Source organism: Massilia sp. HP4 (genome assembly GCF_005222695.1).
In the GTDB taxonomy this organism is placed as follows: Bacteria; Pseudomonadota; Gammaproteobacteria; order Burkholderiales; family Burkholderiaceae_D; genus Telluria.
This window is the reverse complement of sequence record NZ_STGG01000039.1, coordinates 1-46,816: the sequence shown is the minus strand read 5'-3', so window position 1 is coordinate 46,816 and position 46,816 is coordinate 1. Positions and strand designations below refer to the sequence as shown.

The following is a 46,816-nucleotide window of genomic DNA, read 5'->3' as shown; positions in this document are numbered from 1 at the left end:
GGATGCAGGGCGGCGAGCACCTGCACCCGCTGTGGCCGGTTCAAGGACGGCAGTTGCGCGAACAGCTTCATGAACTTGGGCGCTTTCACGATCCCCTCCCATGATGGATACCAGGAGTTGGACCGCTGGGCGGCTCAACAGTTCAATACTCATCCATATTTAACGCTTACAGCGCCATAAAAAAACCGCCCGGCGCCAACCCTGACAGGCCGGCGCCGGGCGGCGCTTGCGTTCGAGCTTACGCCCGGCGCATCAGTCTTCCTGGAACGCCTCTTCGCGCTTCTTGCGCAGCGACGGCAGCAGCACGACGATCATCGCGGCCGCGGCCAGGCCCAGCATCACGCCCGAGATCGGGCGCTCGATGAACACCATCGGATCGCTGCGCGAGAGCAGCAGGGCGCGGCGCAGGTACTCTTCCATCATCGGGCCGATGATGAAGCCGAGCAGCATCGGCGCCGGCTCCAGTTCCAGCTTGGCGCACAGGTAGCCGAGCAGGCCGAAGATCGCCATCAGGTAGACGTCGAAGGTGCTGTTGTTCAGGCTGAACACGCCGATTGCGCAGAACAGCAGGATCGCCGGATACAGCATCTGGTAAGGCACCATGATCATGCGCACCCAGATGCCGATCAGCGGCAGGTTCAGCACCACCAGGAACAGGTTACCGATCCACATCGAGACGATCAGGCCCCAGAACAGGCCGGGCTGCTCGGTCATCACGGCCGGACCCGGCTGGATGCCCTGGATGATCATCGCGCCGATCATCAGCGCCATCACCGGGTTCGACGGGATGCCGAGGGTCAGCATCGGGATGAACGACGTCTGGGCGCCGGCATTATTGGCTGCTTCTGGCGCCGCGACGCCTTCGATCGCGCCCTTGCCGAACATCGCCGCGTTCTTCGAGACTTTCTTTTCCAGCGAGTACGAGGCGAACGAGGCCAGCATCGCGCCGCCGCCCGGCAGGATGCCGAGGATCGAGCCGAGGCCGGTCGCGCGCAGCACCGGGGCGATGATGCGCTTGAAGTCGTCCTTGCTCAGCATCAGGCCCTGCACCTTCTTCATGACCAGGTTGCGGCTCTCGTCGTGTTCCAGGTTGCGGATGATTTCGCCGATGCCGAACATGCCCATCGCCACGATCACGAAGTTGATGCCGTCGGCCAGTTCGGGCAGGTCGAAGGTGTAGCGCGCTGCGCCGGAGTTGACGTCGGTGCCGACCACGCCCAGCAACAGGCCGAGCAGCACCATGCCGATCGCCTTAAGCAGCGAGCCGCTGGCCAGGACCACCGAGGCGACCAGGCCGAGCACCATCAGCGAGAAGTATTCGGCCGGACCGAATTCGAGCGCCATGTCGGCCAGCGGCGGCGCGGCCAGGGCCAGCAGCACGGTGGCGACCGAGCCGGCGAAGAACGAGGCGATGGCGGCGGTGGCCAGCGCCTTGCCGGCCTGGCCGTTGCGCGCCATCTGGTAGCCGTCCAGCGCCGTCACGACCGAGGACGATTCACCGGGCAGGTTGACCAGGATCGCGGTCGTGGAGCCGCCATACTGGGCGCCGTAGTAGATACCGGCCAGCATGATCAGGGCCGATTCTGGCGGCAGGCCGAAGGTGGCCGGCAGCAGCATGGCGATGGTGGCGACCGGGCCCAGGCCCGGCAGCACGCCCACCGCGGTGCCGACGAACACGCCCACCAGGCAGTAGAACAGGTTCTGGAGGGTGAAGGCCGTTTCCAGGCCGAGTGCGAGATTGCTGAAGATTTCCATTGTAATTATGCTCCACCGAACCAGGGACCGAACATCGGCATCGGCAAGCCAAGCAGCTTGACGAACAGGCCGACCGCGAACAGCGCTGCGCCGATCGCCAGCGCGATCGATTTGGCCAGGTTGAATTTCTGGCCGGCGTAGGAGCTGATCATGATCAGCACCAGGGTCGCGGGGATCAGGCCGGCGTCACGTACCAGGAAGCCGAACAGCAGCACGGCGGCCAGCACCAGTGCCAGTTCGCGCCAGTACAGGCGGCCGATCGGTTCGCCCTGGCGAAAGAACGAGCGGATCAGCGATGCCGCGCCGACCAGCGCCAGCAGGCCGCCGAGCACGGACGGGAAATAGGCCGGACCCATGCGGCCGGCCGTGCCCATTTCATAGTCCTGGCCGATGACGATGGCGGAGAGGCCGAAGAAGAGAAAGACGATGCCACTCCAAAAATCCTTTGGGTGGCGTATGAATGATGGCACGTGGTGGTCCCCTTTTTTCTGATGCAAATGCGGTGTTACAGATGCAGTGGTTCGAATAATAGTGCGAGCTTACGGTGTTGCGGGTACTGCAGTTACAACAAAACGCACCGTACCGGCGGAACCGGTACGGTGCGCAATATTAATCACGCATGGTCAGTCGGCGAAAGCGCCGGCCTTCTTGATGATCGGACCCCACAGGTCGATCTGCTGCTTGAGGTGGGTGCGCAGCGCTTCCGGCGTGGCCTGGTTGGTCGGCACCGGCTCGGTGCCCAGGTCGTTGAAGCGCTTGACCACGTTCGGATCGCGCAGCGAGGCGCGCAGGGCGTTGGCCAGCGCGTCCACGACCGGCTTCGGCGTGCCTTTCGGCGCGTACAGGCCGTGCCAGACGCCGACTTCGAAGCCCGGCAGCGCGCCCGACGCCAGGGTCGGCAGGTTCGGCAGCGATGCTACCTGCGTCTTGGTGGTCACGCCATAGGCCTTGATCTTGCCGCTCTTGATCTGGCTGGTGGTATTGGTGGTCTGGTCGCACATGAAGTCCACCTGGCCGCCCAGCAGGTCGTTCATGGCCGGGCCGGTGCCCTTGTACGGCACGGTAGTCAGCTCCACGCCCATCGCGGTCTGCAGCAGCATGCCGCACAGGTGCGAGGCCGAACCCAGGCCGGCGTGGGCATAGGTCACCTTGTCCTTGTTGGCCTTGACGTAGGTGATCAGCTCCTTCATATCCTTGGCCGGGAAGTTGCCACGCGCGACCACGGTCATCGGCACGTCGGTGATCAGGCCGATCGGCTCGAAGCTGTCGATCGCGTTGTATGGCAGCTTGCGGTACAGGGCCGGGGCGGTCGACTGGCCGATGTGGTGCAGGAACAGGGTGTAGCCGTCGGGCGAGGCCTTCGCCGCGCGCGCCGCGCCGATGGTGCCGCCGGCGCCGCCGACGTTCTCGATGATGATCTGCTGCTTGAGCGTGGTGCCCATCGACTGGGCGACCAGGCGCGCCACGGTGTCGGTCGGGCCGCCGGCCGCGAACGGCACGATCATGGTGATGGTCTTGTTGGGGTAGGCCTGGGCCTGGGCCAGCCCGCTGCCGAAAGCAGCCAGGCACGCAACGGCGCACAGCATCTTGAGCTTCATGTTTGTCGTCCTCGTAATCTCGTTCTTGGTATTGGATGGCAACCCGCACTTTTACCGTGCATTGCTGCTGTTTAGCGTTGTCTTACGCAGGAGAGGTTGTACCAGTAAACATATTGATACGCAACTACGTGGAAATACGTATGTCGCATAGGAGGAACGAGGGCCGGCAAAAGCGGCATGCGGTAAGCGGAAAATTCGAAAATGACAACGCCGGCGGTGCGACCCGCCGGCGTAAGGTTCGAGTAAGGCGCCGCTCAGACGGGCGGGGTTACCGGCAATTCGCGGTCGCCCAACAGCAGCTTGGCCGGCGTCATCGGCGTGGTGCGCAGGCGCTTGCCGGTGGCGTGGAAGATCGCGTTCGACACCGCCGCGGCGACGCCCACGATGCCGATCTCGCCCACGCCCTTGGCGCCGAGCTGCTTGCTCACGATGCGGTCGTCCTCTTCCACGAAGATGACGTCGATATCGTGGATGTCGGCATTGACCGCCACATGGTACTCGGCATAGTTGTGGTTCATGAAGCGCCCGTACTTGTGATCGGTATGGGTTTCTTCATGCAGGGCCTGGCTGATGCCCCACACCACGCCGCCGCTGATCTGGCTGGCTGCCGTCTTGGCGCTGATGATGCGGCCGGCCGCGATCGCGCTCACCACGCGGGTCACGCGCACCATGCCCAGCTTCTCGTTGACGCGCACTTCGCAGAACACGGCCGAGTGCACCGCGCGGGCGTATTTGCGCTGCTTGAGCATCTGCGGCGTCATGAAGAATTTCTCCTCCACGCGGTCCTTGCCGGCGTCGCGCAGCACGGCGGAGATCTCGACCCGTTGCGCCGGGTCTTTCTTCAGGAAGATGGCGCCGTCGCCGAATTCGACGTCTCGCAGGCGCGCGCCGTCCAGCGGCGAATCCTTGATCCCGCCCGCCATCTTGAGCAGCGTCTTCTTGAGCTTCTCGCAGGCGCCATGCACGCCCGAGCCCACGGTCGCCATATGCGACGAGCCGCCCTCGATCGGCGCCATCGGCAGGGTCGAGTCGCCCAGCTGGAAGGTCACCTTCTCCATCGGCAGGCCCAGTTGTTCGGCGGCAACGATCGACATCGCGGTATAGGTGCCGGTGCCGATGTCGGTCGCGGCGCTGCTCACCACCAGGCGGCCGTCGGCATGCATCACGGCCGAGACGCGCGCCACCATGACCAGCGAATCCCAGATCCCGGTCGCCATGCCCCAGCCGACCAGCTCGTCGCCGTCGCGCATCGAGCGCGGCTCCATCGGACGCCGGTCCCAGCCGAAGCGCTCGGCGCCCTGGCGGTAGCATTCGCGCAGCTCCTTGGTCGAATACGGCTTGTCCTCGATCGGGGAAACATCGGTATAGTTCTTCAGGCGCAGGGCCAGCGGGTCCATCTTGAGTTCATGCGCCAGCTCGTCCATCGCCACTTCGAGCGCGTGCACGCCATGGGCGGCGCCGGGCGCGCGCATGTCCAATGGTGTGAACCGATCATGCGCCACCACCTTGTAGCCCAGCTTGACGTCCGGGCAGGCGTACAGCTGGCCCGACCAGTTGACGATCACCTCGACGTAATCCTCGAGGCGCGAGGTCTCCTGGATTGCTTCGTGCCAGATCGCCTTGAGCGTGCCGTCACGGTCGGCGCCGAGGCGGATCCGGTGCCAGGTCTCGGGACGGTGGCCGAAGCTGAACATCTGCTGGCGCGTGAGCACCACGCGCACCGAGCGCTTGAGCTGCAAGGCGCCCATCACGGCCAGCGGCAACTGGTATTGCGGACGCAGGCCGGAGCCGAAGGCGCCGCCCACATACGGATTGCGCACCGTGACCTTGTCCTTCGACAGCCCAAAGCCGTGCGAGACGTACCAGCGGCTGTTCTGCGAGCTCTGGGTCTTGTCGTAGATGGTCAGGTGGCCGTCCTCGCCATAGATCACGGTCGAGGCGAACATCTCCATCGGATTATGGTGCTCGACCCCGTTGTAGTACTGCGAGTCGACCTTGACCGGCGCGTTCGCAAACGCCTTCTCGCCGTCGCCGGTCGAGCTCGGCGGGGTGAAGCCGGCCTTCATTTTCCTGGGCTCGTAAGCCTGGTCCAGGCGATGCAGGTGCTCGGTCTCGTGCTCCTCGACGTCGTAGTGCACGCGCACCAGCGACGCGGCGTAGCGCGCCGCCTCGAAGGTGTCGGCTATCACCAGCGCGACCGGCTGGCCGCTATAGAAGATCTGGTCCGAGAACAGGGGGCGGAAGGGCGAACCGGCCGGCGCCGTCATGTCCTTCCAGGCGATGTCGAACGAGCGCATCTTGGGGCGGTTCTCGTGTGTCATCACCGAGATCACGCCGTGCGAGGTGAGGGCGTCGACGGTGTCGATGGCGGTGATGCGGCCCTTGGCCACGGTGCTGCTCACGACCACGCCGTAGCACAGGTCGGGTGCGAAGTACTCGGCCGCGTACTGGGCCTGGCCGGTGACCTTGGCGCGGCCGTCGACGCGCGAGACGGCCATGCCGGTTTTTACCCGACCGGTGCCGGCCGGCGCGCTCGGCGCGCGCAGTTCTGGAATCAGGTCGGTCATGCTCGGTCTCCTTCTGGATTGGGCGCGCCGCCGCTTGCGACGTCGGTGCCGCGGGCGGCGGTGGTCAAGGCCTGGACGATGGCGTTCTTCGCCAGCGCCAGCTTGAAGTCGTTGTGGCCGTAGCCGCGTGCGCCTTGCAGGATGGCGTCGGCCGCGGCAGCAAACGCAGCCTCGCCGGCGGCCTGGCCCACGAGCCGTTCCTCGGCCGCCTCGACCCGCCACGGTTTATGGGCCACGCCGCCCAGGGCGATGCGCGCAGCCTTGATCGTGCCGTCGGCGCCCAGGTCGAGAGCCGCCGCCACCGATACCAGCGCAAAGGCGTAGGACAGGCGGTCGCGCACCTTGATGTAGGCGCTGTGGTCGATAAAGCGGTCGGCCTGCGGCACGCCGATGTGGGTGATCAGTTCACCGGGCTGCAGCGTGTTGTCGATCTCGGGACGGTCTTCGGGCAGGCGATGGAAGTCGGCGAACGGGATCTGCCGCTTGCCGCCGCTCGACTGCACGTGCACGACCGCGTCCAGCGCGCGCAGCGCCACGCACATATCGGAAGGGTGGGTGGCGATGCAGGTCTCGCTGGTGCCCAGGATCGCGTGCTGGCGGTTGACGCCGTCCCTGGCCGGGCAGCCGGTACCCGGTTCGCGCTTGTTGCAGGCGGTGCCGACGTCGTAGAAGTAGACGCAGCGAGTACGCTGCATCAGGTTGCCGCCATTGCTCGCCATATTGCGCAATTGGGGCGAGGCGCCGGCCAGGATCGCGCTCGACAGCAGCGGAAAGCGTTCGCGCACCAGCCGATGGTAGGCGGTATCGGCATTGCGGGCGAGGGCGCCCAGCAGCAGGCCGCCATCCTCGCCGGCATCGATCCGGTCCAGATCCAGGCCATTGATGTCGACCAGCTGCGAAGGGCGCATCACGCCTTCCTTCATCAGGTCGAGCAGGTTGGTGCCGCCTGCGATCGGGCGCGATTGGCCGCCGTTCAAGGCCGCCAGCACGCTGTCGAGGTCACGGGCTTGGGTAAAGGTGAATGGGTTCATGCCAGCACCGCCCCGGTCGTGAAGGCCGGCTTGGCGCCAGTGTCCTGGTTCTTGCGCAGGTCCATGACCTGGACCACCGCTTCGGCGATCTGCGGATAGGCGCCGCAGCGGCAGATATTGCCGCTCATGAGTTCACGCACGTCGTTGCGCGTGTGTGCCTGGCCTTCGTTCATCAGGCCTACGGCCGAACACAGCTGACCGGGGGTACAGTAGCCGCACTGGAAGGCGTCGCAGTCGATGAAGGCTTGCTGGATCGGGTGCAGGTCTTCGCCGCTGGCCAGGCCCTCGACCGTGGTGATCTCTTTGCCGTCCTGCATGACGGCGAGGGTCAGGCAGGAATTGATGCGCTTGCCGTCCACCAGTACCGTGCAGGCGCCGCATTGTCCCTGGTCGCAGCCCTTCTTGGTGCCGGTCATGCCTGCGCGTTCGCGCAACAGGTCAAGCAAGGTCACCCAGGACTCGACATTGAATTCGCGGTCTTGCCCGTTGATACGCAGGCGGACCGGATACTGCTGGTGAAGTTCCATGGTCATTCCCCTCTATGAGAAGCCATGACCTTACCCGTGGGGGCAGGGCGTCACGGTTAGGTGACGCACCTAACCCTGAGCTTACTTGCTTTTTTGCTCAGGGTCCGCGGAACACCACCGTCTTGTTGCCGTCCACAAAGACGCGGCGCTCGATATGGAACTTGACGGCCGTCGCCAGCGCCAGGCATTCGTTGTCGCGGCCGACCCGGGTCAGCTGGTCGACCCGGTAGTTGTGGTCGACCCGGGTCAGTACCTGTTCGATGATCGGGCCTTCGTCGAGGTCGGGCGTGGCGTAGTGGGCGGTGGCGCCGATCAGCTTGACCCCGCGGTCGAAGGCTTGCTGGTAGGGCTTGGCGCCCTTGAAGCCGGGCAGGAAGGAGTGGTGGATATTAATGCACTTGCCGGCCAGGCGCCGCGCCAGCGCGTCCGACAGGATTTGCATATAGCGTGCCAGGATCACGAGTTCTGACCCGGTCTCTTCGAAGATCTCGAACAGGCGCTCTTCTTGCTGCGCCTTGTTGTCTTTGGTGACGGGCAGGAATACGAAGCGAATGCCTTCGCGCTCGACCATCGGGCGCAGGTCGAGGTGGTTCGATACCACGGCCGTGATCTGCATATTCAGTTCGCCGTTGCGGCGGCGGTACAGCAGGTCGTCCAGGCAGTGGTCGGTCTTGGAGACCATGATCACGGTGCGTACCGGATCGAGCGGGTCGAACATCTTCCACTGCATGTCGAGGCGGCCGCCGACCAGGCTGGCGAATTCGTCGCGGATCTGCTCGATCGGCGGCGAGTGTTCTTGCTGGCGAAACACGGCGCGCATGAAGAAGCGCGCGGTCGAGTCGTCGTCGAACTGTTCCAGCGCGCAGATATAGCAGTCGCGTTCGGCGAGGAAGGTAGCCACGGCGGCCACGATGCCGGTGCCGGCCGGGCAGCTGGCGTTGAGGATGTATTCGATGCGGCCGGCGGGCGCCGGGGCGATGCTGCTCATGTGTCGTTCCTGTCGGTTAGGGGCACGTCGAATGCCGGTCCCGGTGCGCTACCGGCCAGGTGGGCCGGGAGCAGTCGTGGAGCCCTGCGCGGCCCGGTCGGCGGCGCTGGCGAGGCGATGTTGTCAGAATATATAGAATGAGGGATGAGACGCCCGGCGTCAAGCGTGCACGCCTGCCGTGTTACCATGCGCGCCTTTTGCGCTACCGTTCATGCAGATCACCGTTCGCCCGCTGCAACCCGCCGACCTCGAGGCCGTACTGCGCGTGCAGGCGGCCTGTTATCCGCCCTCCATGCAGGAAGCGGCCGGCGTGCTGCTTGCACGGCTCGCCGCGGCGCCCGCCACCTGCCTGGCCGCCTGCGACGCAGACGGCGTGTGCGGCTACCTGTTCGCCTATCCGTCGCGCCTCGGCCGGGTGACCGACCTGGGCGCGCCATTCGCCGTGGCGCCAAATGCCGATACCCTGTACCTGCACGACCTGGCGGTCGATCCGCGTGCGCTGGGGCGTGGGCTGGCGCGCACGCTGGTCGCGGACATGCTCGAGCGCGGACGGGGACTGGGACTGGCGCATGCGGCTCTGGTCTCGGTCCAGGACAGCACGCGCTTCTGGAGCGGTTTCGGCTTCGCGGCGCGGGCGACGAACGATCCGGGCCTGCTTACGTATCCGCCTGGCGCCGTCTACATGGCGCGCGGGCCGGCCTGATTACTGGACGCGCCGCACCTTGGCCGAGTTATTGGTGCCATCCACCCGCAGGAAGATGGTGCCGAACATATTGCGCTCGATACTGACCTTGACATCGCTGCGGCGCGGCAGGACCGCCTCGCTGCCGTCGACGATGCGCCACACCTGGCCATTGGCCAGGCGGATCTGCGTGCCGGGACCCCAGCCCGCGAATTCGCCGACGATCGTGCTCTGGACCGACTTGGGCTGCGCCTCGCGCTGCTTGACCGCTTCCAGGCCAAAATTCTCTTCAGGCTTGGCCGCCGGTGCAGCCACGGCGGCAGCGGCTGCCGGCTTGGCGACGCCGACGGGAATCGCGTCATAGCAGGCCACGCGCGCGCCGACGTCGGTGATGGTGCGGCATTTCAGGAGCGCGGCATCGTCGGCAAGCGCGGAACCGGAGGCGAGGAGCAGTACGGCAAGTGGCAGGGCTTTCATTGGATTCCTTGGGTCTGGTAGAAGCGTGCCCCATCGCGGGGCGGCTTCGATTATAGGTGAAGCCGATGCCAGAGTGGAAATCGGGGGCTGCCAGCGCAGTCACGGTGGAATGCCTATACTGCAGGATCGGCGGCGCCAGGCAATCCGGCCCGTGGCGCGCCTTGACCGAGAAGGAATATCATGACCCAGCAAGTAACGATCATCGCGACGCTCCATGCCCAGGCGGGCCAGGAGGAAGCGCTTGCGCAGCGCCTGCGCGCGATGGCGCTCGAGACCCGCAAGGAGGCCGGCTGCATCCTGTACGAGCTGCACCAATCCCACGACGATCCACGCGAATTCGTCATGGTCGAATACTGGCGCGACGCCGAGGCAGTGGCCCTGCACGACGCCAGCACCCACATGGCGGCGCTGGTGGCCGACCTGCCGGCACTGGTCGACCGGCCGGTCTCGGTGCGCAAGTTCACCCCGGCCGATTGAGTAGCCTGGCCACCGCTCAGGCGGCCCGGCCGAACAAGCCGATCTGCAGGCCGCGCGCCATGCCGCGCGCCGCGTCCAGCAGGGCCTCGGCATCGTCGTGCGCGAACAGCGCATGGGCACGGGCGCTGAATAGGGCCAGCCAGCGCGCGAAGTGCTCGGGCGTGAGCTGCGGCATGGCCTGGTGCTTGCCGAAGACATTGCCGCGAAATTCGCGCGCGCCGAGCATCGCGGTACTCCAGAACGACACCATGCGCTGCTTGTGGTGGTCCCAGGCGCCGTCGGCAATCGCGTCGGCGAACACGGGGCCGAGCAGCGCGTCGTACCTTACCTCGTCGTAGAAGGCATCGACCAGCGTGACCAGGGCCGGGCGGTCGAGCGGGAGCGGGAAGGATCTCGTGCTATCCATGGCAATCAACCCGGCTTGCCGTCGAGACGGGGCTGCGTGAGCCAGGGCGCGTAGCGCAGCAGGTAGACGACGAAGGCCAGCGACCATAGCACCGCCGACAACGTCAGCGCATGGCCGCGCGCCGGTCCGTCGAACAGGTTGGCGGCCAGGCGCGCCGCCACCGCCAGCGGCAGCAGCAGGAACATGGCGACCTCAGGGCGCCCGGCCTGCAGGGTGCGGCCGGTATGGCCGCGCGCGGTGCGGGTGATCATGGCGCCGATCATGCCGGTCATGGCGCCGGCCGCGAGCAGGTGCAGGGCCGCGCTGCCGCTGACGATACCGATGCCCGCCAGGCCGAGGGCCAGTAGCCCGGCCACCAGCAACGCGTACGACAGGTGGAACGACCACAGCAGCGGCGTGCGCAGGGTCGACAGCGGATCCCACAGGATGAAGCGCGCAGCATTCAACATGAATGCGGCGCTGCCGGCGGCCAGGGTCGCCCAGCCGGGCGCCGTGGCCAGCCAGCACACGGCCAGCAGCGCGATCGCGGCGACGCAGGCCAGGTCGAGACGCGGGATGTTGTGCGCCCGGCTACCCGGTGCGCCGTTGCGGGTGAACATGGGCCCGACCCGCCCCCCAATGACGGCCACCAGCAGCACCAGCAGCAGGATCGCGCCATGCACCGGGGCGAGTGGCGAGACCGCGAGCACGCCGTTCAGCGCCAGGTGGAATACCAGGTTGCACATGCCCAGCAGCGCGATGACGCCGCAGATCGGCAGGTTGCGGCGATTGTTCGCGCGCAGCAGCAGGCGCAGGATGCTGCCGGCCACCGCGAACAGGAAGGCCACGTCGACCAGCGCGTACAGCAAAGGCGGGGCGCCGAGGGCGGCGCAGCGCCCGGCGATCCACAACACGACCAACGCCTGCAGGCTGCGCCCGCGCGGCGTGGCCAGCCCGGTCCAGTTCTGGACCGCCGTGAGCAGGAAGCCGGCGACCACCGCCACCGCGAAGCCGAACACCATTTCGTGGATGTGCCACAGCAGGTCGACCGGTCCCTGCGGCATCAGGCCCAGGTAGGCCAGCAGCCAGGCCGGCACCGCCACCGCGGCGAAGGCGGCGGCCAGCAGGTAGAAGGGGCGAAAGCCCAGCCGCCACAGCGCAGCGTCGGGCGAGGCCAGGTGCGGCTGGGGCTGGAAGGTATCGGTGGCGGGAGCGGAGCGCATGCGGTCCTCCTATTAAGATGCATTCAGGATACATCAAAACTCAGTGGCGCGATGATCCACCTTTTGGACTAGTTAATTCGGCAGGTTGTCGAGAAATTTAACAGTCGCCTCCAAAGGTATTTACATCGACTAGAAAATTACTTGTGAAATCAATGAGATGCTGGCTGGATATATCTTAGGCCCACTTCTTGCTCATCCATGGTGAGTAACCCTAAGGAGCATGACGATGTTGCGTTTCACCCCACTGTTGTTCGCGGCCGCATTGCTGGCCCAGCCGGCGGAAGCTGCCGTTACCTACACCTGGCAGCAAATCGATGCTTCCAGCGCGATGCCTGCCAACCTGAACTTGAGGCTCGTGTTCTCCGACAATGCTGTACGCCAGGGAAAACTTACCCTGGACATCATGAACGACTGCAATTACGGCGGCTCCTGCGACTTCGAGCAGGACAGCCTGCTGTCCCTGCATTACTGGTACGGCGCCAAGGACGCTCCCCAGAAGGGCGTCAACCTGATCGACTTCGGCTACCGCAGCAAGCCGAAGATGTTTCACGATCACATTGCGCTCGATCTGACCTTCCTGCCTGATGGTATGCTCAGCGGTTGGATTTCCGCCAATAACGGTGAGTCCGATTTTGCGATGGAGAGCGTTGGGTCGCTGTTCACGGTGAGCGTAGCGCGTAGCGACCAGCCGGATGGCTGCGGCATGGAATTCCCCGAATGCGCGGGCTCGACCGGCCTGCTGGTCGAAGTGCCGGAGCCGTCGAGCGCCGCGCTGGCCGGTCTGGGCGTGTTGGCGGGGTGGTTTGCCCGCCGGCGCAAGGGCCAGGCGCGGGCCTGAGTTCAAGCGGTCGGCGCCAGCAACGCGGCGGTGTCTTTCGCGCCCATGCGGCTTGCCGCATCGTGGGCGCTGACTCCGTCGGCGTCGCGCCTGCCAGGATCGGCGCCGCGCGCGATCAGCAGGCGCGCGATGTCGACCCGGTTGAACATGGCGGCGAACATCAGCGCCGTCTTGCCCGACGGTCCCGCATGGTCGGGAATCGCGCCGTGGTCGAGCAGGAGCGTGGCCACGGCCAGGTCACCCTTGAAGGCGGCGCCGTGCAAAGGCGTCTGGGAGGCGTCGTTCATGAGTTGCGGATCGGCGCCGTGCTCGAGTAGCACGCGCGCGGCGTCATGGTGGCCGTGGTAGCAGGCCAGCATCAACAGGCTGTCGCCGCGTTCATTGCGCAGATTGGGCGGCAGGCCCTGGGCCAGCAGCGCGCCGAGCGGATCGGCGTCGCCGGCGCGGGCATGCTGGAACACCTTGCGCACCCATTCGAGGGTGGCTTCGTCGAGTTCCGCCGGCGCGGCCGGCGGCGTGGAATCGTTGGCTTGCATGCGGGTCCCTGGGGTGTTGGACGGTGATTCATTAGACCATATCCGGCGCCGCTACGCAGACCAGCAGGCGCTCAGGCACGCTGGCTGGCCGCCGCATGTTCGGCCGCCTCCCACAGCCAGGCCGGCAGGGCCAGCGCCGGCAGCAGCATGCCGGCCACCAGCGCCGCATGCCAGCCATGCTGGGCGTAGATCCAGCCGCCGAGCGCCGAGCCGAACGCGCCGCCGGCGAAGAACAGGGCGAAATACAAGCCGTTCAGGCGGCTGCGGATGTCGGCGCCGAGCGCGAACAGGGCGCGCTGGCCCAGCACCAGGTTGGCGGCGACGGCAGCGTCGAGCGCGATGGCGGCCAGCGCCAGCAGGCCGAGCGCCAGCGGCTTCGACTGCGGCGTCGGATCTGGCCCAAACAGCGGCAGCATGAAGCTCAGGGCGCCGACGCCGAGCGCAATCGCGGTGGCGCCAAGCGTGTGGCCCTTGTCGGCCAGGCGGCCGGCGATGGGCGAGGCCACGGCGCCGGCCATGCCGACCAGGGCGAACAGCGCGATGCCGTTCTGGCTCAAGCCAAAACCGGGGCCGGACAAGGCTTGCGGCACCACGGTCCAGAACAGGCTGAAGGCGCCGAACAGGCCGGCGTGGTACAGCGCGCGGCGGCGCAGCACGACGGTATTGACCAGCACCGGCCACAGCGAGGCGATCAGGCTTGCATAGCGCTGGGTGGCGACCGGAAGGCGCTGCGGCAGCGTCAAGTGCAGCACCACGGCAAGCAGCAGCACCAGGGCGGCGGCGATGCCGAACACGGCTTGCCAGCCGCCGACACCGGCCAGCACGCTGGCCACCGGCCGCGCCACCATGATCCCCAGCAGCAGGCCGCTGACCACCTTGCCCACGGTCTGGCCGCGCGTCGCTTCGGGCGCCAGGTGGGCCGCGAACGGCACCAGCACCTGGGCCACCACGGCGCCCAGGCCGATCGCCAGCGCGGCCAGCAGGAATTGCCAGCCCGTGCTGGCAATCGCGGCCAGGGCCAGGGCCGCGCCGGTGGCGAGCAGGCCGCCCACGATCAGGCGCCGGTTTTCGAGCAGGTCGCCCAGCGGCACGATGAACAGCAGGCCGAGGCAGTAGCCGATCTGGGTCAGGGTGACCACCAGGCCGGCGGCCGCCGGCGGCATGCCGAGGGCGGCACCGATCGGGCCGACCAGCGGTTGGGCGTAATACAGGTTGGCGACGATGATGCCGGCGGCGGCGGCCAGCAGCAGTGTCATGGCGCCCGATAGCGGTTGTTGGGGTGAAGTTGTCATGCAGCGCTCCAGAAGGTGATTGACCGATCCCATTCTAGGCAGGCTTGCAGCAAAGATAATTGGGGTATAATGCTCACATACAATTCATTTAATGTGAACAATCATGGACAAGGTGAAGGCGATGCAGACCTTCGTGCGGATCGTCGAGGCCAATAGCTTCACCCGGGCCGCCGAATCGCTCAACCTGCCGCGCGCCTCGCTCACGGCGACCATGCAGAACCTGGAGCGCCACCTGGGCGCCCAGCTCCTGCAGCGCACCACGCGCCGGCTGTCGCTCACGCCCGACGGCGAACGCTACTACGAACAATGCGCGGCGATCCTGGCCGCCATCGACACTGCCGAAGCCGATTTCCTGGACCTGGATGCGCGCCGCATGCAGGGACGGCTGCGGATCGACCTGCCGGGCGCCCTCGGCCGCGCCGTCGTGCTGCCCCGGATCGGCCAATTCCGTCGGGCCTGGCCCGGTATCGATCTCTCGATCGGCATGGGCGACCGCCTGGTCGACCTCACCGGAGAAGGCATCGATTGCGCGCTGCGGGTCGGGGCGCTGCAGGATTCCAGCCTGGTGGCGCGCCGCATCGGCCTGATGCGCTTCGTGATCGCGGCCACGCCCGACTACCTGGCGCGGCGCGGCACGCCGGTCTCGATCGATGACCTCGCGCAGCATGACGGCATCGTGCATTTCTCGGGCCGCACCGGGCGTGCCTTCGAGTGGGAGCTGCAGGATGGCGCTGCGCTGCGCAAGGTGGTGGTGAAAGGCGGGATCGCGGTCAACGACGCCGAGGCCAACCTGCTTCTCGCCTTGCAGGGGCTTGGCCTGGCGCAGCTGGCGCGCTACCAGGTGCGCAATCGTGCGGGCGGATTGGTCGAGGTGTTGCCCGGGGTGTGTCCGACACCGATGCCGGTGTCGCTGCTGTATCCGCGAGGCCGCATCGCCAACCCGCGGCTGCAGGCATTCGCCGAGTGGCTGGCGCAGGTGTTCGCGGACGATCCGGATCTGCGGCTGGCGCACGATTGAGGGTGCGCAAGGGCCGGCCACAACCGGGCCTGCACGATGGAAGGCCCACCAGGAGAGGCGATGAAAACCTGCATCTGGATCGGGATCGCGGCCTGCCTTCCGCTCTCTGCGCAGGCGGCGATTCCCTATGTGTATCCGTTCAATACGATGACCGGCCAAGAGGTCGTCGAGCACCGGCTCAAGGAGCCGAAGACCCAGCTCGACTACATCAACCGCGAGAAAGTCGACGCCTATCTGAACGGCATCAAGGACGGCGCCCACGGTCGCGAATGATGCCTGGCCAGGCCGGTGCTCCCCGGCGAATTGAACCTGGCCGTGGTGCGCCACCTGAAGGCGACGCGCAAGCCGGCCCAACTGAAAGAAAACGCGGCGCCGCTGGTGCTGGCCGAACTGTGCCGGCGCTTCCCCTGCCCGGGTTCCACCAAGGGCGCGGGCAAGAAAAAGCGCTGAGCGCAGCGCTTCACACCCGCATCAGAAGTCGACGTTCATCGACAGCCACAGGCGACGGCCATCCATATTGTTGACGAACACGCTGGTGTAGGTGAGTGGCCCCGTCGCCGTATCCTGGTAAGGACGGTAGTCGATGAAGTCCTTGTTGAGCAGGTTGTAGATCGCGGCATTGATCGAGACCGTCGGCGTGACCTGGTAGCTGGTGCCCAGGTGCAGCTGGGTATAGGCCTTGTAGTCGCCCAGCTGCGCCTTGGCGGCGCGGGTGGACGCCGAGGTGCCCGGGTCGCGGAATCGCTCGCTGCGGTACTCGGCGCGCAGCCACGAATTCCACTGCGGCGAGATGTCCCAGGTCACGCGCGCATTGACCGAATGTTCGGGCGTATCCCCCAGCGGCTTGCCCTCGTTCGGGCCGCTCTTTTGTTCGCTGTCGGTATAGGTGTAGTTGGCGCTTGCGGCCCAGCCGGCGGCGATCGGGAAGCGGGTGGCCAGCTCGAAGCCGCGGGTCACGGCCTCGTCGACGTTGGTCGACTGGCCGAAGGCGTCGACATTCGGCCAGTTGCCGAAGCTGACGCAGCCCGGACGGTTCAGGTTACCGCGGAACGAGCAGTTGAGCAGGCCGGTGCCGCTGGTGATCTTGTCCTCGAAGTCGTTGTTGAACACCGTCGCGTTGGCGGTCCAGCCGGCGCCGTTGTCGAAGTAGGCGCCCAGTTCGGTCGTCACGCTGATTTCGGGCTTCAGACCCGGGCTGCCGACCAGGGGAATCGTGCCCTGGCCGCCGAAGCCGTTGATGCCGGGCGAGAGCTGCTCGACGCGCGGGGTTTTATATCCCTTGCTGACGCCGCCCTTGAAGGTCCAGCGCGGCGAAGCCGTCCACACCAGGTAGCCGCGCGGGCTGGTCTGGCCGCCGAACACGCTGTGGTCGTCGTAGCGCGCGCCGACGGTCAGGGCCAGGGTGTCGGCGAAGCGCCATTCGTCTTCCAGGAACAGCGCTTTCTGGGTGAAGGCGAAGGACTCCGGCGCCACGCCGTCGACCATCTCGGCATCCCAGTGCTGGGCGCCGACGGTGGTCAGGTGGTTGCCCCATGGGACCAGCAACTTGGTGTCGAACACCTTGCTCTCGACTTCCAGCGTGCGCGCCGATCCGGCGACCGCGCCCGGCGTGCCCGGCGGGATCGTGCGGCCGATGGTCTCGGTCTGGTTGACCATATAGCTGCTGTCCCAGGTGCCGAACGGCAGGCGCGCCTTGTAGGCCAGCGTGTACTGGTCACGGTTGTACTTCTGCTCGGGACCATAGCCGCCCTGCACGCCGAGGGTGCCCAGCTGGCTGGTCGAGTTGTCGTATTTCTGGCGCATGGCGTCGGCGTCCAGCGTCACCTCGTGGTAGCGGTTCGGCGTGAAGGCCAGGCGCGCGCCCAGGTTGCGCACCGTCGACTCGACCGGATTGGCACCCATGGTCAGGTCGCGGGTCTGGTTCTCGTGGCTGACGCTGGCGGCATCGCGGCGCTGCGCGCTGCCGCGCAAGGCAAGACCGAGCACTTCGCTGACGATCGGGCCGCTCAGGTAGAACTTGCCGGCCTTGACATCGCCGAACGCCGATTCCTCTTGCACCGTGTAGTCGGCCGATACCGTGCCGCTCCAGTTCTTGCCGACCTTGCGCGTGATGATGTTGACCACGCCGCCCATCGCATCCGAACCGTACAGGGTCGACATCGGGCCGCGGATGATCTCGATGCGCTCGATCGCGCCCACTGGCGGCATGAAGCTGGTCGAGGTGCCGCCGAAGCCATTCGGGGTCACGTTGCCGGCCGCGTTCTGGCGGCGGCCGTCGATCAGGATCAGGGTGTAGTCGCTCGGCATGCCGCGGATGCTGATGTTCATGCCGCCGGTCTTGTCGCCGGCGGCGGCGACGTCGATGCCTTCCACGCTTTCCAGGGCCTGGGCCAGGTTGCCGAAGCGTTCCTTCTCGAGCTGCTCGCGGGTCAGCACGGTGATCGAGGCCGGCGCCTCGCGGATCGTCTGCTCGAAGCCGGAGGCGGTGATGACGACCGTCGACATCTCGGCCGGCACCGCATTCACATTGGCGTTGGCGGCGAAGGGCAGGGCGCCGATGGCGAGGCTGAGGAGGGAGCGGCGCAGCAAGTGGGCGTGCAAGGTTGGGGTAGGCATCGTGTATCCGTAGTTTTAGTCAAGAGCGTGTAATTACAGGTGTAAATCCGTGTAAAGAGATCGAACCGGCAACATTCTAAACACTAATACGAATCATTCCTATTCTTATTTATGACTAGGTAGCAAGAATGAGACGATGCCGCGGACGCCCTGGCCGGGAGCGGCAGCGGAATCAGGCGGCCTGGATGACGAACTGGAAGTGGTAGCGGCGCGTCAGCCCGGCCTTGCGCAGCAGCGCTCCAGCGTACAGGGCAGCGCCGCGCCGAAAGCGATCACGCAGGCCGGCAGCGCATGGATGGCCGGCCGCAGGCGGCGCGGCATCAATAGATCGAGGTGTCGGGCGACAGTGCCGATTCGATGCAGCGGATCATGATGTCGCCGTCGAAGGGCTTGCCCAGGAAGCAGCAGGCGCCGGCGGCGAAGGCGCGCTTGCGCAGCGCTTCCTCGGGGAAGGCGGTGATGAAGATCATGGGCACGGCATGGCCTTCGCGGCGCAGCCGGTCCTGCAGGTCGACCCCGGTCATGCCGGGCATCTGGACGTCGGTGACGACCACCGCGCTGGCGGCGACGGCGCCGGCCTCGATGAATTGCTCGGCCGACCCGAACAGGGCGGCGGCAAAGCCGAGCGAGCGCACCAGGCTGCCGAGCGCCTGGCGCACCGAGTCGTCGTCGTCGATAATGGAAATGGTTAACTGGTGTGACACGAGGCGCTCCGGTTCAGGAGGCGAAAGGCATCCTGTTCTTGGGAGCAGGATAGCCGCAATCGCGGCCGCGCGACATCATACCCGGGTATAGGATCCGGGTCGCGCCTCCGAGATGTCGAGACCGAGCGCCTCGGCCATGCGCACCAGGTCGGCGAAGGTCCTGGCCTGCATCTTGCGCATCGCGTTCGCGCGGTGGATCTTGACCGTGATCTCGCTGGTGCCCACCTGGCCGGCGATCTGCTTGTTCATCAGGCCGCTCGCAGCCAGGCCCATGATCTCGCGCTCGCGCGGCGTGAGCCCGGCATAGCGCGCCGCCAGCTCGCCGGCCGCGCTCGCGCTGGCGCGCCGTTCGCCGTCGCGCGCCAGGGCCGCCGCCACGGCGTCGAGCAGGTCCTGCTCGCGAAACGGCTTGGCGAGGAAGTCGACCGCGCCGGCCTTCATTGCGCGCACCGTCATCGGGATGTCGCCGTGGCCGGTCATGAACACGATCGGCAGGTCGATCCGGCGCCGTGCCAGCTCGGCCTGGAAGTCGAGGCCGCTGGCGCCCTGCAGGCGCACGTCGAGCAGCAGGCAGCACGGGCAGTCGGGCAGCGCGGCGGCCAGGAACCCGGCGCCGGAGGCATAGTCGGCGACCCGGAAGCCGCAGGAACGCAGCAGGCTCGATAGCGAAGCACGCAGCGCGGCGTCGTCGTCGACGATGAACACGACTGGTTCGGCCGAATGCGGCGCAGGCGGCATGGCGGCGCTCATGCCGCGACTCCGGCGGCGGCGCCGGCCCTGGCCGCCACCGCGGCGCAGGGCAGGGTGAACGCGAGCGTGGCGCCCGGGCCGTCGTGGGCCACGGCGCGGATCCGGCCGCCGTGGGCGTCGACGATCGAGCGGCAGATGGCCAGGCCCATGCCCATGCCGTCCTCCTTGGTGGTGTAGAAGGCCTCGAACAGGCGGCCGGCCTGGGCTTCGCTCAGCCCCGGACCCGAATCGGCCACCTCGACCGTGACCTGCCCGTCTTGCAGGCAGGTGGACACCACGATGCGCTGCCGGCGCCGCAGCCATTCCGGGCCCGAGCCATCGATCGCCTGCATGGCGTTCATGAGCAGGTTGATCACCACCTGCTGCAGCTGCACTGCATCGCCCTCGACCAGGGGCAGCAGCGGCGCGAGCCGTAGCTCGAGCACGATCCGATGGTTGCTCAGTTCGCGCTGGACCAGGGACGCGGTGTCGCGCAGCAGGGCGTTGACGTCGAGCGGCATGCGCTGCGCCTCGCCCTTGCGCGCCAGCGCCCGGATCCGCTTGATGACCTCGCTGGCGCGGCAGGTGTCGGCCAGGATCCGGTCGAGCGCCAGGCGCGCTTCGAGCAGGTCGGGTTCGGGACGGTCAAGCCAGCGCAGGCAGGCATTGCCGTTGGTGCTCACCGCCGCAAGCGGCTGGTTGACTTCGTGCGCGATCGAGGCCGCCAGCTCGCCCAGCGTGGTGACCCGGGTCGCATGGGCCAGCTGGGCCTGGGTGCGGTGCAGCGCCTCGGCCGCCTCGTGCGCCGCGCTGACGTCCATCAGCGCGCCCAGGTAGTCGAATTGTCCGCCATGGACCGCCGCCAGGTGCGCGATCATGTGCACGTGCTTGACTGTGCCGTCGGGCATGCGCAGGCGGTGGCGCAGCTCGATGGCCGGCTCTCCGCGATCGGCCTGTTCGATTGCCGACGCCAGCAGGTGCAGGTCGTCGGGATGGGTGCGTTCGCGCACCAGTTCCTGGGTGGGCGTGACCGCGAGGTCGACGCCATAGATGCGCGCGGCTTCGTCGGACCAGTACATCGCGCCGCCCGGCGCCTGGAAGCGGAAGCTGCTGGTGCGGCTGATGCGCTGGGTGCTGGCCAGGAAGGCTTCGGACAGGCGCAGCGACTCGGAGCGCTGGCGCAGCGCATCGGTGGCAGCCATGCCGGCCAGCGCCAGCACGGTGGTGATCGAGATCGCGGCGACGCTGACCAGGCAGCGCGCCATCGGGCTCGAGGCCAGGTCGTGGTGAGTAAGGGCGAAGGCTCCCACCGTCAGCGTCACGCAGGCGACGCCGGTGAGCAGCACGCCGCGGCGCGACCAGGCGCTGGTGGCGCACAGGACCACCACCACGTACAGCACGGCGATGGCGATATCGAGCGCCGTGAAGGCATCGACCACGAAGATCGCGAGTGTGAGCAGCACGACGCCGGCGGCCCGCAAGTTCGAGCTGGGGGACTGGAACATGTTCTCTTTCTTTTGTCATAGGCGGCGCGCGCCCCATCCCATGCATTGGTCTTTCGACCATCTGGAATATATGGCAAGTAACCGCCTGGCGGGAGTGGGTGGGCATTAAACCAAGGTATAGGTTGGCGATACCAACATCGCATGGCGAGCCTGGAGTTGGATAACTATCATCGTTTCATGTACCGGTCCGGGCGCCGCTGGGGAGCCCGCCAAACGAGGGGAGAACGGATAATGAGATGGTTCCACGACTTGAGAATCGCCACCAAGATCATGCTGGCCGTGGCGTCGATGGCGGCGCTGATGGTGTTACTGGCCGCCTTCGGCGTGGCCCAGATGGGCAAGCTGCACGACGTGGTGGACGAGATGCGGCACAAATGGCAGCCGAGCGTGAGCCAGGTGTTGCAGATCAAGGGCGCCCTGCTGCGCCACCGCACCTACGAGGTGCAGCACGTACTGTCCGACCGCGACGCCGACCACGATCACTACGAGGCCGAGATGGCGCGCCAGATGGCGGGCCTGGACGACATGCTGGCCCAGTACCGCACGCTCGCCGGCGACGGCGCCGGGCGCGCGACGCTGGCGCAGTTCGAGGAGTCCCTGGCCGCCTACCGCGTTGCGGCGCGCCAGGTCGCGGGCCTGTCGCGCGCCGGCGACAAGGCGGCTGCGCGCGCGCTGCTGCGCGGCGAATCGCGCCGCCATAACTTCCGCAGCGCCGACCTGGTCAACCTGCTGGTCGACATCGACGAAGCGGGCAGCGCGGCCGCCGCGGCCCGCGCCGAAGAAGTGTATCGCCAGGCGCATGCCAGGATCATCGGCCTGCTGGTGGCGGCCGTGATCGTCGGCGGCCTGCTGGCGTTCTGGATCGCGCGCCTGATCGCGGCGCCGCTGCAAGAGGCGGTGGCGATCGCCGGCCGCGTGGCCCAGGGCCGGCTCGACGGCCAGATCGTCGTGCGCGGCAACGACGAGACGGGCCAGCTGCTGGCGGCGCTGGCGCGCATGCATGCGCGGCTCGAACACATGGTGCGCCAGATCCGCCTGGGCGCGGTGCACGTCGAGCGCGTGGCAGGCGATATCGTGGCCGGCAGCCGCGAGCTGGCCCAGCGCGCCAGCACCCAGGCGGCCACGCTGGAGGAAACCGCCGCCACCATGGAAGAGATGAGCGCGACGGTCGCGACCAACGCCGCCAATGCCTTGCGCGCCAGCGAACTGGCCGCCAGCGGTGCGCGCGCCGCGGTCGACGGCGCCAGTGCGATGGACGAAGTGGGCGCCACCATGGCCGGCATCAGCGATTCGGCCCAGCGCATGTCGGGCATCGTGGCGGTGATCGACGAGATCGCGTTCCAGACCAACCTGCTGTCGCTCAATGCGGCCGTGGAGGCGGCGCGCGCCGGCGAAACGGGGCGCGGCTTCGCGGTGGTGGCCGGCGAGGTGCGCCACCTGGCCAATCGCAGCGCCGGGTCGGCGCGTGAGATCCGGCGCCTGATCGAGGAGTCGCTGGCGCGGGTGCGCGCCGGGGCCGAGGTGGCCGGCAATGCCGGCGCCGCGGTGCGCGAGGTCGCGGCCGGCGCCGGCCAGGTGGCGGCCATCATGGCCGGGATCAGCGCCGCTTCGCGCGAGCAGAGCGTCGGCGTCGAACAACTGAGCCGCTCGCTGGTGACGATCGACGAGGCAACCCGCCACGACGCCGAGCTGGCAGGTCATTCGCTGGCCTCGACCGCGGAACTGGAGCGGCAGGCGATCAGCCTGGGCGGCCTCGTCGCGGCCTTCCGCCTGCCCGGCGCCGCCGCGCCGGGGCTGGAACAGGACGGCGCCCGGCTGCGCCGGCTGCCGGCCGTGCCCGCGCTGGCGTGAGTGCGGTTTTTGCTACCTTCGCTGGAGCGCGAGATGCATCTGGATGAATACCTGCGCATCGCCCTGATGGCCGCCGCGCTCGTACTGGTGACGGCTTGCGCCACCGCGGTGATCGTTCATACACCCTTACCGTGGCAGGGCGTGGCCATTCGCCAGGCCACAATATAGCCGCGTTGTCGGCTATCATGCCGGTTGCGCCGGGGACGCGCAGCGCCCCCCCCTTGTCATTACAGTCCTTACAGGAGTCCACGTGAAGAAGACCATGATCCTGGCCGCGACCTTCGTCGCCGCCGCCGCTGCCATGCCTGCCGCCCAGGCCAGCGCCGACCTCGCCAAGGCCAAGGCCTGCATGGCCTGCCATGCCGTCGGCAGCAAGCTGGTCGGCCCATCCTACAAGGACGTCGCCGCCAAGTACGCGAAGGATGCGGGAGCCGAGGCGCGCCTGGCGCTGAAGATCCAGAAGGGCAGCAGCGGGACCTGGGGGCCGATTCCAATGCCGGCCAATCCGCAGGTCAGCGACGCGGATGCCAAGACCCTGGCCAAGTGGATACTGGCCCAGAAATGACGAATGGCGGCGCTCTGAGCGCCGCTTTTTTTGGCCTCATTTAATCATCGAAAAAATCGATGATAGCCAAGGATATTATCCGTTTTTCAAGCCAGGCCGTGGCGAGCATAATGACTCCATCGCATCGAGCACAGGGTGACAGCGGCAAGGGCAGCAAGGCAGCCCAGAGTCGACCGGTTCGATGATCCCTAACCAAAAAAGGAGCACATCATGTTGAACGTACGTAAAAGCAATGAACGCGGCGGCGCAAACTTCGGCTGGCTGGATTCGAAGCACACTTTCTCCTTCGGCCACTATCACGATCCGAAGCACATGGGCTTCGGTCCCCTGCGCGTGATTAACGAAGACAAGGTGCAGCCAGGCCGTGGCTTCGATTCGCACGGCCACCGCGACATGGAAATCATCTCCTACGTGCTCGATGGCGCGCTGGAACACAAGGACAGCATGGGCAACGGTTCGGTGCTGCGCTACGGCGATGTGCAGATCATGAGCGCGGGTTCCGGCGTGGTGCACAGCGAGTACAACCACTCGAAAGCCGAGGGCGTGCACTTCCTGCAAATATGGATCATGCCGAACGTGGGCGGCGCCGAACCGCGCTACGAGGAAAAACACTTCGACACCGCCGACAAGACCGGCAAGCTGCGCCTGATCGGCTCACCCGACGGCCGCGAAGGTTCGGTCGCGATCCGCCAGGACGCCGCACTGTATGCGACCATCCTCGATGGCGAAGACAAGGTGGAGCATACGCTGGCTGCCGGCCGCCAGGCCTACGTCCACGTCATCCGTGGCCAGGTGACGGTCAACGGCGTCGCCCTGGTCGGCGGCGACGCGCTGAAGGTGACCGGCGAAGAGGCCGTGACCCTGGCCCAGGCCACGGGCGCCGAGGTCTTGCTGTTCGATCTGCCACAATAAGGTCGCCGCCCCGTTCGCGGGGCGGTCTTTTGGACGCGATTACCACCACTATAGGAGACATCCATGCAAGTGACGACCACCCGCGGTAACGACAAGCTGCAGTACAAGATCCAGATCGGCAAGCACGAGTTGATTGCCGACGCCCCCGAAGCCTTCGGCGGCGACGATAGCGGCCCGGAACCGCACGACCTGCTGGCCGCATCGCTGGCCGCCTGCACCGCGCTGACGGTCACCATGTACGCGCGGCGCAAGGACATGCAGCTGGAAGACGTGCGCGTGTCCATCGACCACGGCCAGCAGGATGGCGCCTACGAACTGCGCCGCCACATCGAATTCGTCGGCCAGCTGTCGCCGGAAGAACGCGCCCGCCTGCTCGACATCGCCAACAAGTGCCCGGTCCACAAGACCCTGTCCGGCACGATCCTGATCCACACCGACGCGGTCTAAATTTCCCCGGTCCGCGCGCATGGGTCGGGCAGCATGCGCGCGAATGCCCCGCTCGAACGCATCCGTTCGATCCACCACCTGAGCGCGGCGCCATCCTCGCCGCTGCGCCAGGCGAGGTAGAAGGTCTCATCCGCTTTCGGTTCCACCACCTGTTTTTCGACCAGCAATCCACGGTCGATGGCCGGTCGCGCCCATGCCTCGGGCAGGAAGCCGAAACCCAGGCCCTGGACCTGGAACTCGTACTTGGTGCGCATATCGGGCACCGCCAGCGTCTCCTGCCCGAACAGCAGGCCGACGGTGCGCGCGCCCAGGATGCGGGCCGAGTCCGAGACCGAGATTGCCCGATAGGGCAGCAGGTCGGTCTTGTCGAACGGATGGTCGATCGCCGCCAGCGGATGGTGCGGGGCGACGGTGAACACGAAGGCGCTGGTGCCGAGCGGTTCGGCCGTATAGCCGCCGCCCGACGGTCCTTCGCCGGCGGCGCCGACCAGCAGGTCGACACGGCGGTCGAGCAGGGCGTCCCAGGTGCCCGACAGCGACTCGCGCACGATGCGCAGCCGGGTCTGGTCGGCCACGCCATAGAAGGCTTCGATGTCGGCCTGCAGGGCGCCGCTTGATAAGACCGAATCCATGCCCAGGGCGATCTCGGTCTCCCAGCCCGAGGCCACGCGCCGCACCCGGGATTCGAGGTCGCCCGCGGCGCGCAGCAGGTAGCGGCCTTCCTTCAAGAGCTCCTGGCCGGCGGCGGTGAGCGTCACCTTGGGGCCGAAGCGGTCGAACAGGCGTACGCCCAGGTCGTCCTCCAGCTTGGAGACCGTGTACGAAATGGTCGAGGGCACACGGAACAGTTCCTTGGCGGCCCCGGCGAAGGAGCCGCGGCGGGCGATGGTTTCGATGATCTGGAGGGCGTCGAGGCTGAGTTTGAGCAATTGCGTGTCCTATCGGGCGGGATAGCACATGGTAGCGCCAAGGAGCGATCCCTACCAAGCCCCGCCATTTCGAAAATAGCAATCTGATTCTATCGCCGCGGCGATGGTCTGACGATACTGGAACGAATGGATGCCGGGTTGGCATCTCTCGCAAGGAGGAGAACAAGATGGTCCTGATTTCACTGGGCGCCGGCATCCTGGCCGGCCTGTTGTACGGCCTGATCAACGTGCGCTCGCCGGCGCCGCCGGCCATCGCCCTGGTCGGCCTGCTGGGCATGCTGATCGGCGAACAGATCGTCCCGGTCGCCAAGCGCCTGATCGACGGCAACCCGGTCACGGCCAGCTGGTTCGCCAGCGAATGCAAGCCCAGGATCACCGGCATCGCGGCGGAACCGCCGGCGGCGCACGACACGGACGGCCCGCGCCAGGGCTGACCGCACGAATTTCATCCGCTGCATCGCCTTCGCGTTGCGGCAACCACTACCAACAAGGAGAACATCATGAGCAATCCAAAACTCGAAGTCCTGACCCCGCAGAACTCGCAGCTGATCGTCATCGACCACCAGCCGCAGATGGCGTTCGGCGTGCAGTCGATCGACCGCCAGACCCTCAAGAACAATGTGGTCGGCCTGGCCAAGGCGGCCAGGGTGTTCGGCATCCCGACCACCATCACCACGGTGGAGACCGAATCGTTCTCGGGCAATACCTATCCCGAGCTGCTGGACGTGTTCCCAGGCCAGCAGATCCTGGAACGCACGTCGATGAATTCGTGGGACGACCAGAAGGTGCGCGACGCGCTCAAGGCAAACGGCCGCAAGAAGGTCATCGTGGCCGGCCTGTGGACCGAGGTGTGCAACACCACCTTCGCCCTGTGCGCGATGCTCGAAGGCGACTACGAGATCTATATGGTGTCGGACGCCTCGGGCGGCACCACCAAGGAAGCGCACGACATGGCCATGCTGCGCATGGTGCAGGCCGGCGTGGTGCCGGTGACCTGGCAGCAGGTGCTGCTCGAGTGGCAGCGCGACTGGGCCCACCGCGACACCTATAACGACGTGATGAAGATCGTCACCGAGCACTCGGGCGCCTACGGCATGGGCGTCGACTATGCCTACACCATGGTGCACAAGGCGCCGGCACGCGCCAGCGGCACGCACGAAGTGCTGGCCCCGGTGCCTGCGCGCTAAGCAAATCGTCGTCCTTGCCGCCGCGCGCCCTCCAATGCGCGCGGCGGTTGCCGCAATCCCGCCGGGCGACGCCTGCCCGGCGTCATTTGGAGTACATGCATGAACCAAGCACAGCCCAGCGCCGGCGCGAGCACCGACTCGAGCACCAACGCGCCGCTCATCCTCATCAACGGCTGCTTCCACACCGTCGACCGCGAACAGCCGCAAGCCAGTGCGGTCGCCATCCAGGATGGCCGTTTCCTGGCGGTTGGCGATACCGACTACGTGATGCGCCACCGGCGCGACGGCAGCCAGGTGATCGACCTGAACGGCCGTACCGTGGTCCCGGGCCTGAACGACTCGCACCTGCACCTGATCCGCGGGGGCCTGAACTACAATCTCGAACTGCGCTGGGAAGGCGTGCCTTCGCTGGCCGATGCCCTGCGCATGCTGAAGGAACAGGCCGACCGCACGCCGAACCCGCAATGGGTGCGCGTGGTGGGCGGCTGGAACGAATTCCAGTTCGCCGAGCGCCGCATGCCGACAGTCGACGAGATCAATGCCGCTGCGCCCGATACGCCGGTTTTCATCCTGCACCTGTACGACCGCGCGCTGCTCAACCGCGCGGCCCTGCGCGCCGTCGGCTACACCAGGGACACCCCGAATCCGCCGGGCGGCGAGATCGTGCGCGACGGCGCCGGCAACCCGACCGGCATGCTGATCGCGCGGCCCAATGCGATGATCCTGTACGCGACGCTGGCCAAGGGCCCGACCTTGCCGCGCGAACTGCAGGTGAACTCGACCCGCCAGTTCATGCGTGAATTGAACCGCCTGGGCCTGACCAGCGCGATCGACGCCGGCGGCGGCTTCCAGAACTACCCCGAGGATTACGCGGTGATCGAGGAACTCGACGCCGCCAACCAGCTCACGATCCGCATCGCCTACAACCTGTTCACCCAGAACAAGGGCAAGGAACTGGAAGACTTCGAGCGCTGGACCGGTATGGTCACGCCGGGGCAGGGCAGCGACTACTACCGCCACAACGGCGCCGGCGAGATGCTGGTGTTCTCGGCGGCCGACTTCGAGGACTTTCTCGAACCGCGTCCCGACCTCGATCCCGGCATGGAAGACGAGCTCGAAAAAGTCGTGCGCCACCTGGTGGCCCAGCGCTGGCCGTTCCGCCTGCACGCGACCTATGACGAGTCGATCTCGCGCATGCTCGACGTGTTCGAGAAGGTCGACCGCGACATCCCCTTCAATGGCCTGCACTGGATGTTCGACCACTGCGAGACCATCACCCAGCGCAATATCGACCGCGTCGCCGCGCTCGGCGGCGGCATCGCGATCCAGCACAGGATGGCATTCCAGGGCGAGTACTTCGTCGAGCGCTACGGCGCCGAAGCCGCCCAGGCGACGCCGCCGGTCAAGCGGATGCTCGAGACCGGCGTGCCGGTGGGGGCGGGCACCGACGCCACCCGCGTGGCCAGCTACAATCCGTGGACCGCGCTGTACTGGCTGGTGACGGGCCGCACGGTTGGCGGCCTGCCGCTGTACGGCACCGCAGGCCACCTGCCGCGCCAGGTCGCGCTCGAGCTCTGGACCGCGGGCAGCGCCTGGTTCTCGAACGAACAGGAACGCAAGGGCCGCATCCGCGAAGGCATGTTCGCCGACCTGGCCGTGCTGTCGCAGGATTTCTTCAGCATCGATGCCGAAGCCATCAAGTCGATCGAATCGGTGCTGACCGTGGTCGGCGGCCGGATCGTGTACGGCGCCGCCGAGTTCACCAGCCTCGGACCGCCGGCGATTCCCGTGCTGCCCGACTGGTCGCCGGTGCAGAAGGTGCCCGGACATTGGCGCAAGGCCGAGCCGCAAGCACGGCAGATGGCGCTGCCGCACCAGTGCAGCGGCCCCTGCGGCGTGCATGCCCATGGCCATGACACGGCGCGCCGCTCGAATGTGCCGGTTTCGAGTTTCAGCGGCTTCTGGGGCGCGCTGGGTTGCAGCTGCTTTGCGTTCTGATGATGGCAGCTCCTAATCCATCCCGCCTGCAGGGCTTCAATATGGGCTTCCTCGGAGGCTATGTCGATACCCTGGGCTTCATCGGCCTGTTCGGCCTGTTCACGGCCCACGTCACCGGCAACTTCGTGCTGCTCGGCGCCTCGCTGGCCGACCCGGCCAACATCCCGTCGCTGCTGAAGATCCTGGCCTTTCCGGCCTTTATCCTCGGCATTGCCGCGGCGCGCCTGCTGGTCGCTTCTTGCGAACGGCGCGGGCGCGACGCGCACCGGCCATCCTACCTGCTGCAGCTGGTGCTGCTACTGGGTTTCATGGCCTGCGGCATGCTGTCCGAACCGGTGGCGCGCGATATGTCGGCACTGGCGATGGCGGCGGGCCTCTTCGGCACCGCGGCCATGGGCGCCCATAGCGCGGCCAGCAAGCTGCTGCTGGCCCACCTGGCGCCGACTTCGATGATGACGGGGAACGTGACCCAGCTGGTGATCGACACGGTCGACCAGTTGCGCGGCGCCGGCGACGCGGCCACCACGGCGCGCTGCAGCAAGTTCTTCTGGCCGCTGTTCGGCTTTGCCGTCGGCTGCGCGGGCGGCGCCTTCCTGTTCCTGGCGTTCGGCTTCGTCGCCCTCGCGGTGCCGGTGGCGATCCTGTGCCTGCACCTGCTGCGCCTGGACCAGGCATAAGGACGGCCCATGACCAAGACCCGCCTGGAGGCGTTCAGCGACGGCGTGATCGCCGTCATCCTCACCATCATGGTGCTGGAGCTGTCGCCTCCGCGCGGGACCACGGCCGGCGATATGCTGGCCGTGGTCCCGGGGTGGCTGCGCTACGCCCTGAGCTTCGTCTATGTCGGCATCTACTGGGTCAACCACCACGCGCTGTTCGAGCGCGTGGAGCGGGTCGACTGGGCGACGCTCTGGGCCAACCTGCACCTGCTGTTCTGGATGTCGCTGATCCCGTTCGTGACCGCCTGGGTGGCCGGACATCCGACCGCGCCGGCCCCGGTCGCCCTGTACGGCGTGGTGCTGTTCCTGTGCTCGGTGTCCTTCATGCTGCTGTCGTGGCGCCTGGGCTTTCTCGCCGGCCTGGATCACGCCCATACCTGGCAGAACGCCAAGAACCGCCTGTCGCTGGCCCTGTATGCGCTCGCGGTGCTGGTCTCGCTGTGGCAGCCGCCGCTGGCGGCGCTGATCCACGTGCTGCTGGCGGCACTGTGGCTGGTACCGAACCGGGTCGGGCGGCCAGGACCGTGACTGGACGCAGCGCGCCGGCGCTGGCATCATGCCCCTCGACGGCCGCAAGAACAAGAAGAGGACCACCGTGAACAATCAACAGCGCAGCATCGACGTCCTGATCGCCGACGACCATCCACTGATGCGCGAGGGGATCGCCGCCGTGATCGGCAGCCAGCCCGATATGCGGGTGGTCGGCGAAGCCGTCGACGGCGTCGAGGCGATCGAGCTGTATCGCCAGCTGCGGCCGGCCGTCACCCTGATCGACCTGCAGATGCCGCGCCTGAACGGGATGGATGCGATCGCGGCGATCCGCGCCGAATTCCCCCACGCCTGCCTGGCGATCCTGACCACCTTCCGCGGCGACGCCCGCGCCATGCAGGCGATCAAAAGCGGGGCCCAGGGCTATCTGCTCAAGAGCTCCCTGCGCAAGGAACTGACCGATGCGATCCGCATGCTGGCCGCCGGCCACCGTTATATCCCATCCGAGATCGCCGGCGAACTGGCGCGCCACCTGGGCCAGGACAGCCTGACGGTGCGCGAGCTGCAAGTGCTCGAGCTGATCGCGCGCGGCAACGGCAACAAGCAGATCGGCGCGGTCCTGAACCTGTCCGAAGACACGGTCAAGGGCCACCTGCGCAGCATCATGGACAAGCTGGGCGCGAATAACCGCACCCACGCCGTGACGATCGGCATCGAGCGCGGCTTTCTCGAGATCTGAGCAGCGTCTTACGCATTCCGACAGCAGGAACGTACAAGACCGCGCCGCATGCGTTTGAGAGAATCGTGAAGATCGACCGGGGTCGCGGCCACGGCGATCACAAGCTGTTTCCATCACGAATTCGAGGAATGCATCATGAAAGAGACTCCAAGACTCATCAAGAAGACCGCCAACCATGGCGTCGCCTGGGAAAGCATCTACGGCTACAGCCAGGCGGTACAGGTCAAGGACGTGGTCTACCTGTCTGGCCAGTTGGGCCATGACAAGGATGGGCAGCTGGTCGCTCCGGCGCCGCTGGACGCCCAGGGCCGCCCGACCGACTTCAGTGGCATGGAGGCGCAGATGCGCCAGACCTACCTGAATGCGATCGAATTGCTGGCGCAATTCGGTGCGACGCTGGACGACGTCGTCGAAGAGTCGCTGTACGTGCTGGACGTCGACGCCGCCTTCGCCGTGGCTGGCAAGGTCAGGAAGGAACTCTACGGCATGGATCAGCCACGATGCGCCAGCAACCTGATTGGCGTCACGCGGCTGGCACTGCCGCCGCAATTGATCGAGGTCACCTTCCGCGCCATCCTTCCCGACAGCGCCAGCATCTGACGCCGCCACGGCTTGCCCCCCACTTTCGTGGGGGTGGGCAAGCACCCTATCTTGTCTGTGCAACATCTCCGGCAGACCGCAACATGGTGTCTAGATTGTCCCAACCCGACACCCTGGAGAGCACCATGCAGACTGCGTCCCCGATCTCGATCCCGATCCCGGCCCACGGAGCCTGCCGGCCGCTCCAGCCCGTCCACGGCGGCCTGCCGCGCTGGCAGGTCAAGCGGGTCACCGACTACATCGACGCCAACCTGGGCGCCACCCTGCGCACGGCCAGCCTGGCGGCGACGCTCGGCCTGAGCGTCAGCCATTTCACGCGCGCCTTCAAGCACAGCGTCGGCGTGCCGCCGCGCGTCTACGTGATCCGGCGCCGGCTGGCGGCGGCGTGCGCGGAGATGGTCAATTCGACCACGCCGCTGACGACCATTGCCCATGCGCACGGTTTTTGCGACCAGTCGCATTTCACGCGCACCTTCCACGAAACGATCGGCCTGTCGCCCCACGTCTGGCGCTGCCTGCACACGCGCAGCGCCGCCGCCGATCCGTACGCAAGCGAACAGAAGCGCCCGCTGGAACTGGCTATCGTGGAGACTGCCTAACCAGTAGGAGTGCCCCGTGTTCGACTTCATCACCGAGTTCATGCAGAGCGGCGGCTACCTGGCCGTGTTTGCCCTGATGGCGCTGGAAAATATCTTCCCGCCGATACCGTCCGAGCTGATCATGCCCTTCGCCGGCTTCGTGGCCGCGCGCGGCGACCTCAATGTGGTGGGAGTCTTGATTGCCGGCACTGCCGGCTCGGTCGCCGGCGCCTTGCCCTGGTATTACGCCGGCAAGGTCTATGGCAAGGAGCGGCTGGAAGCCTTCGCCGACAAGCATGCACGCTGGTTGACGGTCACCCACGGCGACATCGAGCATTCGATGGAATCGTTCGAGAAACACGGGCGCAAGATCGTGCTGTTCGGACGCCTGATCCCGGCCATCCGCACCCTGATCTCGGTCCCGGCCGGCCTTGCCTGCATGCCGATGGGGCAGTTCTTGCTGTTCTCGACGGTCGGATCGCTGGTCTGGACCGGCATCCTCACCGGCGCCGGCTATATGCTCGAGAGCCAGTACGAGCGCGTGGCCGAATACGTCGATCCGGTCTCCAAGGCGGTCCTGATCGGCCTGCTGGGCTGGTACCTGTACCGGGTGGCGACCTTCAAGAAGCGCGCCAAGGCCGGCTGATTCCAACCGTTCAGGCCGCGCCGCCCTCGCGCCACCAGACCTGGTTGCGGCCATTCTGCTTGGCGCGATACAGCTGGGCGTCGGCCGCTTCGAACAGCTCTGACTGTTGCTCCTCGCCGGCCGGATCGAAGGTGGCGCCGCCGATGCTGACGGTCAGTAGCGGCGCCACGCTTGACGCCTCGTGCGGGATATTCAGCGCCGCAACCGCCTCGCGCACATCCTCCGCCACCTTCCGGGCCTCCAAGGCGCCGGTCTCGGGCATCAAGAGCAGCAATTCCTCGCCCCCGTAGCGCGCCGCCAGGTCGGCTGGGCGGCGCATGGCGGCGCCGGCCACCCGCGCCACCGAACGCAGTGCGCGGTCGCCGGCCGGGTGGCCGTAGCGGTCGTTGAATTGCTTGAAGGCGTCGATGTCGAGCAGGGCCAGCGACAGCGGCCGGCCCGAGCGCCGCGCGCGCTGCCATTCGAGGCTGTACATCTCGTCGAAGCGGCGCCGGTTGGCCAGCTCGGTCAGGCCGTCGATATTGGCGAGGCGCTCCAGCATCCGGCGCTGGCGCACCACCTGCAGGTGCAGGGCCACGCGCGCCATGACGACGGTCTGGTTGAAGGGTTTGACGATGTAGTCCGAGGCGCCCATCTTGAGGCCATTCGCTTCGTCCTCGGGCCGGTCCAGGCCCGAGATGAAGATCACCGAGATGTGCGCGGTCTGCGGTTCATCGCGCAGGCGGCGCAGCACCTCGTAGCCGTCCATGTCGGGCATCATCACGTCGAGCAGGATCAGGTCGGGCAGGTGGCGCATGGCGCGCTCCAGGGTCTGGGCGCCGTTACGGGCCAGCAGCACCGTGTATTCGGGCTTGAGCAGCTCGCCGAGCACTTCGCGGTTGATGGCGTCGTCGTCCGCCACCAGGACCTTCTGCATCTCTACTACGTTCATTGTGCGTGTTCCAGGCTGTGGCCGAGATCGAGCCGCGCGGCCAGGACGGCCAGCGGCGCCAGCGCCGCAGCATACTCGATCTCGGTGACTGCGCGCCGCACGGCATCGAGCGGCGCGTCGACCAGGTTGGCGTCCATGCCCGCCGCCAGCAGCGATTCGAGCTCGGCCAGCGCATCCTCGGCGCGCGCATCGTCGCCACGCAGGTAGCCGTCCAGGCGCACGATCACCGCCGCCAGCGCTTCTGGATCGGCCGGTTTCGGCAGGCTGGCGGCGGCCACCTGGGCCAGGCCGGCCAGCACCGTTTCGGCCGCCGCCACCAGGGCCGGCACCTGGACCCCGAGGCGGGCCAGCTCGCCGGCGCGCAGGGCCTGCTCCAGGCGGCTGGCGGCGCCGGCCAGTTCGAAGGCGCCGACGTATGCCGCGCTCGACTTCAGGTTGTGGGCCAGCACCTGCAGCCGCGGATGGTCGCCCGTTGCCAGGGCTTCGCGCAGGATGCGCGGCGCGCCGGCATATTCGCGCACGAAGCTGCCGGCCCGCTTTTCGAGGCGGCCGCGCTGGCCGTCGACGTTCTCCAGGGCCAGGCGCCAGTCGATGCCGGGCACCGCCGGCAGCGCTGCGGCCGCGCCCTCTGGCGCCAAAGCCGAAGCCGACGCCGGCCGGCTCGCCTGCGGCACTTCGCGGCCCTCCAGGCGCGCCGGGTCGATCCACTTGAGCAGGGTGCAGAACAGCAGGTCGGGGTCGATCGGCTTGCTGACGTGGTCGTTCATGCCGGCCAGGCGCGAGAGCGCGCGGTCGCTGGCCAGCGCGTGCGCCGTCATGGCCACGATCGGCAGCCCGCGCAGGCGCGGGTCGTGGCGGATCTCGCGGGTCGCCGCCAAGCCGTCCATCCCGGGCATCTGGATGTCCATCAGCACCAGGTCGTAGTCGCCGTCCTGCGCCATGCGCACGGCGTCCAGGCCGTTGAAGGCGATGTCCACCCGCATGCGGGCGGCGGCCATGAAATCGAGCGCCACCTCGCGGTTGTTGGCATTGTCTTCGGCAAGCAGGATGCGCGCGCCGTCAAGGCGCGGCAGCTCGGCCATGGCAGGCAGGTATTTTTCCATCGTGTCAAAGGGGCCCAGCTGCGGGTGCAGGACCTGCAGCAGGCTATGGTAAAGCAGGGCCGGTCCGACCGGCTTGTGCAGGAAGGCGTCGACCGGCAGTTCGCCTTCCTCCTCCATGACGGTCTCGCGGGTGCAGGCCGAGATCATGAGGATCGCGGGCGGTGGACAGTCGTGTCCATGTTCTTGTGCGCTGCGGCGGATGCGGCGGATCGTCTCCACCCCGTCCAGGCCTGGCATCAGGTAATCCATCAGCACGATCTGGTACGGCTTGCGGGCGCCGTCGGCGCGTGCCAGCAGCGCCAGGCATTCCTCGCCCGAGGCGGCGGGATCGGCGTCCACGCCCAGGGCGCCGAGCATCTCGACCAGCGCGGCGCGGGCGGTGGCGCTGTCGTCCACCACCAGCGCGCGCACGTCCTGCAGCATCGCCCTGCGCACGGCGCCGGCCACCGCCAGCGAATCGTCGGTCCCGAGCGGCACGCTGAAGGTGAAGCGGCTGCCCGCGCCGGGCGTGCTGCGCACCGAGATCTGGCCTTGCATCAGTTCGACCAGCTGGCGCGAGATCGACAGCCCGAGGCCGGTGCCGCCGTATTTGCGGGTGGTCGAGCTGTCGGCCTGGCTGAACGACTGGAACAGGCGTCCGACCTGTTCCTGGGTCATGCCGATGCCGGTGTCGCTGACCGAGAATTCGAGCGTGATCCGGCCCTCTTCGGTCCCGACCGCCTCGACCGCGACCACGATCTCGCCGCGCTCGGTGAACTTGACGGCATTGCCGGCCAGGTTGATCAAGACCTGGCCCAGGCGCAGCGGGTCGCCGACCAGGCGCTGCGGCACGCCGGGAGCGACCCGGAAGATCAGCTCGATGCCCTTGGCCTCGGCCTTCACGCCCAGGAGGCCCGCCAGGTGCTCGAGCGTCTCGTCGAGATCGAAGGGCACCGCCTCCAGGCGCAGCTTGCCGGCTTCGATGCGCGAAAAATCGAGGATGTCGTCGATGATGCCCATCAGGTGCTCGCTCGCGCCCAGGATCTTGCTCAGGTAGTTGCGCAGGGCCGGCGCCGGCTCGCTCATCAGGGCCAGCCGGCTCATGCCGATGATGGCGTTCATCGGGGTGCGGATCTCGTGGCTCATATTGGCCAGGAATTCGGATTTCATGCGGGTGTTGGCCTCGGCGCGCAGCATCGCCGCCTGCAGCGCCTTGGTGCGCAGGCCCAGGATGCGCATGAACACCAGCATATTGAAGGTGCTGCCGAACACCAGCGCGTGCATGGTCCAGAAAGTGGCCGGCAGCTTGCCGTTGATCAGCTGGGCCGTGACCAGCGAGGTGCCGAAGGTGACCGCCCAGCCGAGCAGCAGGTAGCCGCCGACCGGGTCGCCGGCGCGGGCCCGGCGAAAGGCCCCGGGCAGGCCGAGCAGCATCGGCATGATGCCCAGCGTGCCGACCACCAGCACCAGGTGGCGATGGCCGATCAGGTCCAGGGCGAAACCGACAGCCGTCACCAGGCACAGGGCGGCAAAGGTTTTCATCAGGCGGCTGAAGATGCGGTCCTGGCCGGGGCGCGCCAGCACGTGTTCGACGAACAGGTAGGCGCCGCAGGAGGCCAGGGCCGAGGCCAGGCCGGCGCCATGCTCGAGCAGCCAAAGGTTGCCCGGCCACAGGTACTGCCCGGCCAGGCCGAACCAGGCCAGCGAATACACGGTCACGCCGGTGGCCAGCAGCGCGTACTTGCCGAACAGGTGTTCGCGCAGCGTGTACCACTGGCCGAGCGCATACAGGATCAGGGTGATGCGCAGTCCCAGCAGCAGGCCCTGCAAGACCTGTTCGCCCAGCGCCTCGGGCAGCACGGCGGTGGGCTGCATGAAGCTGATCGGTACGATCTTGGGGCCGACCGAGGCGACCCGGACCAGCACCGTGTATTCCTTGCCGGGCGCGAGGCGCAGCACCGCGGCCGGCACGCGCCCCTTGAGGGCGTCGCCCGACGGCTGCTGCATGCGGCCCAGCGAGGCGATCCGGCGCAGGCGCCCGTCCTGGGCGACATGCACGTCCACCTCGTCCAGCAGGGCGTAATCGATCTGCATCACCCAACCGGTGGTGGAGTCGTGCGGCACCGCGATCGGGATCCTGATCCAGGTGGCGCCGGGCTGCATGCCGAGGCTGGCCCGGGCGGTGCGGGGGCGCTCGTAGCGGCCGGCCGCGGCCAGCGCGGCAGGGGCGTCCAGCCGGCTGTCGGGATCGCGCAGGATGGTCACCGCCGGCCAGGCGTCGACCACCTCGGCGGCGGCGGCCAGTTGCAGCGGCGCGGCCTGCGCCGGGAACCACATCGACAGCGCCAGCAGCAGCAGAAGCAACAGGAACGGGCCGGCGCCCGCGCCCGGGCCCGCCAGCGGCGCCGGTCGGGACAGGGTGGGTGGCGTGGGCGTCATCTGCTGGAATCCTTGCGGCGGTGTGGTGTCATGCGGCGAAGCAGCCGGTATGGCCGGTGCGGCGCTGCCCGCAGTCTAGCAGGAAGCCCCCTTGCTGGACAGTACCGGATGCGACCCCATGCCGGCGCAAGCATGGTGCGCGGTAGCGTGGGGCGCGACTCAGGCAGGCCCATGCGCGGGTTCATGCGGCGTCAGCGAGAGGCGATCGAGCTGGCGGGCCAGGTCGGCCAGCGGCGCCAGGGCGGCGCCGTATTCGATGTCGGCCACCGCGCGCCGCACCGGCTCCAGCGCCGCCGCCCAGGCGCTGCCGGCCAGCAGGGTCTCGAGTTCGGCCAGCGCGTCCTCGGCGCGCGCATCGTCGGCGCGCAGCCAGGCGTCCAGGCGGCCGATCACCCTGGCCAGCGCATGCGGATCGAGCGGCCTGGGCAGGGCGACCGCGGCCAGCTGGGCCAGGCCGGCCAGCACCGACTCGGCCGCCGTCACCAGCGACGGCACCTGGACCCCGACCAGGTCGTATTTGCCGGCACGCAGGTCGTGCTCGAGGCGGCCGGCGGCGCCGGACAGCTCGAAGGCGCCGACATAGGCCGCGCTCGACTTGAGGTTGTGCGCCAGCGACTGCAGCCGTGCATGGTCGCCGTCATTCAGGGCGTCGCGCAGGATGTGTGGAGCGCCGCCATATTCGCGCACGAAGCTGCCGGCGCGCTTTTCCAGGCGGCCGCGCTGGCCGTCGACGTTATCCAGCGCCAGGCGCCAGTCGATTCCGGGCACCGCCGGCAGGGGCTGGGAGGCGCCGGCCGAAGGCGCCGACGGCGCGGGTGCGCGCTGCGCCGCCGGCAGCGGGCGGCCGTGCAGGCGGGCCGGGTCGATCCACTTGAGCAGGGTGCAGAACAGCAGGTCGGGGTCGATCGGCTTGGTCACGTGGTCGTTCATGCCGGCCAGGCGGGAGAGTGCGCGGTCGCTGGCCATCGCGTGCGCCGTCATGGCCACGATCGGCAGCTCGCGCAGGCGCGGGTCCTGGCGGATCGCGCGCGCTGCGCTCAAGCCGTCCATCCCGGGCATCTGGATGTCCATCAGCACCAGGTCGTAGTCGCCCTCGCGCGCCATGCGCACCGCGTCCACGCCATTGAAGGCGACGTCCACCTGCATGCGGGCGGCGGCCATGAAGTCGAGCGCCACCTCGCGGTTGTTGGCGTTGTCCTCGGCCAGCAGGATGCGCGCGCCGTCCAGGCGTGGCAGGTCGGCCATGATGTCCATGCGCGGCAGCGCCACCGCCTCGTCGCCGGATGCGGCCTGCGGATGCAACGCCTGCAGCACGCAGTGGCACAGCAGCGCCGGCCCGACCGGCTTGTGCAGGAAGGCGTCGACCGGCAGCGCGCCTTCTTCCTGCAGCACCGTGTCGCGGCTGACCGCCGATACCATCAGGATCGCCGGCGGGGCCGCGCCTGCCACGTGGTCGGGAATGCGGCGGATCGTCTCGACCCCGTCCAGGCCCGGCATCAGGTAGTCCATCAGCACGATCTGGTAGGGCTGGCCGCTGCGCTGGGCCGCACCGAGCATGGCGAGGCATTCCTCGCCCGAAGCGGCGCAGTCGGCGTGCGCGCCCAGCGTGCCCAGCATCTCGGACAGCGCGGCGCGGGCGCTCGCGCTGTCATCGACCACCAGCGCGCGTACATCGCGCAGCATCGGCTGGGCTGGCGCGCCGGCGCCGGCCTGTGCGTCGCCGATCCCGAGCGGCACGGTGAAGGTGAAGCAACTGCCTTTGCCCGGCGTGCTCTGGGCCGAGATGTGTCCGCCCATCAGCTCGACCAGCTGGCGCGAAATCGACAGCCCGAGACCGGTGCCGCCATACTTGCGGGTGGTCGAGCTGTCGGCCTGGGTGAAGGACTGGAACAGGCGCCCGAGCTGCTCCGGCGTCATGCCGATGCCGGTGTCGCTGACCGAGAACGCCAGCGTGAGCCGGCCGGCCTCGCTGGCCCGGGCCTCGACCGAGACCACGATCTCGCCGCGCTCGGTGAACTTGACGGCGTTGCCGGCCAGGTTGATCAGGATCTGGCCCAGGCGCAGCGGGTCGCCCACCAGGCGGTGCGGCACGCCGGGACCGACCCGGAAAATGAGCTCGATGCCCTTGGCGTCGGTGTTGACCCCGGCCAGGCTGGAAAGCTGCTCGAGCATCTCGTCGAGCGCGAACGGCACGGTCTCGATGGCCAGCTTGCCGGCCGCGATCTTCGAGTGGTCGAGGATGTCGTTGACGATGCCGAGCAGGTGTTCGCCGGCGCCCAGGATCTTGGCAACGTAGTTGCGCAGCCTGGGGCTCGGGTCGGCCATCAGGGCCAGCCGGCTCATGCCGATGATGGCGTTCATCGGGGTACGGATCTCGTGGCTCATATTGGCCAGGAACTCGGATTTCATGCGCGCCTCGGCCTCGGCGCGCAGCATGGCGGTCTGCATCGCCTTGGTGCGCAGGCCCAGGATGCGCATGAAGACCAGCATGTCGACGATGACGCCAAACTGCAGCGAGTGCATGGTCCAGAAATTGACCGGCAACTTGCCGGCGATGAGCATGGTCTGGACGAAGGCGCCGCTGCAACTGGCAGCCCAGCCGATCAGGAAATAGGTGCCGATGGCGTCGCCGGCGCGTATCCGGCGCAAGGCCCCCGGCAGGCCGAGCAGCATGGGCGCGCTGCCGATGGTGGCGACGATGGCGATCAGGAGCCGGTGGTCGAGCAGGTCGACGACCCATAGCGCGCAGCTCACCAGGTTGATCGCGGCGCCGGTCTTCATGAGGATGCTGAACTTGCGGTCCATGCCGCTGCGCTTGAGCGTCTGTTCGACGAACAGGTAGGCGCCGGCCGACGAGATGCAGGAGGCGATCCCCATCACGTGGGTGGTCAGGTAGAGATTGTCGCTCCAGAGGAATTGCTCGGCCACGCCGAACCAGACCGCCTGGTACATCGTCATGCCGCCCGCGAACATGGCGTACTTGCCGTACAGTGGCTCGCGCAGGGTGATCCATTGGGCCAGGCTGTACAGCACCAGGCAGGCGGCCAGGCCGAAGAACAGGCCTTGCAGCATCTGTTCCTGCAGCGCGGCGCGCTGGTAGGCCTGCGGCTGCATGAAACTCATCGGCATCGTCTTGGGACCGCGCGCCGCGACCCGCACCAGCAGCGTGTACGCCTGGCCCGGCTCGAGCGACAGCGCCACCGCCGGCACCCGGCCATCGAGGTCGCCAAAGCGCTGCTGCAGGCGCCCGGCGCTGGACAGGTGGCGCGCCGCGCCGCCCTGCACCAGGTAGACGTCGAGGTAGTCGAGCAGGGCGAAATCGAACTGCACCACCCAGTCGCGCGGCGCATCGGGCGCCACCCGGAACGGCACCCGCACCCAGGTCGGCACCTGCTGCATGCCGAGGGTGGCGTAGGCGAGGTCGCTGGGCGCGAAGCGCTTCGTCTGCGCCAGTGCGCCGTCCAGATCGAGGCTGGCATCGAGGTCGCGCAGGATGGTCGCCCCCGGCCAGGCTTCGACCCGGGCGCCATCGCGCCCCAGGTCGAGCGGCGCCGCCTGCGCGCCGAACGCGGCCAGGGCAAGGACGATGGCGACGATCAGGCTGGTCAGGAGGCGCATGGCGGTTGGCTCAGAAGCTCAGGTCGAGCCGCAGGTCGGCGGTGCGCGGCGCGGTCGGCGTGGTCATGCCGAAGCTGTCGATGATCGACGGCCGCACCGAGTTCTCCAGGTTGCGCACCCGGGCCAGCAGGCTCCAGTTGCCGCCCGCCGGCTGGTAGCGCAGGGTGGCATCGGTGGTGGTGTGGGCCGGGATGCGGTATTCCAGCAGCTGGCTCGGGACCGCGATCACGTAGTCGGCGCTACGGCGCGAGAACACGCCGGCGCGCAGCTGGCCATCCATGACCGCGAAGCGGTGCTCATAGCCGAGCGTATACACGTGGTTCGGCGCGCGATCGAGCTTGCGGCCGGCCCAGGACGTCGTGGGCGTCGGCGCGTAGCTGACGTAGTGGGCGTCGAGCAGGGTGGCGCCGTAGCTCAGGTGGCCGTTGGCCCCGATGCGCACTTCGCCGTCCAGCTCCAGGCCGCGCGACCGGGCCACGCCGGCGTTGCTGGTCAGGATGCGCGGGGCGCCCGAGACGATCGCGGTGCCCGACAGCTGCAGGTTGGTGTAGTCGTACAGGAAAGCGGCGGCGTTGACGGTCAGGCGGCCGCCCAGGAGGCGCGACTTGAGGCCGGCCTCGTAGGCGCGCAGTTCTTCCGGCTGGTAGTACAGGGCGCTTTCCGTGACCGCGGCGGCGGCAGGGCAGGTCACGCCCAGCGCGCTGGTGCCGGCGATGCAGCCGTCGTTGAAGCCGCCGGCCTTGTAGCCGGTGGCCAGGCTGGCATACAGCAGGGTGGCAGGGGCCAGGTCGAACTCGGCGCCGAGGCGCCAGGTGGTGCGCGCGGTATCCAGTTCGGCCGCGTTCAGCAGGCGGCGGTCGGTGGCTGGATTGAATACGGGGCCCTGCTGGAAGTCGGTCGAGCCGACGCGGTCCTTGTCATCCTCGGTGCGGCGCGCGCCGGCGGTCAGGCGCAGGTCGTCGCGTACGCGCCAGGTCAGTTGGCCGAACACGGCGCGGCTGCGGGCCTGGGTGTGGAGCGGGAACGCGTAATACGGCGGCAGGCCGACCGGCTGCAGGCCCTGGAAGGCGTACGAGGTGTTCGAGTCTTCGCTGAAGTAATACAGGCCGGCCTGCGCGCTCAGGGGCCCGCTGCCGTTGGTGGCGATGCGCAGTTCGTGCGAATCCTGCTCGTTGTGGCCGTCGTAGTTGTTGATCACGCCCAGGGCAACCGTCGGGGCCACCCGGTAATAGTAGTTCTGGCGGATTTCCTGGTCCAGCTTGCGGCGCGAGGCCAGGTAATGCACGGTGGCCGGGCCCAGGTCCCAGCTCAGGTCCGCCGACAGGCCACGCGCCAGGCGGTCGTGCCAGCCCTGGACCGGCGTCATGTTCGGCGGACGGAAGCTGTTGGTCAGGCGCTGGTCGGTGGTGCTGTCGCGCCACACCGGTCGGCCGCCGGCCACGCCGGTATAGAAATTCGTGTCGGGCACGAAGCGGTCGTTATTGCCCTCGGTCTCGCCATGGTCGTAGCGCACCACCAGGGTGGCGTTGCGATTGAACTTGAGGCGCGCGCTCAGGCGCGCATCGCGTTCGTCGCGGTCCATGCCGGGACGGTGCGGCGTGCCCTGGCCGTTCTTCATGAAAGGATCCTGCTTGATCTGGCTGACCGCCGCGCGCAGCGACAGCGCTCCGTTGACTGGCAGGTTGACCACGCCGTCGATCTTGCGCTTGCCGTAGGTGCCGGCCTCGAGACCGAGCGCGCCTTCGAGGCGGTCGGTCGGGGCGTTCGAGATCACGTTCACCAGGCCGGCGGTGGTATTGCGCCCATACAGCGTGCCTTGCGGGCCGCGCAGCACTTCGATGCGGTCGACGTCGAGCAGGTTGCCGCTCTGGCCGGCCGGACGGGCGATATACACGCCGTCGAGCATGAAGGCGGCCGACGGGTCGCCCTTGTCGGTGGTGTCGTTATTGCTGATGCCGCGGATCGTGACGCGCAGGCCCGAGAAAGCCTGGTCGATGTGCACGTTCGGCAGGCGCGGGCCGAGCGTGGCCGGGCTGTCGGCGCCGATGGCGCGCAACTGTTCGCCGTTGACGACGCTCATCGCGACCGGGGTGCGCGAGGCCAGCGAGGCGGTGCGCTGGGCGGTGACGACGACTTCGGGCACGGCCGTGTCATCGTCCTGGGTTACTGGGGCCTGCTGGGCGTGGACGATGCTGCAGACGATACCGGATACTGCCGCGACCAGCAGTTTCTGGGCTGGGCGGACCTGCTTTGCTTTCATGTAAACAACTCCCTGTCTAGACTGTGCTTACCCGTCCTGGGTAATGCGTCCTCATCTTGTTCTTTTTGGCAAATAGAATTGCGCACGAGGATGCTAATTCGTCAGTCTAGCAGGTCATAACCACAGGAAATAGTCTCCAATAGATTAATCGAACGAAAAAGCGTTCGGATTGCAACGGCCGGCCCGTCATACCGGGGCCGGCCGTCAGCGTGGCGTCAGACTGCCAGGGCCACGCGGCGATGTTGCGGCGCCGGGCGCACCTGGGCCGGCGCGGCCGCGCCATGCCCGGTGCGGAAGGTGCCGACCACGGCCGCCAGCTGGCCGGCCTGCTCGCGCATCGAATCGGCGGCGGCAGCCGCTTCTTCGACCAGGGCGGCGTTCTGCTGGGTCACGCGGTCCATCTCGACGATGGCGGTATTGACCTGCTCGATGCCGGCGCTCTGCTCCTGGCTGGCGGCCGCGATCTCGCCCATGATCGTGGTGACTTGCCCGATGCTGAGCACGATCTGCTCCATGGTGGCGCCGGCGCGCGCCACCTGCTGCGTGCCTTGCTGGACCTGGCCGACCGAGTCGTCGATGAGGCCCTTGATCTCCTTGGCCGCCGCCGCCGAGCGGTGGGCCAGGGTGCGCACCTCGCCGGCGACGACCGCGAAGCCGCGGCCCTGTTCGCCGGCGCGGGCGGCTTCGACCGCCGCGTTCAGGGCCAGGATATTGGTCTGGAAGGCGATGCCGTCGATGACGCCGATGATGTCGACGATGCGCTGCGAGGCGGCATCGATCCGGCCCATCGTGCCCACCACCTCGGCCACCATGCGCCCGCCGTCGCCGGCCACGCCGGCCGCCGTCGCCGCGAGCTGGTTGGCGCGCTGTGCGTGCTCGGTATTCTGGCGCACGGTGGAGGTCAGTTCTTCCATCGAGGCGGCGGTCTCTTCCAGCGAACCGGCCTGCTGCTCGGTGCGGCTCGACAGGTCCTGGTTGCCGCTCGCGATCTGGCCGGACGCGGTGGCGATGGTCGCGGTGCCGTCGCGCACCTGGCCGACGATGGCCGCCAGGCTGGCGTTCATGCGCGAAAGCGCCGTCATCAGCTGGCCGGTTTCGTCGCCGCGCTCGAGCATAGAACGGTCGAAGCGGCTGGTGAGGTCGCCGCCGGCGACGCGTTCGGCGACATCGACCGCCTGGCGCAGCGGCGCCGTGATCGAGCGGCTGATGAACCAGGCGCAGCCGGCGCCCAACAGCAGGGCGGCGCCGCCCAGCGCGAACAGGATCACGCGGGTGCTGGCATACGCATCCAGGATCGACTGGGCCACCGCATCGGCGGCCGTGATCTGCATCGTGGCCAGCTTGTCCACCGTGGCCAGGTACGACACCGTGCGCGGCATGAGCTGGTTGCGGTAAATCTCGTCGAGCCTGGCCTGGTCACCGTCGCGCTTGGCCTGGAACAATGCGTCGCGCGCGGCCATGTAGCCGGTCCGCTCCTGTTTGACGAACTTGAACTGCTCGCGCACCCCGGGGTTGCGCAGCGACTCTTCGATTTCCTTCTGCAATACGTTGGAACGGCTGGTGATCGCCTGGCGGCGCGGACCAATGACGTCGAAGACGCCGGCGCCGGCGGCGTAATAGACGGTTTCGTTGATGGCGCTGTTGACTTCGATATTGCGGCGCCATTCGGCAAGGGTGCGCTGGTTCTTGATGCTGGTATTGACCAGGCGGTAGGTCAGGTCGCCTGCCGACTGCATGCGCGTGAGCGCGGTGGCCGTCATGGCCACGAGCAGTGCGAGAACAATGGCAAAGCCGAGCCCCAGGCGGGGGCCAATTTTCAGTTTTTTCACGAGGATAGTTTCCAGGCTGCTAGTAGGACCGTGGGCGCGGTCGGACTGGGATGGCACGGCGCAACGAGGTCCCTGACGGGAGTGCTGCGACACGACATGTCGGATGCCCACAGTATAACCCGCAAAACCGGAACTTGCATTTCCTTGCGGCAAATATGCAACATCTTCGCGATTAAAATGTTGCAATCGTGGCGGTGTTGCGGCCCCGCTAGCCTCGGTCCTACAGCAGTCGGAGCAGGTCGCCTATTGTTGCCGGCGCCGGGAAGGCTAAGATGAAGGTCACGTTAATAGCCAGGGAGGAGAACGCCATGTCGACCAATAACGAAGGCAAGGACGTCAAAGGACGCAGCTGGGACCAGGTCACGGACGGCACTACCAGCGCCGCCACCATGGGCGCGGGCTCGACCGGCGAGGTCGGGGCCAATGCCGAAGGCAGGGATCCGGCCCAGCGTCAGCAGCAAGGTTCGCAGCAGCAGGGCGGCCAGGGCTCGGCCGGCCGTACCGACGACCTGTTGGCCGGGGGCTCGAACGACGAGCAGTCGGACCAGGGATTCCAGGGCGGGGCCAATCGCCAGTCCGGTGACGGCGCCAACCGACAAGGCGGGCAGGGCGCCCAGACGACCGATGACGAGCAGTACGACCAGGGGACGGCGCGCCGCGAAAACCGTTAGCCGGCCGGGCGCGCCAGCCGGTACAGCACGTGGCGCGCCAGCCGGTGGCCGGGCGCCAGGGCTGGGTGGTCGAAGTCGCCATCCGGGTCGCGCCGCATGCCCAGGCGCTCCATTACCCGGCGCGAACGCAGGTTGCCGGGCACCGTGAACGACACAATTTCGTGCAGTCCAAGCACCTCGAAACCGTGGCGCAGGCAGGCCGCAGCGCCCTCGATCGCGTAACCTTGTCCCCAGTGCGCCGTGCCGAGGCGCCAGCCGATATCGGTGCAGGGCGCGAACGGCAGGGTATCCGCATGCCGCTTCAGGCCGACGAAACCGGCCAGCTCACCGCTGTGCGCTACCTCAATCGCCAGGTAGCACATGCCGGTGTCGCGCTGCATCGCGTTGTGGGCCTGCATGAAGCGCTGCACCTGCCCGACGCTCATCGGGCCGGGCAGGAATTCGTGCACTTGCGGGTCCTGGTCCAAGGCATGAAAGGGCGCGGCGTCACACTCGCGCCAGGTGCGCAGCAGCAGTCTTTCAGTACGTAGCACGTCCATATTCATTCCCCTAACTTCACTGCGCCGCGCGCCGGACGGTGGCACTATTTGTACCGGAAATCAAGCTTATCTGATAACCGGTAGCAAGTTTGTGTCAAAATGTGGCAATGAACCAAGAGCTTTCCACTACGCGATCCTACCGCGGACAGTCGCAGGAGCAGCGCCGGGCCGAGCGCCGCGGCCGCCTGATCGCGGGCGCCATTGCCGTCTACGGCGAGCGTGGCTACCACCAGGCGACCGTCAAGGCGGTGTGCGAGGCGGCCGGCCTGACCGAGCGATACTTCTACGAGTCCTTCGCCAACAGCGAGGCGCTGCTGATCGATTCCTACAATGCCGTCACCCGCGCCGTGCTGGGCGAGATCCTGCGCGCGGGCGAGGCGGCCGGGCGCGGCCGGATGGCGCGTTCGCGCGCGATGCTGCAGACGTATTTTTCGGCCCTGCAGCGCGAACCGCGTTCGGCGCGCGTGTTCCTGGTCGAGATCCGCGGCGTGAGCCGGGCCGTCGACCAGGCCTTCGATACCTCGCTGCGCACCATCGGCCGCGAAGTCGCATGCCTGGTGGCGCCGGAGGCGGTCGACGATGAATTGCTGCAGGCCGGGATCATCGGAGGTGTGATCCACATCGCGCTGCGCTGGATCGAGGATGGCTACGCGCCGCCGATCGACGCCGCGGTCGCGACCGCGCTGCGCCTGGCTGCGCCGCCGCGTGTGCGGACGCGGCGCGTGACAGCGCAAGCAAGGTAAGAAAAGTGCCGCCCCGTGAAGGGCGGCGCAGGCACTCAGATGTGCAGGGCGTGGCCCAGCGCCCGCAATGCGGCTTCCTGCACCGCCTCGCCCAGG

Annotated in this window: 45 protein-coding genes; 22 read left to right on the top strand and 23 right to left on the bottom strand. The window is 67.6% G+C overall.

What is annotated here, in order from left to right:
• Positions 1-252: 252 nt before the first annotated feature.
• From E8M83_RS14035 to purU, 7 genes are all read right to left on the bottom strand, one after another.
• Positions 253-1,755 carry a tripartite tricarboxylate transporter permease gene (locus E8M83_RS14035; protein ID WP_137173963.1) on the bottom strand — a complete coding sequence of 501 codons (1,503 nt, stop codon included), beginning with the start codon at positions 1,753-1,755 and terminating at the stop codon, positions 253-255.
• 5 nt (positions 1,756-1,760) lie between these two features.
• Complete coding sequence (locus tag E8M83_RS14030) at positions 1,761-2,225, bottom strand: tripartite tricarboxylate transporter TctB family protein (RefSeq protein WP_137173962.1); 465 nt, start codon at positions 2,223-2,225, stop codon at positions 1,761-1,763.
• A 153-nt stretch (positions 2,226-2,378) separates the two neighbouring features.
• Positions 2,379-3,353 (bottom strand): tripartite tricarboxylate transporter substrate binding protein BugD, encoded by a 975-nt coding sequence (locus tag E8M83_RS14025; protein ID WP_137173961.1) that lies wholly within the window; start codon positions 3,351-3,353, stop codon positions 2,379-2,381.
• A gap of 254 nt (positions 3,354-3,607) precedes the next feature.
• Positions 3,608-5,920 carry a xanthine dehydrogenase family protein molybdopterin-binding subunit gene (locus E8M83_RS14020; RefSeq protein ID WP_137173960.1) on the bottom strand — a complete coding sequence of 771 codons (2,313 nt, stop codon included), beginning with the start codon at positions 5,918-5,920 and terminating at the stop codon, positions 3,608-3,610.
• Entirely contained in the window at positions 5,917-6,951 is a 1,035-nt protein-coding gene (locus E8M83_RS14015; protein ID WP_137173959.1) for a xanthine dehydrogenase family protein subunit M, read from the bottom strand. The genes E8M83_RS14020 and E8M83_RS14015 overlap by 4 nt, the downstream gene beginning before the upstream one ends.
• Complete coding sequence (locus E8M83_RS14010; RefSeq protein WP_137173969.1) at positions 6,948-7,478, bottom strand: (2Fe-2S)-binding protein; 531 nt, start codon at positions 7,476-7,478, stop codon at positions 6,948-6,950. Before E8M83_RS14010 ends, E8M83_RS14015 begins: the two co-directional genes overlap by 4 nt.
• Before the next feature lie 97 nt (positions 7,479-7,575).
• Positions 7,576-8,466: a formyltetrahydrofolate deformylase gene (purU, locus tag E8M83_RS14005; protein WP_137173958.1), complete on the bottom strand. Its 891-nt coding sequence runs from the start codon at positions 8,464-8,466 to the stop codon at positions 7,576-7,578.
• A gap of 211 nt (positions 8,467-8,677) precedes the next feature.
• Between purU and E8M83_RS14000 the strand changes: the two genes are divergently transcribed.
• Positions 8,678-9,169, top strand: coding sequence for a GNAT family N-acetyltransferase (locus E8M83_RS14000; RefSeq protein ID WP_137173957.1), 492 nt, complete (start codon positions 8,678-8,680; stop codon positions 9,167-9,169).
• Here E8M83_RS14000 and E8M83_RS13995 read toward each other — a convergent pair whose 3' ends face one another.
• Positions 9,170-9,625, bottom strand: coding sequence for a hypothetical protein (locus E8M83_RS13995; protein WP_137173956.1), 456 nt, complete (start codon positions 9,623-9,625; stop codon positions 9,170-9,172).
• Between the two features lie 180 nt (positions 9,626-9,805).
• Between E8M83_RS13995 and E8M83_RS13990 the strand changes: the two genes are divergently transcribed.
• Complete coding sequence (locus E8M83_RS13990; protein WP_137173955.1) at positions 9,806-10,102, top strand: putative quinol monooxygenase; 297 nt, start codon at positions 9,806-9,808, stop codon at positions 10,100-10,102.
• A 16-nt stretch (positions 10,103-10,118) separates the two neighbouring features.
• Here the strand turns inward: E8M83_RS13990 and E8M83_RS13985 are convergent, their stop codons facing one another.
• Together E8M83_RS13985 and E8M83_RS13980 are read right to left on the bottom strand one after the other, a co-directional pair.
• Positions 10,119-10,508: a group III truncated hemoglobin gene (locus E8M83_RS13985; RefSeq protein ID WP_137173954.1), complete on the bottom strand. Its 390-nt coding sequence runs from the start codon at positions 10,506-10,508 to the stop codon at positions 10,119-10,121.
• Between the two features lie 5 nt (positions 10,509-10,513).
• Positions 10,514-11,710, bottom strand: coding sequence for an NnrS family protein (locus E8M83_RS13980; protein ID WP_137173953.1), 1,197 nt, complete (start codon positions 11,708-11,710; stop codon positions 10,514-10,516).
• Between the two features lie 226 nt (positions 11,711-11,936).
• On the opposite strand from E8M83_RS13980, the gene E8M83_RS13975 reads away from it, so the two are divergent.
• Positions 11,937-12,548 carry a PEP-CTERM sorting domain-containing protein gene (locus tag E8M83_RS13975; protein WP_137173952.1) on the top strand — a complete coding sequence of 204 codons (612 nt, stop codon included), beginning with the start codon at positions 11,937-11,939 and terminating at the stop codon, positions 12,546-12,548.
• A 2-nt stretch (positions 12,549-12,550) separates the two neighbouring features.
• On the opposite strand, the gene E8M83_RS13970 is transcribed toward E8M83_RS13975, so the two are convergent.
• Together E8M83_RS13970 and E8M83_RS13965 are read right to left on the bottom strand one after the other, a co-directional pair.
• Entirely contained in the window at positions 12,551-13,084 is a 534-nt protein-coding gene (locus tag E8M83_RS13970; RefSeq protein WP_137173951.1) for an ankyrin repeat domain-containing protein, read from the bottom strand.
• A gap of 71 nt (positions 13,085-13,155) precedes the next feature.
• Entirely contained in the window at positions 13,156-14,376 is a 1,221-nt protein-coding gene (locus tag E8M83_RS13965; protein ID WP_137173950.1) for an MFS transporter, read from the bottom strand.
• Between the two features lie 103 nt (positions 14,377-14,479).
• On the opposite strand from E8M83_RS13965, the gene E8M83_RS13960 reads away from it, so the two are divergent.
• From E8M83_RS13960 to E8M83_RS25955, 3 genes are read left to right on the top strand one after another with little or no spacing between them, the layout of a single operon-like run.
• Positions 14,480-15,394 (top strand): LysR family transcriptional regulator, encoded by a 915-nt coding sequence (locus tag E8M83_RS13960; RefSeq protein ID WP_137173949.1) that lies wholly within the window; start codon positions 14,480-14,482, stop codon positions 15,392-15,394.
• Between the two features lie 60 nt (positions 15,395-15,454).
• Entirely contained in the window at positions 15,455-15,667 is a 213-nt protein-coding gene (locus E8M83_RS13955) for a hypothetical protein (protein ID WP_137173948.1), read from the top strand.
• 3 nt (positions 15,668-15,670) lie between these two features.
• Positions 15,671-15,844: a hypothetical protein gene (locus tag E8M83_RS25955; protein WP_307721859.1), complete on the top strand. Its 174-nt coding sequence runs from the start codon at positions 15,671-15,673 to the stop codon at positions 15,842-15,844.
• Between the two features lie 21 nt (positions 15,845-15,865).
• On the opposite strand, the gene E8M83_RS13950 is transcribed toward E8M83_RS25955, so the two are convergent.
• The 4 genes from E8M83_RS13950 to E8M83_RS13935 all read right to left on the bottom strand — a co-directional run bounded on the left by E8M83_RS13950 (position 15,866) and on the right by E8M83_RS13935 (position 20,948).
• The gene (locus tag E8M83_RS13950) at positions 15,866-18,010 is read right to left on the bottom strand and encodes a TonB-dependent receptor domain-containing protein (RefSeq protein ID WP_137173947.1); all 2,145 of its coding nucleotides are present in this window, start codon (positions 18,008-18,010) and stop codon (positions 15,866-15,868) included.
• Positions 18,011-18,330: 320 nt separating this feature from the next.
• Positions 18,331-18,714, bottom strand: a complete 384-nt coding sequence (locus E8M83_RS13945) for a response regulator transcription factor (protein WP_137173946.1) — start codon at positions 18,712-18,714, stop codon at positions 18,331-18,333.
• Positions 18,715-18,789: 75 nt separating this feature from the next.
• The gene (locus tag E8M83_RS13940; protein WP_229491526.1) at positions 18,790-19,464 is read right to left on the bottom strand and encodes a response regulator transcription factor; all 675 of its coding nucleotides are present in this window, start codon (positions 19,462-19,464) and stop codon (positions 18,790-18,792) included.
• Positions 19,461-20,948, bottom strand: coding sequence for a sensor histidine kinase (locus E8M83_RS13935; protein ID WP_137173945.1), 1,488 nt, complete (start codon positions 20,946-20,948; stop codon positions 19,461-19,463). Before E8M83_RS13935 ends, E8M83_RS13940 begins: the two co-directional genes overlap by 4 nt.
• A 231-nt stretch (positions 20,949-21,179) precedes the next feature.
• Here E8M83_RS13935 and E8M83_RS13930 point away from each other — a divergent pair, with 231 nt between their 5' ends.
• From E8M83_RS13930 to E8M83_RS13915, 5 genes are all read left to right on the top strand, one after another.
• Positions 21,180-22,799: a methyl-accepting chemotaxis protein gene (locus tag E8M83_RS13930; protein ID WP_170976805.1), complete on the top strand. Its 1,620-nt coding sequence runs from the start codon at positions 21,180-21,182 to the stop codon at positions 22,797-22,799.
• A 33-nt stretch (positions 22,800-22,832) separates the two neighbouring features.
• Positions 22,833-22,967: a hypothetical protein gene (locus E8M83_RS26485; protein WP_267874223.1), complete on the top strand. Its 135-nt coding sequence runs from the start codon at positions 22,833-22,835 to the stop codon at positions 22,965-22,967.
• A gap of 82 nt (positions 22,968-23,049) precedes the next feature.
• Entirely contained in the window at positions 23,050-23,364 is a 315-nt protein-coding gene (locus E8M83_RS13925) for a c-type cytochrome (RefSeq protein WP_307721858.1), read from the top strand.
• Between the two features lie 210 nt (positions 23,365-23,574).
• Positions 23,575-24,276, top strand: coding sequence for a pirin family protein (locus E8M83_RS13920; protein ID WP_137173943.1), 702 nt, complete (start codon positions 23,575-23,577; stop codon positions 24,274-24,276).
• Between the two features lie 63 nt (positions 24,277-24,339).
• Positions 24,340-24,723, top strand: a complete 384-nt coding sequence (locus tag E8M83_RS13915) for an OsmC family protein (protein WP_137173942.1) — start codon at positions 24,340-24,342, stop codon at positions 24,721-24,723.
• On the opposite strand, the gene E8M83_RS13910 is transcribed toward E8M83_RS13915, so the two are convergent.
• Positions 24,720-25,652, bottom strand: coding sequence for a LysR substrate-binding domain-containing protein (locus E8M83_RS13910; protein ID WP_137173941.1), 933 nt, complete (start codon positions 25,650-25,652; stop codon positions 24,720-24,722). The genes E8M83_RS13915 and E8M83_RS13910 overlap by 4 nt on opposite strands.
• A 167-nt stretch (positions 25,653-25,819) precedes the next feature.
• Here E8M83_RS13910 and E8M83_RS13905 point away from each other — a divergent pair, with 167 nt between their 5' ends.
• The 9 genes from E8M83_RS13905 to E8M83_RS13865 all read left to right on the top strand — a co-directional run bounded on the left by E8M83_RS13905 (position 25,820) and on the right by E8M83_RS13865 (position 32,608).
• Positions 25,820-26,086, top strand: a complete 267-nt coding sequence (locus tag E8M83_RS13905) for a XapX domain-containing protein (protein WP_137173940.1) — start codon at positions 25,820-25,822, stop codon at positions 26,084-26,086.
• Positions 26,087-26,152: 66 nt separating this feature from the next.
• Complete coding sequence (locus tag E8M83_RS13900) at positions 26,153-26,839, top strand: hydrolase (RefSeq protein ID WP_137173939.1); 687 nt, start codon at positions 26,153-26,155, stop codon at positions 26,837-26,839.
• A 99-nt stretch (positions 26,840-26,938) separates the two neighbouring features.
• The gene (locus tag E8M83_RS13895) at positions 26,939-28,837 is read left to right on the top strand and encodes an amidohydrolase (RefSeq protein ID WP_137173938.1); all 1,899 of its coding nucleotides are present in this window, start codon (positions 26,939-26,941) and stop codon (positions 28,835-28,837) included.
• A 2-nt stretch (positions 28,838-28,839) separates the two neighbouring features.
• A complete protein-coding gene (locus E8M83_RS13890; protein ID WP_229491527.1) occupies positions 28,840-29,514 on the top strand; it encodes a YoaK family protein in 675 nt (224 codons plus the stop codon).
• Positions 29,515-29,523: 9 nt separating this feature from the next.
• A complete protein-coding gene (locus tag E8M83_RS13885; RefSeq protein WP_137173937.1) occupies positions 29,524-30,084 on the top strand; it encodes a TMEM175 family protein in 561 nt (186 codons plus the stop codon).
• Positions 30,085-30,151: 67 nt separating this feature from the next.
• Complete coding sequence (locus E8M83_RS13880; protein WP_229491525.1) at positions 30,152-30,784, top strand: response regulator transcription factor; 633 nt, start codon at positions 30,152-30,154, stop codon at positions 30,782-30,784.
• Between the two features lie 135 nt (positions 30,785-30,919).
• Positions 30,920-31,384, top strand: a complete 465-nt coding sequence (locus E8M83_RS13875; protein WP_137173935.1) for a Rid family hydrolase — start codon at positions 30,920-30,922, stop codon at positions 31,382-31,384.
• 125 nt (positions 31,385-31,509) lie between these two features.
• A complete protein-coding gene (locus E8M83_RS13870; RefSeq protein ID WP_170976804.1) occupies positions 31,510-31,983 on the top strand; it encodes a helix-turn-helix transcriptional regulator in 474 nt (157 codons plus the stop codon).
• A gap of 16 nt (positions 31,984-31,999) precedes the next feature.
• A complete protein-coding gene (locus E8M83_RS13865) occupies positions 32,000-32,608 on the top strand; it encodes a DedA family protein (protein WP_137173933.1) in 609 nt (202 codons plus the stop codon).
• 10 nt (positions 32,609-32,618) lie between these two features.
• Here the strand turns inward: E8M83_RS13865 and E8M83_RS13860 are convergent, their stop codons facing one another.
• The 5 genes from E8M83_RS13860 to E8M83_RS13840 form a co-directional block, all read right to left on the bottom strand.
• A complete protein-coding gene (locus E8M83_RS13860; protein ID WP_137173932.1) occupies positions 32,619-33,539 on the bottom strand; it encodes a diguanylate cyclase in 921 nt (306 codons plus the stop codon).
• On the bottom strand, positions 33,536-37,060 hold the full coding sequence (locus tag E8M83_RS13855; protein ID WP_229491524.1) for a hybrid sensor histidine kinase/response regulator: 3,525 nt from the start codon (positions 37,058-37,060) through the stop codon (positions 33,536-33,538). The genes E8M83_RS13860 and E8M83_RS13855 overlap by 4 nt, the downstream gene beginning before the upstream one ends.
• Positions 37,061-37,219: 159 nt before the next feature.
• On the bottom strand, positions 37,220-40,678 hold the full coding sequence (locus tag E8M83_RS13850) for a hybrid sensor histidine kinase/response regulator (protein ID WP_137173931.1): 3,459 nt from the start codon (positions 40,676-40,678) through the stop codon (positions 37,220-37,222).
• A gap of 10 nt (positions 40,679-40,688) precedes the next feature.
• Positions 40,689-42,938: a TonB-dependent receptor gene (locus E8M83_RS13845; protein ID WP_229491523.1), complete on the bottom strand. Its 2,250-nt coding sequence runs from the start codon at positions 42,936-42,938 to the stop codon at positions 40,689-40,691.
• 215 nt (positions 42,939-43,153) lie between these two features.
• Complete coding sequence (locus E8M83_RS13840) at positions 43,154-44,767, bottom strand: methyl-accepting chemotaxis protein (RefSeq protein WP_137173930.1); 1,614 nt, start codon at positions 44,765-44,767, stop codon at positions 43,154-43,156.
• Positions 44,768-45,075: 308 nt separating this feature from the next.
• Between E8M83_RS13840 and E8M83_RS13835 the strand changes: the two genes are divergently transcribed.
• Positions 45,076-45,438, top strand: coding sequence for a hypothetical protein (locus E8M83_RS13835; RefSeq protein ID WP_137173929.1), 363 nt, complete (start codon positions 45,076-45,078; stop codon positions 45,436-45,438).
• Here E8M83_RS13835 and E8M83_RS13830 read toward each other — a convergent pair.
• A complete protein-coding gene (locus tag E8M83_RS13830; RefSeq protein WP_137173928.1) occupies positions 45,435-45,977 on the bottom strand; it encodes a GNAT family N-acetyltransferase in 543 nt (180 codons plus the stop codon). The two genes, E8M83_RS13835 and E8M83_RS13830, sit on opposite strands and share 4 nt — an antisense overlap.
• Positions 45,978-46,084: 107 nt before the next feature.
• Between E8M83_RS13830 and E8M83_RS13825 the strand changes: the two genes are divergently transcribed.
• Entirely contained in the window at positions 46,085-46,720 is a 636-nt protein-coding gene (locus E8M83_RS13825; RefSeq protein WP_137173927.1) for a TetR/AcrR family transcriptional regulator, read from the top strand.
• Positions 46,721-46,816: the final 96 nt, after the last annotated feature.

Bases quoted from the DNA above. Each gene is read 5' to 3' on its own strand.
- E8M83_RS13930 (WP_170976805.1), top strand. From the start codon at position 21,180: ATGAGATGGTTCCACGACTTGAGAATCGCCACCAAGATCATGCTGGCC.
- E8M83_RS26485 (WP_267874223.1), top strand. From the start codon at position 22,833: ATGCATCTGGATGAATACCTGCGCATCGCCCTGATGGCCGCCGCGCTC.
- E8M83_RS13845 (WP_229491523.1), bottom strand. From the start codon at position 42,938: ATGAAAGCAAAGCAGGTCCGCCCAGCCCAGAAACTGCTGGTCGCGGCA.
- E8M83_RS13920 (WP_137173943.1), top strand. From the start codon at position 23,575: ATGTTGAACGTACGTAAAAGCAATGAACGCGGCGGCGCAAACTTCGGC.
- E8M83_RS13855 (WP_229491524.1), bottom strand. From the start codon at position 37,060: ATGACGCCCACGCCACCCACCCTGTCCCGACCGGCGCCGCTGGCGGGC.
- E8M83_RS13825 (WP_137173927.1), top strand. From the start codon at position 46,085: ATGAACCAAGAGCTTTCCACTACGCGATCCTACCGCGGACAGTCGCAG.
- E8M83_RS13860 (WP_137173932.1), bottom strand. From the start codon at position 33,539: ATGAACGTAGTAGAGATGCAGAAGGTCCTGGTGGCGGACGACGACGCC.
- E8M83_RS13980 (WP_137173953.1), bottom strand. From the start codon at position 11,710: ATGCGCTCCGCTCCCGCCACCGATACCTTCCAGCCCCAGCCGCACCTG.
- E8M83_RS13900 (WP_137173939.1), top strand. From the start codon at position 26,153: ATGAGCAATCCAAAACTCGAAGTCCTGACCCCGCAGAACTCGCAGCTG.
- E8M83_RS13875 (WP_137173935.1), top strand. From the start codon at position 30,920: ATGAAAGAGACTCCAAGACTCATCAAGAAGACCGCCAACCATGGCGTC.
- E8M83_RS14010 (WP_137173969.1), bottom strand. From the start codon at position 7,478: ATGGAACTTCACCAGCAGTATCCGGTCCGCCTGCGTATCAACGGGCAA.
- E8M83_RS13915 (WP_137173942.1), top strand. From the start codon at position 24,340: ATGCAAGTGACGACCACCCGCGGTAACGACAAGCTGCAGTACAAGATC.
- E8M83_RS13835 (WP_137173929.1), top strand. From the start codon at position 45,076: ATGTCGACCAATAACGAAGGCAAGGACGTCAAAGGACGCAGCTGGGAC.
- E8M83_RS13995 (WP_137173956.1), bottom strand. From the start codon at position 9,625: ATGAAAGCCCTGCCACTTGCCGTACTGCTCCTCGCCTCCGGTTCCGCG.
- E8M83_RS13970 (WP_137173951.1), bottom strand. From the start codon at position 13,084: ATGCAAGCCAACGATTCCACGCCGCCGGCCGCGCCGGCGGAACTCGAC.
- E8M83_RS13850 (WP_137173931.1), bottom strand. From the start codon at position 40,678: ATGCGCCTCCTGACCAGCCTGATCGTCGCCATCGTCCTTGCCCTGGCC.
- E8M83_RS13975 (WP_137173952.1), top strand. From the start codon at position 11,937: ATGTTGCGTTTCACCCCACTGTTGTTCGCGGCCGCATTGCTGGCCCAG.
- E8M83_RS13830 (WP_137173928.1), bottom strand. From the start codon at position 45,977: ATGGACGTGCTACGTACTGAAAGACTGCTGCTGCGCACCTGGCGCGAG.
- E8M83_RS13990 (WP_137173955.1), top strand. From the start codon at position 9,806: ATGACCCAGCAAGTAACGATCATCGCGACGCTCCATGCCCAGGCGGGC.
- E8M83_RS13950 (WP_137173947.1), bottom strand. From the start codon at position 18,010: ATGCCTACCCCAACCTTGCACGCCCACTTGCTGCGCCGCTCCCTCCTC.
- purU (WP_137173958.1), bottom strand. From the start codon at position 8,466: ATGAGCAGCATCGCCCCGGCGCCCGCCGGCCGCATCGAATACATCCTC.
- E8M83_RS13895 (WP_137173938.1), top strand. From the start codon at position 26,939: ATGAACCAAGCACAGCCCAGCGCCGGCGCGAGCACCGACTCGAGCACC.
- E8M83_RS14000 (WP_137173957.1), top strand. From the start codon at position 8,678: ATGCAGATCACCGTTCGCCCGCTGCAACCCGCCGACCTCGAGGCCGTA.
- E8M83_RS14035 (WP_137173963.1), bottom strand. From the start codon at position 1,755: ATGGAAATCTTCAGCAATCTCGCACTCGGCCTGGAAACGGCCTTCACC.
- E8M83_RS13885 (WP_137173937.1), top strand. From the start codon at position 29,524: ATGACCAAGACCCGCCTGGAGGCGTTCAGCGACGGCGTGATCGCCGTC.
- E8M83_RS13870 (WP_170976804.1), top strand. From the start codon at position 31,510: ATGCAGACTGCGTCCCCGATCTCGATCCCGATCCCGGCCCACGGAGCC.
- E8M83_RS14020 (WP_137173960.1), bottom strand. From the start codon at position 5,920: ATGACCGACCTGATTCCAGAACTGCGCGCGCCGAGCGCGCCGGCCGGC.
- E8M83_RS14015 (WP_137173959.1), bottom strand. From the start codon at position 6,951: ATGAACCCATTCACCTTTACCCAAGCCCGTGACCTCGACAGCGTGCTG.
- E8M83_RS14025 (WP_137173961.1), bottom strand. From the start codon at position 3,353: ATGAAGCTCAAGATGCTGTGCGCCGTTGCGTGCCTGGCTGCTTTCGGC.
- E8M83_RS13965 (WP_137173950.1), bottom strand. From the start codon at position 14,376: ATGACAACTTCACCCCAACAACCGCTATCGGGCGCCATGACACTGCTG.
- E8M83_RS13940 (WP_229491526.1), bottom strand. From the start codon at position 19,464: ATGAGCGCCGCCATGCCGCCTGCGCCGCATTCGGCCGAACCAGTCGTG.
- E8M83_RS13960 (WP_137173949.1), top strand. From the start codon at position 14,480: ATGGACAAGGTGAAGGCGATGCAGACCTTCGTGCGGATCGTCGAGGCC.
- E8M83_RS13905 (WP_137173940.1), top strand. From the start codon at position 25,820: ATGGTCCTGATTTCACTGGGCGCCGGCATCCTGGCCGGCCTGTTGTAC.
- E8M83_RS13985 (WP_137173954.1), bottom strand. From the start codon at position 10,508: ATGGATAGCACGAGATCCTTCCCGCTCCCGCTCGACCGCCCGGCCCTG.
- E8M83_RS13890 (WP_229491527.1), top strand. From the start codon at position 28,840: ATGGCAGCTCCTAATCCATCCCGCCTGCAGGGCTTCAATATGGGCTTC.
- E8M83_RS13955 (WP_137173948.1), top strand. From the start codon at position 15,455: ATGAAAACCTGCATCTGGATCGGGATCGCGGCCTGCCTTCCGCTCTCT.
- E8M83_RS13935 (WP_137173945.1), bottom strand. From the start codon at position 20,948: ATGTTCCAGTCCCCCAGCTCGAACTTGCGGGCCGCCGGCGTCGTGCTG.